Genomic DNA, 56636 nt, shown 5'->3' with positions numbered 1-56636 from the left:
GCAGCCCAAGCGGCAGACCAAGAAGAGGAGAAAGTGATGACCGACGTGTCAGCATCGCCCCACGGGGACGTCCCGGAGACCACGGACTCCGTGGAGGTCGCCAATGAGTCGGTCGAGCGCGCCGTGGTCGACACCGTCGGCCAGCCTGCGGACACCACGGTCGACGAGGCCGCGGCTGACTCCGTCGAGGACTCCGAGGGCTCCGGTGCGGACGACCCGGACGGGTCGGAGGCCTCCGCATCCAGGACGGCGAAACGCCTCGAGGAGGAGGGTGACATCGCCGCCGACTACGTCGAGGAACTCCTGGACATCTCCGACATCGACGGGGACATCGACATCGAGGTCCGCAACGGCCGCACCTACCTGTCCGTGATCGCCGAGGACGGGGATGACCGCCTCCGCGACCTCGTGGGCCGGGACGGGAAGGGCCTGGAGGCCCTGCAGGAGCTCGTCCGTCTTGCCGTGCTCTCCGCGACCGGCAACCGCTCCCGTCTGGTCCTGGACATCGCCGGTTACCGGGCCCGCCGGGCCACCGAGCTCGAGGCCGAGGCACAGGACGCCGTGGAGCAGGTCCGCCAGACCGGTGAACCGGTCCACCTCAAGCCCATGGGTGCCTACGAGCGCAAGGTCGTCCACGACGTCATCGCCGACGCAGGCATGGTGAGCGAGTCCGAGGGCGAAGGACCCCGCCGGCACGTGGTGGTCTCCGCCGGTGACTGATCCGATCGAGGAAGGCGTCCAGGAGCCGCCGGCGCTGTCCGGTGACCTGCTGGAGGCGGCCGAGGAGCTCTTCGGAGATCGTCTCGACCTGGCCCGGCGCTACGTGGAGCACCTGGCGTCGACCGGGATCGAGTGGGGCCTGCTGGGCCCGCGTGAGGTCCCCCGCCTGTGGGAACGGCACGTGCTGAACTGTGCCGTCGTCGGTGACCTGCTGCCGGAGGGTGCGCTGGTGGCCGATGTCGGCTCCGGTGCCGGCCTGCCCGGTCTCGCCCTGGCCCTGGCCCGTCCGGACTGCCAGTTCATCCTGATCGAACCGTTGGAGCGTCGGGTCGCCTGGCTGGACATGGTGGTGGATGACCTCGGCCTCGAGAACGTTGACGTTGTCCGGGCCCGCTCCGAACAGGTGGTGGGCAACGTCGTCGTGGACGTGGTCACGGCTCGTGCCGTCTCCGCCCTGAAGACCCTCGTGCCGATGACCGTGCCACTGCTCCAGGGCAGCGGGGAACTGTTGGCGATCAAGGGGCGCAGCGCCGCCGACGAGGTCCGGACGGCCGCCAAGGTGCTGAAGAAGCACAAGTGTTCCGCCCCGGTGATCGAGACCGTGGGTGGGGACCTGCTCGCCGAACCGACCACGGTCGTACGGGTCGCCGTCGGGCGGGGCCGCTGAGCAGTAGGCTGGATACGCCGATCGATCCGTTCGATGATCGAGGTCGCTGTCTTATCAACCTCGGGAGGTTGTTTTCTTGACCGATGAGTCAGGTGTTGCACGTGGAACTGAGCCGTCCGTGGTGTCCGACGGGGGTCCTGAGGGCTTGACCCCGTTGACTCCGGAGGCCGCCCAGGAGAGCCGCCGCCGGGCCAAGCTGCGTTCCCGGAAGCTCCCCAGGCCGCGTGAGACGCGCATCATCACGGTGTCGAACCAGAAGGGCGGGGTCGGGAAGACCACGACCAGCGTGAACCTGGCCGCCGCGATGGCCCGCGCCGGGATGCAGGTGCTGGTGGTGGACATCGATCCACAAGGAAATGCCTCCACCGCCCTGGCCATTCCGCACACCTCCGATGTTGACAGTGTTTACGACGTACTGATCGACGAGCTGCCCCTGGCGGACGTCGTTCAGCCGTGCCCCGATGTCGACGGCCTGATCGTGGCGCCCGCGACGATCGACCTTGCCGGAGCCGAGATCGAACTGGTCTCTCTCGTGGCCCGGGAACAGCGCCTGTCCCGCGCGCTGAAGTCGTACTTCGCGCACCGTGAGAGGGAGGGGCTGCCGCGCCTGGACTTCGTCTTCATCGACTGCCCCCCGAGCCTGGGGCTACTCACGGTCAACGCGTTCGTGGCGGCCGGTGAGGTCCTCATCCCGATCCAGACGGAGTACTACGCCCTGGAGGGCCTGTCCCAACTCCTCAAGAACATCGAGATGATCCAGAAGCACCTCAATGGCGCGCTGCGGGTCTCCACGATCCTGCTGACCATGTACGACGGTCGGACGAACCTGGCCACGCAGGTGGCCTCGGAAGTCCGTGAGCACTTCCCCAATGAGGTGCTCAGTGCAGTGATCCCGCGCAATGTCCGGATCTCAGAGGCGCCGAGTTACCAGCAGTCGGTCCTCACCTACGATCCCCAGTCGACGGGAGCCCTCTCCTACCGGGAGGCTGCGGTGGAGATCGCCGAACGAGGTCACGCGTCCGGGTACTGACTGACCGGCTGGAGGCAGTGCTCTCGTCTAGTCAGCGGTTCGTCGTCCTGGGCTTCACGTCGTGAAGCACGAGGTGCGCCGGCGTCCCTGATGGGCTGTTTGGTTGTCAAGTGTTTGAGGTTGTCTACTAAACAGACTTCTCGGGAGTTACCCCGCGTCACTTAACGCTGGGTAGTCTCACGTGAAGCCCTACGATAGGGCCGTCCCCCACCGTGATGAGTCATGCATTCCTGCTCTCTGACGGTCAGCATGATCTCTGATCGACCTGGGGTATTTCCCTCGCTTTGGTTACACGTGAAACGCACTCGGTGGTGCAGGCCAGCGTTCGGCACACCGGGCCCCGAGGCGGCTGTCGCGGGTACCGGGTCGGCTCTTTCATGGCATCGGTGGCACCAGAGCCGCGGTAGGGACAGCACCGCCCAAGGGTGGCGGGCCAGGGAGCGGCGGCGTTGGCGGCTGCGCACTTAGCTCCCTGCGCTCCGAGCTCCCGTCTCCGGGAGGAAAGAGCACCGTTTCACGTGAAACCGCCCTCGAACTGCATGGGCCGATCGGGTCGTCAGTACCTGGCTCGTCCACTTCTTCCCCTGCGCGTGGACACGTCGCGGAGCGATGACCTCGCGCGAAGCCTCGGGATGATGGAGTACCAGGGGGTGGCCTCGGTCCACTATCCCTCACGGTGATGTCGAGGAGGCCCGGACCCTCGATCAGGGTCTGGAGTGCAGACCCACTGGGGTCTCAGGCAGGTGGACGTTGTATATGAAGCGGTTGTCCGCGCCGAGGACGGGGGCGTTTCTTCTCGAGTCCACAAAGACCCTCGACGGGTGATCGCACTGGCTGGCGCGCGGATGGTTCTGGTTACGGCGTCACCCGTTGCGAGCAGCCACGGGGGCATCACCGGAGAAGGGTCTTCCAGTAAGCGATGAGCACGGTCGTTTCACGTGAAACACCCCCCAGCCAGCTGGCCACACCCTCGCGGGGACGGCGACGGGATCAGGGGCGGGTGTTTCACGTGGAACCAGACCGGCGCCTCGCGCGCGAGAACGGCGTCTCGTCCACAAGCGGAACCCCGTTCGCGGCGGAGACCGACTGCCCACATTCAATCCTGGGCGTCCCCGGGAGGGAAACGTGGCATGTTTGGAGGCGGTGTCGCCGTGCCTTTATCGACGCATTCAGACATCCTCTCTGTCTACCGGCGAACTGACCAGCCCACGTGGTGATAGCCGGCGGAGGGGCGCATGACCTCCGGGCCGGCCTACGGTGTTTCACGTGGAACGGTGCCCCAGGTTCCAGTCATCGCGTCAGAACTCGCGGCGTGGAGGTATGGCGTTCGCCACGTGGACGTTTCCGGGTAGCCGTCGAAGGATCGGCAGCAGTACCCTCGGGGCCCTAGGCCGCGGGGGTGAATCGGGAAATCCCTGTCATCTCATTAGCCTCCCGCGGGGAGCGCCCACCGTCCGCGTTGGGAACGACCCATGGACGTGGCATGAGTGGGCCAGTGGGCGGAGCCTGGTGGTGCTGTTGGCGGGACCGGTCAACTCGTGTCTCCTGTTCCACGTGAAACGCTATTCGAGTCGCCCTCGCACAGCGCGACACAGCAGCACAGTGAACTCTCGCGAGCGGGACAACCGATAACGCCGTTCTGACCCTACGGAACGCCTCTCGGGACACGTTTCACGTGGAACACCCCTCATACTTCTCATGGGAGGTGGATGCGCCTTTCGGTTCACGGGTGGTGCCGTGCAAGAGGTGTCGTCCCTCAAAGGCCCGTAGACGCCCTCCCCGACCCGCGCGGAGGGCCGAGATCTGCGGTTTCACGTGAAACAACCTAGAATGGAGGGTGACGTTGTCGCGATCTGAGGAGGATGCGTGAAGAAGAACCGGCGTGGACTAGGTCGGGGACTAGGAGCGCTCATTCAGAGCACTGTCCCCGACGAGGATCTCAGGGAGTCCGACGACTCGTCCGCGTCCCCTGCGCCCGAGGAGACGCCGACGTCCCCGTCCGGCGGAAGTCTTCAATCACCCGTGGTCGATGCCGAGAACACTCCCGCGGGCACGGATTCCGATGCGGTGGAGTCAGCGTCGGACCAAAAGCACGATGACGAGCTGAACATCGCAACCGAACCGCAGCCCGCACACCCACCACAGGATGGGGTGGGCGAGGGACGGCAGGCTTCTGAGGACGGCGTCGCTCAGCGGTACCTGAGCACGCCGGAGCCTGCCCCTGCCCAACAAGCGCATGCTCGCGAGGCGCGGCGACCCGTCGACGTCTTCTTCCCGGATCGCAGGACCGAGTCACATGCTGGGACGGGAGAGCGGAACCAGGGCGCTCGGCCCGCCACGTCCTCGAACGGACGCCGGCGCCCGACCATGCCGTCACTGGAGCCGCGGACCGTGCGGTCGCCCAAGAACGCCGAGCAGCCCCCTGTCGGGCCCGCCACAGATCAATCGGAAACGGTTGACCAAGCTCCGGATGCGACCGACTCGCGCGAGTCACCCGAGATCGTCACTCGCCTCGCTGCGGAGACTCAGTTCTCCGGGACCGCTGGGACCGCGGAACTGCGTTCCATCGCCGTGGCGGACATCCACCCCAATCCCCGTCAGCCCCGAGAGGTCTTCGACGAGGACGACATGGACGAGCTGGTGGCGTCCATCCGTGAGGTCGGGGTACTCCAACCGATCGTGGTCCGCCCCGTTGAGGGATCAAGTCCCTACGAACTGGTCATGGGTGAGCGGCGCTGGCGTGCGAGTCAGCGGGCCGGCCTGGAGCACATTCCCGCGATCGTCCGGCATACTGCTGATACCGCCCTGCTCCGCGACGCCCTTCTCGAGAACCTGCACCGCAGCCAGCTGAACCCCCTGGAGGAGGCCGCTGCCTATGAGCAACTCCTGGAGGACTTCGAGTGCACGCAGGATGAGCTGTCGAATCGTATCGGGCGCTCTCGTCCACAGATCTCCAACACCCTGAGGCTTCTCAAGCTGCCGCCCTTGGTGCAGCGCCGGGTCGCGTCCGGTGTCCTGTCCGCTGGGCATGCCCGGGCGCTGCTGGGGCTGGCCGATCCGGGTGAGATGGAGAAGCTGGCACAGAAGATCGTGTCCGAGGGACTGTCCGTTCGCGCCACCGAGGAATTGGTGTCACTGCACGAGGGTGTCAGGCAGGCCACGTCGAAGCCCCGCAGGCCCCGGACGGAACGGCACGAGCGGCTGGACTACCTGGCCAATTCCCTGACGGACCAGTTGGACACCACGGTCAAGATCACCCTGGGTGCCCGCAAGGGGAAGATCGCCATCGACTTCGCCTCCGTGGAAGACCTCAATCGCATCATGGACCTGATCAATCCGTCAGGGGCTAAAGCATCGAAGGTCTAATCGTGTGTTAGAACATGAGTATTGGGCTGATGGGCATCCTCAACAACCAATAAGGCCCCGTTCCCTGGGGGAACGGGGCCTTATTGTGAACGAGGTTCAGTCGTGACTCGTCACTTGAGGTATTCGGCGAACTCGGCCTCCAGGACCTGCTTCGGCTTCGCGCCGATGGAGGTGGCGACCTTCTCGCCTCCCTTGAAGACCATCACGGCGGGGATGCTGGTGATCCCGTAGGTGGAGGCTGCCTGCGGGTTGTCGTCCACGTTCAGCTTGGCCACGGTGATCTTGTCTGCGTTCTCGACGGCCAGCTCCTCCAGCACGGGAGTGAGCATGCGGCAGGGGCCGCACCACTCGGCCCAGAAGTCGACCAGTACGGGCTTGTCCGAGTTCAGGACCTTCTCCTGGAAGTCCTGGTCGGTGACGTCAATGGTGCTCATGGTTCCTCCTGGTTTCGGTGTTCGATGGTGTGGACCGGAGGTCCACCCGAGTGTGTGGTGCCGACACGCTACCGCGCAGCGGCGGCCAGGTCCTTGACGTCCGCGAGGTAGTGTTCGACGTCCTGGGCGGCCACGCAGCCACTGCCTGCCGCCGTGATGGCCTGACGATAGGTGGGGTCGGTGACGTCGCCGGCGGCGAAGACTCCGGGGACGGAGGTGCGGGAGCTGGGGTACTCGACCTTGATGGTCCCCTTGTCCGTCAGCTCGACCTGGTCCCGGACCAGATCGACCCGCGGGTCAGAACCGATGGCGACGAACAGGCCGGTGACGTCCAGGGTCGACTCGGCACCGGTCTTGAGGTTGCGCAGGCTGAGGCTCTTGAGCTTGTCCTCGCCGTCCAGTCCGGTGACCTCGGTGTCCCACACGAAGTTGATCTTCTCATGGGCCAGCGCGCGGTCTGCCATGGTCTTGGAGGCCCGCAGCTCATCCCGGCGATGGATGACGGTGACGGTCGAGGCGAACTTCGTCAGGAAGAGTGCCTCCTCCATGGCGGAGTCCCCACCGCCGACGACGGCGATGTTCTGGTCGCGGAAGAAGAAGCCGTCGCAGGTGGCGCACCAGCTGACACCGTGTCCGGAGAAGCGCTTCTCGCCGTCCACTCCGAGCTCGCGGTAGGCGGATCCGGTCGCCAGGATGACCGCGTGGCTGCGGAACTCGGTGCCGTTGCCCAGGGTCACCACCTTGGGCTCGGCCGTGAGGTCAACGTTGACGACGTCCTCGTAGAGGACCTCCGCTCCGAACCGGGTCGCCTGCTTCTCCAGGTGCGACATCAGCTCGGGGCCCATGATCCCCTCGGGGAAGCCCGGGAAGTTCTCCACGTCGGTGGTGTTCATCAACTCGCCACCAGCGGTCACGGAGCCGGCCACCACGAGGGGGTTCAGGTTGGCGCGTGCGGCGTAGATCGCGGCGGTGTATCCCGCCGGTCCCGATCCGATGATGACGACGTCACGCACGACGTCGGTGGACTCAGCAGCCTCGGTCACAGTACTTCCTTCACGGTGAGGGGGTTCTCTAGGGTGGAACACCACCATAGGGGAACCTATTCCGTGCACCGCACGCACTACCGCCCGGAGGAACAGCGTTTCCCCCGGCGGACCGGGGTGGTGCTACTGCACCTCTACTTCGGCGATCCGCAGGCCGTAGGGGAGGTTCGCGGAGGCATTGGAGAGTTGCGGCAGCTCGGTGAAGTTGATGATCACGTACCGCGCCTCGGCGGGTGCGCCGTTCTCACCGCTCACGGGAACGCTGACCTGGGGGCCGGTGAAGGAACCCTCGGCGATCTGGCTGGCCCCGTCCAGTTCGGGGGCGTCGTTCAGCAGGACCGAGAAGGAACCGCCGCTGCCGTTGTTCTGGGCGATGTCGACCTGGCTGATGGCGCTGGGCTCCTCGAGCTCGATCACCAACGCCATGGAGTCGGCATAACCGCCGAACACCGGCTGCGCGAACGAGAACGTCTGCCAGGCAGTCGCGGGGTTGCCGTCGATGGCGTTGGCCAGCGTGTTGTCCGTGTCAGCGCTCAGCTGCGGATTGTCCGGCACCAACCGGGTGGCCCCGGCGATCACCGGCTCGGGCAGGTCGGATGCCCCCTCCTGCTCGGTGGGTTCCCCGGTGGCAGGGGAAGACGTGGTGTCCTCTCCGGGGCCGGCCTGGGGATCGCGATTGTTGCCCAGCAGGTTGAAGGCGAAGACGGCCCCGAGGACGAGCACCAGGGCGAGGATGCCCCCCAGGATCCAGCGGGCGCCACCCGGCTTGTCCTCGTCCTGGTAGTCCTCGTCCTCATAGTCGTCCGCGAAGACGTCGACGTCCTCGCGGTGGTCCGGGGACGCACCGACGGCGGAAGCCGCGGGACCCGCGTTGCGAGACGCATCCCGTCGGTCACCGGCAGCGGCTGCGGTCGCGGCGGTGGCAGCGCCGGCGGCCAGCCCCGCAGCCGCGGCGGTGCCACCACCGCGGCCCTTCCGCCCTGCCGGGTCGTCGCCCTCGTCGTCCGACCACAGGCTGACCTTCGGACGCCGGGGGGCGACATCGGCGTCCTGGCGGTCCTTGGGCTCCATCCTGGCGCCGGAGTCCGGCTCGGTCCCGGTGTTCCTGTCCCGAGTGTCCTGAGCCGCGGCAGCGCCGGCCGCGGCCCCGGAACCGGAAGCGGCGGACCCCGGACCGGTCCCCGTGTCCGCGGCAGCAGCCGCAGCGGCCGCCGTCCCCGTCGCCGCACCACCGGCGACGCCGGTGCGGCGCACCTTGCCGGTGTCGGCCGCACGGTCCGCCACGGTGTGGGGTGCGGTGTCAGGGGCGGGACCGGGATCGACGGCCACCTCGTGGGTACCGGTCCAGTCGTCGTCGCTGACGGTGTCCGGGAGCGGCTTCTCGTTCGTGCGGCGTACCGCCGAACGATACGGGTCCGGACCGGTGGCGTCACCGTCGTGCACCGGGCGGTCGTCGTCGTCCCGATCCCGACCGGCGGCAACGGCGCCCGCGGTGGCGCCTCCACCGGAGACGGCGTCCTTCGCGGCATCGTGGGATCCCAGGCGCTCGCTCAGCCGCTCCGAGATGCCCTTCAGGAAACGGGGACGGCGCCGCTCGGGGCCCTCCACGGCGAAACTGTCGTCGAGGTCCTCGTAGTAGTCCTCGTCGTCCTCGTACACGTGCGGCTCATAGGTGCGGGCCTCGCCGAAGATCTCGGAACCGAGGGTGTCGGTCTGGAACGGCTCCACGTAGACCTGTTGCTCGCGGGTCATGTCCAGCAACTCGTCCGGTTCGGGACTGCCGCCGGCGATGAGGTAGGTGCGGCCCTCGCTCAGGCCGAGATCGAGGACCTGGATGGCGCCCTGGCGCTCACCGGTGGCCAGTTCCCGGGCGGAGGCCGCCACCTGCGAGGCGTGGTCGGAGGAGGCGACCAGGATGGAGACGTCCCGGTTGAGGACCTGGTCGCGACCGTCCAGGACCATGTCCTGGTCCGCCGAGGTCAGCACGTGTCCGGTGACGAGGTATCGGCCTCCCAGGACCATTCCCTCTTCAATGGGCTGCGGCACGGTGCTCCTCCAGGTCGGTGGCCCGGGCGGCGACGGTGGTGCAGCGCGTCCTGCCCTGCTGTTCGGTCATGTCAGTCATGACTGGACACCGGCCGGCCCGGGTGTGGTCGGGACCATGCTACGACCCCCCGCGGGCTCTGCGGGGGTGAACCGCCGGGATGAGACGCGGAAAGTCACCGTGCCAGCCCCGGGATCCGGCGGGCCAGGGGACCCAGGAACGCCGCCAGCTCCGGCAGGCGCATGGCCCGCAGCACGAGGAGGTAGACCACCGCCATCACGGCGCCCACCACGGCACAGGAGACCAGGGCGTTGACGATCGAGGACCACGGGAATCCACCGGAGTACCCGCCCATCAGCCACAGGACCAGCCCGCCGGCCAGTCCGGAGACGACGGCGGCCACCCCGGTGCGCAGGTAGGTGTCCAGGACCTGACCGGAGCCGTAGTCTCCGTAGCGGCGGCGGACCAGCACGTGCGCGGCGACGAACTGGGCCACGTGCAGGACGGTGAACACCGCGACGATGAGGTACGCCATGGTCCAGGTCGGGATGAACAGCCCGCCGATGTAGGCGATCACCAGGGTGCAGGCCGCGGTGCCCACCTGCACGATCATCGGGACCCGGGCGTTCTCGTCGGCATAGAACACCCGCATCAGGTAGATGTGCGCGGAGCGGAACGGCATGCCCAGGGCCAGTAGCACCAGCAACTGGCCGATCGCCACGCCCGAGGCGGCCGCGGTAGCGGAGGATCCGGCGAAGATCCGACCCAGGGGACCGGCCAGCACCAGCACCACGACCATGGCGAACATCATCGGCACCGCGAAGTTCCGCAACCCCAGGCTGACGGTGTGCAGTGCCTCGGGCAGGTCCCGGTTGTGCAGCGAGCGGGCGAGCTGGTTGAACAGCACGGTGGCCAGGGAGAGCACGAACACGGAGTGGGGCAGGACCGTGATGAGCTGGGCCGTGTTCAGGGCGTACAGGCCCGGGATCGAGGCGGCCTGGACGGCGGCATCGGTGCCGGCCGTGACGTCGATGTCCGAACGCGCCTCGGTGGCCCCGGAGACCAGACGGGCCACCAGGAGGTTGACCATGTTCCCCGCCATCATCGTCACCAGCGTGTAGGCGGCGAGCCGGCCGGTCGAGCGCAGGCCCATCCCCTTCCAGCCGAACTTCGGCCGCAGGCCCAGGCCCAGCCGGCTCAGCGGGATGAACAGCACGAGCGCCTGGACCACGATCCCCAGGGTGTGCCCACCCGCGAGCAGGACGGTCTGGGCGGTGGACCACTGGGTCAGCTGGTCCTCTCCGGCGGTGAAGGAGCCGAACAGGACGAGGTAGAGGCTGATCACCAGGATCGCCACCACGTTGTTCGCCACGGGGGCCCACATGTACGCGCCGAAGCGGCCGTTGGCATTGAGCACCTGCCCGATGACCGCGTACAGCCCGTAGAAGAAGATCTGCGGCAACGTCCACAGCGCGAAGGCCGTGCCCAGGACCAGCTTCGGCTCGGACCAGCCGCTGGTCAGCGACTGGATGATGGGGGCCGCCGCGACCGTGATCACCAGGGTGGCCGCGGCCATGACGATCACCGCCAGGGTGATCAGCCGGGAGGTGTAGTCCGCACCCTGGTCGGGTCTCTTCGCGGCCTTGATCAGCTGCGGGACCAGCACCACGTTGAACACGCCGCCGGCCAGCAGCATGTAGATGATGTTCGGGATGGTGTTGGCGGTCTCGAAGATGTCCGCGACCACGGCCGTCGAACCGATCGCCACGGCCAGCAGGGCCGTGCGGACGAAGCCGAGGACGCGGGAGGCCATGGTCCCCGCGGCCATGATGGCGCTGGAGCGGGCGGTGCTGCCGGCGTCGAGCTTCTCGGTGGTGCCCGCGCCCGTCACTGCCGTGGTGGCGTTCCGGCTCACCGTGCCCGGTCCGGCAGGTCCGGGAGACGGTCCTCATGATCGGGCAGCACGTCCCGGGCGAGGTCCACGATGCGGCGCTCGTTGGGGAAGGAGAGCTTCGCGTTGAGCACGTCCAGCTCCACCCACGCCACGTCCACGGCCTCGTGATCCGGGTCGTTCTCGGTCGTCAGCTCCCCGCCCGTGGCCTTGAGCAGGTAATGGTGCACCGTCTTGTGCACGCGGTGGCTGGACACCGTGAACCAGTAGTCGATGGAACCCAGCGAGGCGAGGACCTCCCCGGCGATGCCGGTCTCCTCCTCCACCTCACGGATGGCGGCCTCCTCGTGGGTCTCCGACCCCTCCGGGTGGCCCTTGGGAAGACACCACTCCAGGCGTCCGCCCCGGTTGTAGCGGGCGATGATCGCCACCTCGAGCCGGCCGCCGATCCTGCGGACCACCACACCGCCGGCGGAGACCTCCTCCACGGTGGGCAGGACGCCGGGGGCGGTCTCCCCGCCGGCCCCGGGCTGTCCGGGGCGTCGAGGCACGCGACGGCCCACCGATGCGGTGAGCGGCGTGCGCTTCGGCGCGCTCGGGACGGGATGAGCCATGCGTTCCACTGTAGCGGCCCCGCGCGGGCGCGTTCCGGAGTGTCGGATCCGGGCGTGGGATCTGGCACCCTTAACCACACGATGAATCCCTCTGCAGCATCCCAGCCCCTGTCCGGCGCGCCCGCGACGCCACCCGTGACCCCGTCCGCCACGACCGCCCGCACCGGCCGCGCCACCGGACCGGGCACGACGGTCTCCACGGCCGACGTCGACCTGCCCGCCGGCTTCCCCACCGGCTCGAGGCTGCCGGGCGTGGTGCTCGAACTCGGCCGCCTGTTCGCGGAGGCCGGCCACGAGCTGTCCCTGGTCGGTGGGCCGGTGCGCGACCTGTTCCTGGGCCGGGTGTCCCCGGACCTGGACTTCACCACGGACGCCGACCCGGACACCACCCTGCGGATCGGCCGGCGCTGGGCGGACGCGCACTGGGACATCGGGCGGAGATTCGGCACCATCGGCTTCGCGAAGGACGGCTGGCAACTGGAGGTCACCACCTACCGCGCCGAACAGTACGACCCGGACTCCCGCAAGCCGCAGGTGGCCTTCGGCGACTCGCTCGAGGACGACCTGCTGCGCCGCGACTTCACCGTCAACGCGATGGCCATCCGGTTGCCGGCCCTGGAGCTGGTGGACCCCTTCGGCGGGGTGCGGGACCTGGCGGCCGGCCGGTTGCGGACCCCCGGGACCCCCGAGGACTCCTTCTCGGACGACCCGCTGCGCATGATGCGGGCGGCCCGGTTCGCCTCCCAGCTGGGCATCGGCGTGGACGACTCCGTGGTCGCGGCGATGACCGCCATGTCCGAGCGGATCTCCATCATCTCGGCCGAGCGCGTGCGCGAGGAACTGGTCAAGCTCGTCAACGGCGCCCATCCCCGGGCCGGCCTCGACCTGCTCGTGGACACCGGCCTGGCCGACCACGTGCTGCCGGAACTGCCGGCCCTGCGGCTGGAGACCGACGAGCACCACCGCCACAAGGACGTCTACGACCACTCGCTGACGGTCCTGGAGCAGGCCATCGACCACGAGTACCCCGCGCGGCTCCGGGAACGGTGGGACACCGAACGGGCCGGGCCGGAGCCGGCCACCGCCGGGGCCGAGGACCGCGAGTTCGAGCCGCCGTCGGGGACCTACGTGCCCGCGCCGGACTTCGTCCTGCGCTTCGCGGCCCTGATGCACGACGTCGGCAAGCCGGGGACCCGGCGGTTCGAACCGAACGGGGCGGTCTCCTTCCGCCACCACGACGTGGTGGGGGCCAAGCTGGTCAAGCAGCGGATGCGGGCCCTGAAGTTCGACAACGACACGATCAAGGCGGTGGCCCGGCTGGTGGAGCTGCACATGCGGTTCTACGGTTACGGCGACGCCGGCTGGACGGACTCGGCGGTGCGCCGGTACATCACCGACGCGGGCCCGCTGCTGCCCCGGCTGCACGCCCTGACGCGCTCGGACGTGACCACGCGCAACCGGCGCAAGGCCGAGCGCCTGGCACACGCCTACGACGACCTGGAGCGTCGGATCGAGGAGATCACCGAACAGGAGCAGCTGGACGCGGTGCGGCCGGACCTGGACGGCACACAGGTCATGGAGATCCTGGGGATCCGTCCCGGGCCCGTGGTGGGCCGGGCCTACAAGCACCTGCTGGAGTGGCGACTGGACGAGGGGCCGCACGACGAGGACGTGGCCCGCGCGGAGCTGCTGCGCTGGTGGGCGGAGCAGCCCGAGGCCGCGGAGGCGTCAGAGGCGTCAGAATAGGCCGCTGATGCGGCCGTCCGCGTCCACGTCCATGACGTCCGCGGCGGGCGCCTTGGGCAGCCCCGGCATGGTCATCATGGTCCCGGTGAGGGCCACGATGAACCCGGCGCCGGGCCGGACCACGAGCTCGCGGACCGTGATGCCGAAACCGGTGGGGGCACCCAGGACCTTCGGATCGTCCGTGAACGAGTACTGGGTCTTGGCCATGCACACAGGCAGGTGGCCCCAGCCCTCCTCGGTGAGCTGGGCCAGCTGACGCTTGGCCTCGGCGGCGTACTCCACGTGAGAGCCGCGGTAGATCCGCTGCACCACGGCGTCGATGCGCTCCTCGACATCCATGGTCTCCGTCCACAGGGACCGGTACGAGGCGGTCCCCTCGGCGATGGCCTCGGTGACCTGGCGGGCCAGTTCCACGGCACCGGCCCCGCCCCGGGCCCACACCTCGGCGACGGCGACCCGGACGCCGGCCCGGCCGCACCAGTCGGTGAGCCAGGACAGTTCGGCGTCCGTGTCCTGCGGGAAGCGGTTGACGGCGACGATGACCGGCACCCCGTAGACGGACAGGTTCTGCACGTGGCGCTCGAGGTTGGCCACCCCCGACTCGAGGGCGGCCAGGTGACGCTGCTCCTCTGTCTCCGCCGTGCTGTCGGCCACCCCGGCGGCGGCGCCGGCGTTCACCTCGCCCAGGGACAGTCCGCCGTTCATCTTCAGGGCCCGGACGGTGGTCACCACCACGGAGGCCGCCGGGGGAAAGCCACCGGCCACGGCCGTGATGTCCATGAACTTCTGCCCGCCGAGGTCTGCGCCGAACCCCGCCTCCGTCACCACCAGGTCGGCCAGGGACCGGGCCGTGTTGGTGGCGATGATCGAGTTCGCCCCGTGGGCGATGTTGGCGAACGGCCCGCCGTGGATCAGCACCGCGGAGCCACCCAGGGTCTGGACCAGGTTCGGCTTCAACGCGTCCTTGAGCAGCACGGCCATGGCACCCTGGGCGCCGTTCGGGCCCAACTGGCCGACGGTCACGGGCTGCTTGTCATGCGTGCGCCCGATGATCATCCGGGAGAGCCTGGACTTGAGGTCCTCCAGGTCCCGCGACAGGCAGAACACGGCCATGGTCTCCGTGGCGACGGTGATCTCGAAGCCGTTCTCCCGAGGCACGCCCTGGCTGCGGCCGCCGAGGCCGATGACGGTCTGCCGCAGGGCGCGGTCATTGGTGTCGAGACAGCGCTTGAGGGCGATGGTCCGCGGGTCGATGCCCAGCGCGTTGCCCTGGTGCAGGTGGTTGTCGATGAGCGCGCAGAGCAGGTTGTGGGCCGCGGTGATGGCGTGGAAGTCGCCGGTGAAGTGGAGGTTGATCTCCTCCATGGGCACCACCTGGGCGTGACCGCCGCCGGTGGCGCCGCCCTTCATCCCGAACACCGGGCCCAGGGACGGTTCGCGCAGGGCGGCCATCGCCGTCCTGCCCCGCCACCACGCCGGGCCGTCCGCCTGGGCGGCCAGCTCGTTCAGCCCGTCCACCAGGCCCACGGTGACGGTGGACTTCCCCTCACCGGCCGGCGTCGGGCTGATGCCGGTGACCAGCACGACCTGGCCCGGGGTCCGCTGGGACCGCGGCAGCCGCGCCGGGTCGATCTTGGCCATGTGATGCCCGTAGGGGATCAGGGCTTCCTCGGGGATCGCCGACCGCCGGGCGAGCTCGGTGACCGGCAGGAACGTGGCGGCGGCGGCGATCTCGGCGTCGTTCATGCGGCAGATCCTGCCACAACGCGACGGGAGGCCGATAGGACACGTCAGCCCCCGGGAGACCCGGTCCTGACATGTCCTATCGGCCTCCGGAGCACCGGTCGGGCGCTCGGCGCCCGGACCGGGTCAGCGCTCGATGTCCCCGCGGATGAACGCCTCGACCAGCTCGTGCGCCTCCTCGTCATGGTGCTGCACGGGCGGGGACTTCATGAAGTAGGACGAGGCGGAGAGGATGGGGCCGCCGATGCCGCGGTCCAGGGCGATCTTGGCGGCGCGCACGGCGTCGATGATCACACCCGCGGAGTTCGGGGAGTCCCAGACCTCCAGCTTGTACTCCAGGGACACCGGGGCATCGCCGAAGTTGCGCCCCTCCAGGCGCACGAACGCCCACTTGCGGTCGTCCAGCCAGGACACGTAGTCGGACGGGCCGATGTGGACGTCGTCCGCGCTGAGCTGCGCGGAGGTGTTGGAGGTGACGGCCTGGGTCTTGGAGATCTTCTTGGACTCGAGGCGCTCGCGCTCGAGCATGTTCTTGAAGTCCATGTTGCCGCCCACGTTCAGCTGGTAGGTGCGGTCCAGGGTGACGCCGCGGTCCTCGAACAGCTTGGCCATGACGCGGTGGGTGATGGTCGCACCGATCTGGGACTTGATGTCATCACCGACGATCGGCACGCCTGCTGCGGTGAACCGGTCCGCCCACTCGGGGGTGCCGGCGATGAAGACGGGCAGGGCGTTGACGAACGCGACCCGGGCGTCGATGCAGGCCTGGGCGTAGAACTTCGCGGCCTCCTCGGACCCCACGGGCAGGTAGCAGACCAGGACGTCCACGTCGGTGTCCTTGAGCACCTGCACCACGTCGACCGGCTCCGCACCGGACTCCTCGATGGTCTCCCGGTAGTACTTGCCCAGGCCGTCGAGGGTCGGTCCGCGCTGGACGGTCACGTCGGTGGCCGGGACGTCGGCGATCTTGATGGTGTTGTTCTCGGAGGCGACCAGTGCGGCAGAGAGCTCCACGCCGACCTTCTTGGCATCGACGTCGAAGGCGGCGACGAACTCCAGGTCGGAGACGTGATAGTCGCCGAACTGGACGTGCATGAGGCCCGGGACCTGCTCGTCAGCGGAGGCGTTGCGGTAGTACTCGACCCCCTGGATCAGGGAGGTGGCGCAGTTGCCCACGCCCGCAATGGCCACACGAATCGGCTTCTTCGACACCGGTACTCCTTGTTGTCCTGATGGTCCTGCGGCCGCACGGGCGCGACGGACCGAGCCCCGGTGGTCCGGGACGTCGATGCAGTGAGGGTGCTCCCGGCCCTTGACGGGCGGGCACGACCCCATCCACTTTACGCCGGATGACGACGTTCATCCGCATCGGTGTCCAACCGCCGTCCGTGCCGCAGCATTCCCGGCCCTTTCCGGGGGGAGGGCCGGTGCCGGGTCCCTCCTAGGATGGGCACCATGAGCCTGCGCACCCCGGCCCCGGCCCGCGGACCCCCGGGGCCCCGTCCCGGACCGGCGCCGGAGGTCCCGACGGCGGCGCTCCGGTCCCGGCCTCCATACCCTCGCGCACGGACGGGCTGGTGCGCCGGCTGCGGGAGGGGCTCGGCGGTCCGGTGGGCCGGCACACCGTCCCCGGACGCACCGGTGGCTCGTTCTTCACCCCCCTGCGGGTGATGATCCTGCTCACCACGCTCTCGGCCGTCGTCGCGGTGCTGTTGAAGACCCCGTGCCGGCTGGGCGGCTGGGGACAGCCGGAGGTCTACTACGCCGGTTGTTACTCGGACTGGGCCGCGCTCTACGGTGGGCGCGGGTTCGCCGAGGACCCCTTCGCGCCCTTCGCGGCCGGGGCCGGCTTCGAGTATCCGGTGCTGATGTCCGTGGTGGCCTCGATCGCCGCGGTGGTCTCGGGGATGCTGCCGTTCAGCGACCTGAACCCCACGTTGGCCTACTGGGACGTGAACTTCCTCCTCACGGCCGTGCTGTGGATCGTGACCGTGGTGGTCACGGCCAGGTCCGCCGGCCGCCGGCCCTGGGACGCGGTCATGGTGGCGGTCGCGCCGGGCATCATCCTGGCCGGGTCCGTGAATTGGGACCTGTGGGCGGTGGCGCTGCTGGCCGTGGGCATGTGGCTGTTCGGCGGACGCCGGCCCCTGCTGGCCGGTCTCTTCTTCGGGCTGGGGGCCGCGATGAAGCTCTATCCCCTGCTCATCCTGGGGGCGCTGTTGATCCTGGCCGTCCGCTCGCGGCGCTGGGCCCCGTTCCTGTGGGCGACGCTGGGAACGGTGATCGCCTGGCTGGCCGTCAACCTGCCGATGATGATCGGCAACCTGGCCGCCTGGAGCGTGTTCTTCACCTTCTCCGGGGAACGCGGCCCGGGCCTGTCCTCGGTCTGGCACGCCTGGAACGTGACGATGGGCAGGATCGGCGGTCCGGAGATCCGCGCCGAGGACCTGTCCCTGCTGGCCTACGGGGCCTTCTTCCTGGCCTGCGCGGCCATCTTCGCGCTCGGCGTCGGCTGCCGCTACCGGCCGCGGCTGGCCCAGCTGACCTTCCTGGTCGTCGCCGCGTTCGTGCTGTGCAACAAGGTGTACTCCCCGCAGTTCGTGGTGTGGCTGGTCCCGCTGGCGGCGCTCGCGGTCCCGCGCTGGCGCGACTTCCTGATCTGGCAGTTCGTCGAGGTGCTGCACTTCTGGGCGATCTGGATGTACCTGGCCAAGGGGGCCTCCGGTTCCGAGGTGCAGCACTCCATGGACGACACGTTCTACGTCCTGGCGATCCTCGGGCACATGGCTGCCACCCTGTACCTCATGGGCCGCGTGGTCGAGCAGATGCTCGCGCCCTGGGACGACCCGGTGCGGGCCTCGCTGCCCGGCGGGCGGATCTGGACCCGGCCCGCCGCGGGCGCCGGTTCAGGACGGGGCCTGGAGGCGGCCGCGGCCCGCATGGAACACCTGGGCTTCGACGCCACGGAGGCGGAGCGGCTGCCCGTGGACGACCCCCTCGGAGGCCACTACGACGACGCCCCGGACCGCGCCCCGTGGCTGGTGAGGCGGCACCGGGAGGCGGCCCGGACGGCCTGGTGACCTGCGGGAGCCGGTACGGCGTGCCGACCGGGGAGGCATGCAGGGCGGTGAGGTGCGGTGACGTGCGGGGCGGTGACGTGCGGGGACCACCGCGGCGGGGAGGGGCGCCCCGTACGGTAGGACCATGACCGCACCGGACTCCGTGACCCCCGCCGGCTCCCTGGCCGGCCACCCCCACCTGCAGGACCTCGCCGGTTTCGTGCAGGCCAGCCCCTCGAGCTACCACGCGGCCGCCGAGGTGGCACGCCGCCTCCAGGCGGTGGGCTACACCCGAGTGGATGAACGCGCGGACTTCCCCGCCCGGCCCGGCGGGTACGTCCTGGTCCGGGACGGGGCCGTCATCGCCTGGCGGATTCCCGAGGGCGCCGGGCTCCCGGGGGCCCGGGTGTCCGGGACCGGCCCGGCCGGTGCCGTGCCGGTGTTCCGCATCCTGGGTGCCCACACGGACTCCCCGACGTTCAAGCTCAAGCCCCGCCCGACGACCGGCCGGGAGGGCTGGCTGCAGGCCGGCGTGGAGGTCTACGGCGGGCCGCTGCTGAACTCCTGGCTGGACCGCGAGCTGTGCCTCGCGGGCCGGCTGGTGACCGAGGACGGCACCGAACACCTCGCGGCCACCGGGCCCGTGGCGCGCTTCCCGCAACTGGCCATCCACCTGGACCGGGACGTGAACAACGGGCTCACGCTGGACCGCCAGCAGCACATGAACCCGATCTGGGGCGCTGCCGGCGGCAGGACCGCCCCGGCCGACATCCTGGCCGTGCTCGCACGCACCGCCGGGGTGGAGCCGGGGGCGGTCCGGGGTTTCGACGTGGTCATGGCGGACACCCAGGCACCGGGACTGTTCGGGGCGTCCGAGGAGTTCTTCGCCTCCGGGCGGCTGGACAACCTGTCCTCCGTGCACGCCGGACTGGTGGCGCTGGAGGCACATCCCGCCCCGGCGCCGGCGGCCGATGCGCCGGTGATCCCCGTGCTCGCGGCGTTCGACCACGAGGAGCTGGGTTCGGCATCGCGCTCGGGAGCGGCCGGCCCCGTGCTGGAGGACGTGCTGCGCCGCGTGCTGGACGCGCTGGACGTCGCGGGACAGGGCCCGGCGCGGTCGTTCGCGGGCTCCTGGCTGTTGTCCGCCGACGCCGGTCACCTGGTCCACCCGAACTACGCCGAGCGGCACGACCCGGTGAACCACCCGCGGCCCAACGCCGGTCCCCTGCTGAAGATCAACGCCAACCAGCGGTACTCCACCGATGCGGCCGGTGCCGCCGCGTTCGCCGGCTGGTGCGCCCACGCGGGAGTGCCGTTCCAGGAGTTCGTGTCCAACAACGCGGTGCCGTGCGGGTCCACGATCGGCCCCATCTCGGCCACCCGGCTCGGCATCCGCACCGTGGACGTGGGCATCGGGCTGCTGTCCATGCACTCCGCCCGCGAGATGTGCGGGGCCCAGGACCCCGGGTACCTGGCCGCCGCCGTGGGATCGTTCTTCTCCGGGGCCTGAGGCGGTCCGTCCCATTGAGGCGGTCCGTCCCGCCGGGCCGGGCGTGGCCGCCTGCGGGGTCAGCCGACGGCCGCCAGGCTGCGGACGGTCAGCAGGTTCCGGGCGGTGGCCCGGGTGTCCAGGGTCCGCTCGATGCGGTCGAGGGTGAGCGCGGAGGTCCGGGACGAGTTCGCGTACCGGACCCACACGAACCTGCCGGTGACCGCGCACCGGTCGTCACCGGCGTCGACCGCCTCGAGCGCGTCGGCCTGCTCGGGATCGGCGGGCTCGGCCAGCAGGACCAGGTGGGTCAGCTTGCCCTCCCCGCCGGCGAAGGCCAGCTGCGCGTGCAGGGCCAGTGCGGTGTCCAGGTCGGCCCTGCTCGCGGGGATCACCGCCACGGCCAGCCCGAGTTCTGCCTCCAGGGCGGACTCCACCCCGTACGCGATGTCCCACGCGTCCGCGTCGGCCTCGTGCCCCGGCCGCCGGTCCACGTGGAACAGGACGTTGCCCGAGTTCAGGTGGGTGGTGACCTCGAGGGCGCCCGCCGCGGTGGCGATCTGGCGCAGGTGGGCCATGGGCACCCTCGCGTGCCCGCCGACGTTGATGCCCCGCAACAACAGGACGTGGGTGTGGTCGGAACGCGGGGCGGAGGCCATGGTCCCATCCTGCACAGCGGACCGGCGCGGTGCCAGTGTCCACAGTCACGGTCCGGGCTGTGGCGGCCGGGTGATGCACCCCGGCAGAGTGGGGCCTGGTTCGGGACCATTGCCACCAGCGGGTATGATGGTCGAGGTTTTCTGCGTGCCGTCCCATGACGGATCCCGCGCGGAACCACCGCACAGAACCTCCTGTTACGGAAAGACCGTGACCACTAGCCCGAAGGAGGTGGGTTCGCATGCGTGCATATGAACTGATGGTGCTGATTGATCCCGAAGTGGACGAGCGCACCGTTGAACCGACCCTGCAGAAGTACCTCGAGGTCGTCACCAAGGACGGCGGCACCGTGGACAAGTTCGATCTCTGGGGCCGGCGCCGCCTGGCCTACGAGATCCAGAAGAAGACCGAGGCCATCTACGCCGTCGTCAACTTCACGTCCACCCCGGACACCTCCAAGGAGCTCGACCGCCTGCTGGGCCTGAACGAGATCGTCCTGCGCACCAAGATCATCCGCCCGGAAGAGCAGAAGATCACCGCAGAGGCGGAGTGATCCCGCGCGGCGCCGGTGACGGTGCCGCACCCACCCGCTGAGTCCAGCGACCAGAACGTCCGAAGAGTCCACAGGAGGCACCATGGCCGGAGAGACCATCATCACCGTCGTCGGGAACCTGACGGCAGACCCGGAACTGCGGTTCACGCCGTCCGGTTCCGCGGTGGCGAACTTCACCATCGCCTCCACCCCCGGACCTTCGACCGCCAGTCGAACGAGTGGAAGGACGGGGAGACCCTGTTCCTCCGCGCCTCGATCTGGCGGGAGGCGGCCGAGAACGTGGCCGAGTCCCTGACCAAGGGCACCCGCGTGGTGGCCCAGGGCCGGCTGAAGGCTCGCAGCTACGAGACCCGCGAGGGTGAGAAGCGCACCTCCTACGAGCTGGACGTGGACGAGATCGGTCCCTCGCTGCGGTACGCCACGGCCAAGGTCACCAAGTCCGGCCGCGGAGGCGGCGGGGGCTTCGGTGGCGGCGGCCAGGGTGGCGGCTTCGGCGGCGGCCAGGCCGGCGGGTTCAACCAGGGCGGGAACGCCGGGGGCCAGGGCGGCGGCAACGCCGGCTGGGGTTCCGGTGGCGGTTCCAACGATCCGTGGGGTGGGTCCTCCACCTCCGCGGGTTCCTGGGACACCCCGGGCAACGACGAGCCCCCGTTCTGATCCGAGCAGTACTGATTCACCTCCGGTGAGCGGACCTGAGCCGATCACCGATCCCCCCGGCGGGGAGGTGCCCTGGAGGGCGCGAACCCCGCCGGACGCCGTCGGGAACCGTTTCCCGTACGGCGGCAGCAGGCGGCCACCCGCCGCCTGCGATCCCATCCCGCAGAACCGTTCTGCGGGCTCCCGACGATTGAAGGAGCACCACGATGGCGAAGGCTGAGATCCGTAAGCCCAAACCAAAGTCCAACCCGCTGAAGGCCGCTGACATCACCGTCATCGACTACAAGGACGTCGCCCTGCTGCGCAAGTTCATCTCCGACCGCGGCAAGATCCGTGCCCGTCGCGTGACTGGCGTGACCGTGCAGGAGCAGCGCAAGATCGCCCAGGCCATCAAGAACGCCCGTGAGGTTGCCCTGCTTCCTTACTCCGGCGCTGGCCGCGGCTGATCGCGCGAGTCGAGGAAGGAACAGATACAGATGGCAAAGCTCATTCTGACCCAGGAAGTGACTGGCCTGGGCTCCGCCGGTGACGTCGTCGACGTCAAGAACGGCTACGCCCGCAACTACCTGCTGCCGCGCGGTTTCGCGACCCTGTGGACCAAGGGCGGGGAGAAGCAGGTCGAGTCCATCAAGACCGCTCGCGAGACCCGCGCCGTGAAGTCCCTCGAGGAGGCACAGGCCCTCGCCGCGAAGCTGCAGGGCACGCCCGTCAAGCTCGAGGTGACCGCCGGTGAGGGTGGCCGCCTGTTCGGTGCCGTCAAGGCCGCGGACGTGGCCGAGGCTGTCGAGGCCTCCGGCCTGGGCAGCATCGACCGTCGCACCGTGACCCTGCCGACCGCCATCAAGGCGCTCGGCCGGTACCAGGCGCACGTCCGCCTGCACGAGGACGTCCTGGCCGTGATCGACCTGGACGTCGTCGCCGCCAAGACCAAGAAGAAGTGACCTCCTAGTCACCTTCTGCATCCGCAGAGGCCGGCCGGTTCCCCTCGGGGAGCCGGCCGGCCTCTGCGCGTTCACCTCCGACCGCTCACCCCCGGGCGGTGGCCAGGAAGACGGGGAAGGACGTGCCGTCCTTGTCGATCGTGGTGAAGTCCTCGACCGAGACGTCCTCGAATCCGCCCCGCACGAGCCACTGGGCCAGCTGGTGACGGTCGAAGCCCGGATGGCCGTCGAAGTCGTGCAGGTGGGCGTGGAAGGACCCGTCCTCCGTGTCCAGGTCGGCGATCGCCACGTGTCCGCCCGGTTCCAGCAGCGTGCGGAACCCGGACAGCACCCGGGGGATGTCGTGGACGTGATGGAGCACCAGGCTGGCCACGATCAGGTCGAACCGTTCGTCCGGGGTGCTGCCTGCCTCGAGGTCCAGGTCCCAGACCCGGGTGCCGGCCGGCAGCAGGCCGTGCGCGACCTTGTCCGCGGCCACCCGGCGCATCCCCTCGGAGCTGTCCGCGAGGGTCACGGAGCCGACGTGGGGCACGAGCGCCTGGGAGACCAGTCCGGTGCCCGCCCCGTACTCCAGGAGGCGTTCCCGGCCAGTGAGGGCCAACCGGGTGGCGATGGCGTCCGCCAGCCGGCGTGCCTCGTCCGCCTTGCCCGGTTCGAGGTCCCAGGTCTCGGCGGCGGTGTCGAAGTGTTCATGCGCCATGACGAGGCTCCTGGTCCAGTTCTTCGGTGACGTACCGGTAACCGGTGCGCATGAGCTCCTCGAGCACCCCGAGGTCGACATCGGCGAGCTTGTTGACGTACAGGCAGGCCTTGCCGAGCTTGTGCTTGCCCAGTCGGTCCAGCAGCGCGGGGGCCTCCGGCTGGGTGACCAGCCCGTAGAGGGACAGGTTGGTCTTGCGGGGAGAGAACCCGGCGGCCAGCGCGTCACCGCTGTGCCCGGAGTCGTATTCGTAGTGGTACTGGCCGTAACCGACCATCGACGGCCCCCACATGACCGGTTGTTGCCCGGTGACCCTCCTGAACATCTCGTCCAGGACTTCCGCGTCGGTCCTGCGGACCGGGTGTTCCACCTGGGAGATGAACTCCTCCACCGGGACATCGGTGGGTTTCGTCGTGTTCTCGTAGGACGTCATCCGGCCATCCTTCCAGCCCGGTGTCGCCGAGGGAATGTGAAGCGGGGGACCGGTGCCCCGGATCACCCACCCGGCGACAGGGTGACGAACGTGACACCCCGGTGAACCAGGGACGTCCAGGAGGTGCGCCGAGAGCGCGTGGTCGGCTACAACGGCAATTACAAAACGTGTGGATAGTCTGTGGATAACTGTGAAGAACTGGCGGGCGAAGTTGCGTCTTGCGGGACCGGGATGCTAGTTCCCCAGCAGTAATCCCCAGCGAAATTCATTTCTATCCACAGGGCTGGAAGAGAGAACGCCCTTGTCAAATGGGGATTGTGGACGAAGGTGGGCGCGCATCCCCAGAGTTTTCCCCACTCTGTGCACACCACATCCCGGTGAATCCACACGTTATCCACAGAAGTTGTGGACATCGTGCTTGAGCGGGGTTCCGCGGGCGAGTAGTCTCACGTGGTACCCCCACAGGACGAGCCGGGTATTGGCTAAGGTTTACGGCGCACATCCGGCTGGCATCGCCTGGGGAGTCCGTCGCATCGGGATCCCGGTGCGACGGGCTCCTAGGGACACCGCACCGCGGGGAGTTGCCGGGCCGTCCGGTCATAGGGAAGGGAATCAACTACTTGGCATTCGAGCATTTCGATTCCACCGACGGCACCGGCTCCTCGCGGGCCAACCTCCTTCCCCCGCAGGACCTCGTCGCCGAACAGTCGGTGCTCGGGGGCATGATGCTCTCCAAGGACGCGATCGCGGACGTCGTGGAGCTGTTGCGCGGCAACGACTTCTACAAGCCGGCGCACGAGATGATCTACGAGGCGATCATCGACCTGTACGGACGCGGTGAGCCCGCCGACGCCGTCACGGTCGCGGACCTGCTCAACAAGCGCCAGGAGCTGGCCCGCGTCGGCGGCCCGGCCGTGCTGCACGAACTCGTCCAGTCCGTGCCCACCGCGGCGAACGCGGGCTTCTACGCCGAGATCGTGCGCGAGAAGGGTGTCCTGCGCCGCCTCGTCCAGGCCGGCACCAAGATCGTCCAGATGGGTTACCAGCAGGACGGTGAGGTCGAGGAGATCGTCAACGAGGCCCAGGCCGAGGTCTACAAGGTCGCCGAGACCCGCCAGTCCGAGGACTACGTCCCCCTCTCCGGGATCCTCGAGCACACCGTGGACGAGATCGAGGCCGCCGGATCCCAGGGCGAGGGGATGACCGGTGTGCCCACCGGTTTCTACGAGTTCGACGAGCTGACCCAGGGCCTGCACGGCGGGCAGATGATCGTCATCGCCGCGCGCCCCGCCGTCGGCAAGTCCACGATCGCGCTGGACTTCGCCCGCTCGGCGGCCATCAAGCACAACATGACCACCGTGTTCTTCTCCCTCGAGATGGGCAAGAACGAGATCGCCATGCGCCTGCTGTCCGCGGAGGCCACGATCGCCCTGCAGGACCTGCGCAAGGGAACCATCCGCGACGAGCAGTGGTCCAAGATCGCCGCCACCGTCGGCCGGCTGAACGACTCGCCGTTCTTCATCGATGACTCGCCGAACATGTCCATGATGGAGATCCGCGCCAAGTGCCGTCGGCTGAAGCAGAAGCACGACCTCAAGCTCGTGGTGCTGGACTACCTGCAGCTGATGAGTTCCGGCAAGAAGGTCGAGTCCCGCCAGCAGGAGGTCGCCGAGTTCTCCCGCGCCCTCAAGCTGCTGGCCAAGGAGCTGCAGGTTCCGGTCATCGCCCTGTCCCAGCTGAACCGTGGCTCCGAGCAGCGCACGGACAAGAAGCCCCAGGTCTCCGACCTGCGTGAGTCCGGGTCCATCGAGCAGGACGCCGACATGGTCATCCTGCTGCATCGCGAGGACATCTACGACAAGGAGTCCCCGCGCGCCGGCGAGGCCGACCTGATCGTCGCCAAGCACCGTAACGGTCCGACGAAGACCATCGTGGTCGGCTTCCAGGGCCACTACTCGCGGTTCTCGAACATGGCACCCGACGCCGGGGGCTTCTGATGGACCGCCTTCCCGGCCCCTCGCGGAGGACGCCGGCGCCCACGTGCTGACCGGGCTCTGGGAGCGCGTGACCAGCACCCAGCCGGACCTGGACTGGCCGCTGGCCCTGGCCATGGCCGGCCTCGCCCTCCTGCTCGCCTGGAGCCCGGTGGGCTACCGGGTGGTCCGCCACCTGGCCACGCTCACGCACGAGGCAGGACACGCCGCGGTGGCGGTGCTCTCGGGTCGTCGGCTCAGCGGCATCCGCCTGCACTCGGACACCTCCGGGGTGACCCTGTCCCGGGGCCGTCCCCGGGGTCCCGGGATGGTGCTGATGCTGGCCGCCGGGTACCCGGCCCCGGCCGTCGTCGGGCTCGCGGGCGCGTGGCTCGCGGGCGCCGGTTACGCCGCCGCCTGGCTCTGGTCCTTCGTCCTGCTCTGCGCGCTGATGCTGCTGCTGGTGCGCAACCTCTACGGGCTGTGGGTCGTGCTCGTCACCGGGGTGGCCGTCGCCGGGCTGTCCTGGGCGGCCTCGCCCCTCGTCCTCTCCGCGGTCGCACAGGTGGTGGCGTGGTCGCTGTTGCTCTGCGCGCCCCGGGCCGTCGTGGAACTCCAGCGCCAGCGACGCCGGTCCGGGCGCCGGGGCCTGGGACGGGCGGTCGGCTCGCGGCGTGGCCTGGACAGCGACGTCGACCAGCTGGCCCGGCTGACCGGGGTCCCGGCGGCGCTGTGGACCGGACTCTTCTGGCTCCTCTGCGCGTGCTGCCTCCTGGCCGGAGGGTGGCTGCTCTGGCCGTGGGGTCCGCCGGGACCCCCGGCCTGAGGGGCATCACCGGACAGTCGGGCGGGCCACCCCGGGGGATCAGTCCTCGGAGACGGTCATCCGGGCGATGCGCCCCTCGTCGAAGAAGGCCCGGACGCGGGCGCTGATCCTGCGGTCCGAGACCGAGTGCACGGTCCAGCGGGCACCGTCCTCGCAGACCCGGGCACGGCTCGTCTCGACCCGCAGGCCGAACTCGTCCAGGAACCCCCGGATCCGTTCGGGGTCCGCCGTCGCGTCCAGGGGTGCCAGCGGGTGGGTGCTCGAGACCACCGCGCCGGGCTGGAACCGGCTCATGAGCGAGCCCGGTGCGCGGTCCTCGTCGCCCCACGCGCGCTCCAGGGCCATGGCGTCCACCTGGTCCTGTGCCTGGTGCCGACCCAGTTCCATCAGCTCGTCGATGAACGCGGGGTCCCGGTTGAGCTTGCTGGCGTGGCCCCAGGCGCGAGTGGCGTCCGTGCGCCGCATCTCCAGGATGCGCACCGTGATGTGCCGGACCCGGTGAGAACGGATGGTGCCGTCGGCCAGCCACTTGTCGACCTGTTCGATGAAGCCGAGTTCCTGGTACAGGGAGAGGTTGCCGGACAGCTCGTTGCGGCGGGTCGCGATCTCCCCCACGGTCGTGGGCTCGTCCTCGACCTGCGAGGGGTTGACCTGGATCACCCAGATCTCGTCGGGTTCGGAGTCCAGCAGCTTGTGTACCGGGGGGTTCTGGGAGAACAGGCCGTCCCAGTACACGCTCCGGCCGAGGCGGACGGAGCGGAAGATCGTGGGGATGGCGGCCGAGGCCAGGATGGCGTCCGTCGAGATCTCGCCGTCGCGGCTGTCGAAGGTCCGGAACACGCCCTTGAGGACGTCGACGGCACCGACCAGGAGCATCGGGTCACTGATCGAGGCGGCGGCCAGTTCCTGGTCGGCCCCCAGGTCCACGGTCTGGTCGATCAGCCGCCGCAGGAGATCGGAGCTCCACACGGCGCCGGCGTTGAGATAGGGGCTGATGACCGGGACGGCCACCGTCTCGGACAACCGCTGGCCCCACAGGACCATCGCGTTGACGACCTGGTCCGGCCAGCTCGACGCGCTGTTCGCCGTCCAGAACCGCCGGAGCAGGTGCTCGGCATCCCCGGGCCGGCGGTGCAGCAGCGACGACCAGGCGATCGCCGCGCAGATGGCACCTCCCGAGGTACCGCTGAGGCCGACGACCTGGTGGTCGGCCAGGACATCTGGCTGCAGGAACCGGGACAGGGCCCCGGCCGTGAAGGCGGTGTGGCTGCCACCGCCCTGGCAGGCGATCGCGACGCGGCGTCTCTGGGAGGTCACATCCCCGATCGTAGGGGTGATCGTGTCCGGTCCCCTCGCAGTGTCGCGCCAGGACACGCCGGGCGGGCTACCGTGGCTGGAGGCCGTGCCGTCCGGGCACCGGCCCGCACCCCTGCCGTCCAGAGAAGGAAGTCCCCATGAATGCCGTTCAGTTCCTCGGCCGCGCCGCGCTCGCCGCACCGTTCGTCTGGCTCGGTTACGAGGCCGCCAAGGAGCCGGGTGGCCGGGTGGCGCTCGTCGAGCAGGCCGGGATCCCCGAACCGGAGCTCGCCGTGCGCGCGAACGGGGTGGCCATGGCCGCCGGGGGCACGGCGCTGGCGCTCGGCGTGCTGCCCCGGGCCGCGGCCGGCGGCCTGAGCCTGTCGATGCTCGCCACCACGATGGTCGGGCACCCGTTCTGGAAGGAGACCGAGACGGCCCGGCGAGTCCCGCAGCGGATCCAGTTCCTCAAGAACCTCGGGCTCGCCGGCGCACTGGTCGCCTACGCCGCGAGGGGCTGAGCCGCCGGAAGGCGGCCGGGACTCCCGCTCCGGGAAGGCCAGGGGCCCTGTGGACAACGTCGACGCGTGCCGCTTCTCCCCCCTAGGGTGGCTGACATGGGGGTCGACGGCGCAGGAGCGGGGTGGTCGCAGCGGGACCGGATGCTGCTGCGGACGGCACAGGTCATCCATGCCCACGCCCACGGCGAGTTCGACCAGATCCTCCCGGTGCCCGTGGACTTCGCGGTCGGTGGGACGTACCCGGAGAACCGCATCGTCGCCGTCGCCCCGTTCTCGGTGTATTCGCTGGAGGCGCGCGGGGACGGGTCCTACGCCCATGACGGCGGCTTCTTCCTCGCCACCGGCCGCGGGGGCCTGGCGATCACCGCCGGGGCAGCCCTCGGCCGGGCCGTGGGGAACGCCCGACGGCGGGCTGCCGCCGCCCGGGCGGCGCAGCCGTCCTGGCACCATCTCGAGGGCGGGATGCTCTGCGTCAACCAGTTCGGGTTCTACCTCAGGACGCCCACCAGCCTCCTCTGGTGGGACTGGGGCAGCATCCTGGAGTGCCACATGGTCGAGCCGGGACGACTGGGGATGCTGGGGATGACGCCGGCCGGCCAGTGCACCTACCTGATCGAGTCCGACCTCGCCGAACTGGTGTTCGCCACCTGGGCGATGAAGCGGCAGCCGCAGCACGTGCAGTTCCTGCACCGGGTGTGGCTGCTGCCGGACTGGATCGAGCGGTACCGGGCCGTCTACGGCCCGGGGGCCTTCGACTTCACCGTGCCGTTCCGGCACCAGCTGGGATAGCCTCGCCGGACCGTACCGATCCGTACCAGGAGGAACCATGACTGAGTCCGCCGTACATCCCCGCAGGATCATCATCACGGGAGCCGATTCCGGCATCGGGAAGGCCACGGCGGTGGCACTGGCCGCCCCCGGACGTCACATCGGCATCACGTGGCACGAGGACCGCGAGGGTGCGGAGGCCACCGCGACCGAGGTGGGTGCCGCCGGCGGCACCGCCCACGTGCGCCAGCTCGACCTGGCCGACCCGACACAGGGCACCCGGGTCATCGACGGGCTGGCCGAGGAGATGGGTGGCGTCGACACCCTCGTGATGTGCTCGGGGACGGGCACCGCGACCCGGCTGCTGGACATGGACTACCCGGACTGGCGGCACGTGATCTCTGTGGACCTGGACGGCGCGTTCTGCTGCCTCCAGGCGGCCGCACGCCACATGGTGTCCGCCGGTGCGGGCGGACGGATCGTGGCCATCACCTCCGTCCACGAGCACGCCCCGCGGGTGGGGGCCGGACCGTACTGCGCGGCCAAGGGTGGCCTGGGGCTGCTGGTCAAGGTCGCCGCCCTCGAGCTGGCCGAGCACGGCATCACCGTCAACGCGGTGGCGCCCGGGGAGATCGCCACCCCGATGACCGGTCAGGAGGACGAGTCCGTCCTCGAGGGCAAGCACCGTCCCGGGATCCCCGTCGCCCGGCCCGGGGACGCCCGGGAGGTCGCCGCCGTCGTGGCCTTCCTGTGCGGCCCGGACGCCGGGTACGTCAACGGCGCGTCCTGGGCAGTCGACGGCGGCATGCTCACCATGGGGCCGATGGCCGGATCACACCTGCAGGGCGACGACTGGCGGCGCCCCTGACCTGCGCCGGAGCGGCCGAGCTGCCTGTCCGGGGCTGAGCTGCCCCTCAGCGGCTGGCCTGCCCCTCAGCGGCTGGCCTGCCCCTCCCGGCGCCCGCCGGTCCTCAGGCCCCGGCGTGGGCCGCCTGCGGGCGCTGGCCGAGGAAGACCGCGGCTCCGGCCAGCAGGATCACCACGGACAGGGCCAGCCCGGCCTGCACGCCGTCGGCCGAGTCCGAGGCCACCCCGGACAGCACCGGACCGATCGACTGGCCGATCGCGAAGCCGGTCGTCAGGGTGCCGATGCCGTCCGTGACCTGCGAAGGGTCCAGGATCCGCTGGGCGGCGTGCGTGACCGCGCCGACGAGCGCCAGGAACGTCCCGCCGAACAGCACGGCCGATCCGAGCGAGAGCACCGGGTGGTCCGCCAGCAGGGGCAGCCCCGCCCCGAGGGCGACGACGAGCATGAGCAGGGCCGGGGCCCGGCCCCCGGTGAGCGCGCCGACGACCGGAGACCACGCGAACCCACCGACCATGGCGGCCAGGCCCAGCACGATCCAGAACACGGCCACCTCCAGGTCCCCGGCACCCTGACCGCGCAGCAGGGCCACGATGAAGGTCATGTAGGCGATGTACCCGGCGCCGAACAGGGTGTAACCGGCCAGCAGGGGGAGCAGGGTGCGCACCGGTGCGCGCGAGCCGGCCCGGCGTGGGGGCGGGGTCGGGGCCCGACGCGCGGCCGGCGTGGCGATCATCCAGGCCGCCACGCCCGCCACGCCCAGGGCGGCCCAGCCGACGCGCCAGCCCGACTCCGGGGAGAACCAGGCCAGAGCCGCCGGCAGCAGCAGGCCGGTCACGACCACGCCCATGCCGCCACCGGAGACGTAGATCCCCATCAGCAGGGCAGAGCGGTGCGCGGTGTGCGGCCCGTCGAGCCGGGAGGCCAGGGCCGCCGTCAGCGCCGCCCCGAGGATGAAGGTCACCGCCCCGGAGATCCCGGCGGCCAGCCGCAGCACGAGCAGCACCGGAAGCAGGGAACTCAGCGCTGAGGCGCCCAGCGCCGCGGCGGTGACCAGCATGCTGGTGAGGAAGGCCCGGCGGGTCCCGAGCGCCCGTCCCACGCGGGCGGCCAGGACGGCACCGAGCAGGTACCCGGCGGCGTTGGTGGTGTTGAGCAGGGCCGCCGTCGCATACGACCAGTCCAGGTCCGCCTGCATGGGCGGCAGTAGCACCGCATAGGCGAACCGGGCGAACGCGAAGGCCGAAGCCGGCCCGGCCGCGAGCCCGAGTGCGGTCCAGAGCGCGCGGGAGGGTCGGGGCTCGGTCATGGCCCGACGCTAACAGCGGGGGAGTCCGGACCCTGTCGATCGCCCGTCCGTGACCCGCACGCGGTGCCGTCCGCGCTCACCCGGCCGGTGGCTCGTCCGGACCGTCAGGGATTCCCGGGGGTTCCGCTGGTGAATGGACTCGGCCCATGGTCGCCGACCACCCTCCTTCACCGGCTGAGGAGGTCAGCGAGCACGGGAAGGCCCACCTGCTGCGTGAGTCGGTGGCCGTGGGCCTGTACATCGGGCACTGAGCGGTGGGCCCCGCGGGCCGGTGGCCAGGCTCGAGCCTAGTCCTCTTCCGGCCGGCGGACGTCGGCGGCGACGGACCGCCACCACTCCGGGTCGGCGATGGGAAACCGCCGTCCGGTGACCTCGGTCGGGGTGATCCGGACGAGGGCCGTCTTGTCGCCCGGGTGCCAGGGCCTCAACGGCAGGTCCCCGGTCTCCATCAGCTCCACGGACCGGGTGATCTGCTCGGCCCTACCCCTGACCATCACGCTCCAGACGATGGAGGTGGTGGCCTCCAGCGCGTCCGCCTCGAAGGCCACCGGCGTCCCGGACAGCACGGCGTCCAGTTTCGTCCCCGGCCCGCTGCGGAACAGGATCGTCCGGCCGTCCACGGTGAACGTCACGGGGAAGACCTCCGGATGGTCCTGGACCCACACCCCCAGCCGTCCCACGGGTGCCTGGCGCAGGCGCTCCCAGCAGGCGTCCTCGGACAGGTGCTCCTCGGCGGCGGGTTGCTCGGTCATCGGTCCTCCTCGGCGCGACCGGTCCACGACGGGACGGCCGGTTGACTCGGACCATTCTGGGCCGCGCCCCGTGACCGAGCACAAGTGCTGGTCACCGCGGGATGCTTGACTGGTCCCATGCGCATGTTCGGTTTCCAGCAGTACGGCGGCCCGGAGGTCATGGAACACCTCGAGCAGGAGGACCCCACGCCCGGACCCGGCCAGGTCCTGGTGCAGATGACGGCGGCGGGGGTGAACCCGGCGGACATCAAGGTCCGCAACGGCCTGCGTACCGGCCGGATCCCGGTGCGCTTCCCCATGGCGCTCGGCCGCGAGGTCGCCGGGGTGGTGCTCGGAACCGGCCCGGACGTCACCGGGTTCGCTCCCGGGCAGCGGGTCTTCGGTGCGACGGCGGCCGGCACCGGAGCGCTGGCCAGTCACGTCCTGCTGGATGCGGCGGGGACGGCCCGCATCCCCGACGGCGTGGCCGCGGAGCAGGCCTGCTGCATCCCGGTGGCTGCGGGGACCGCGTACGACGCCCTGGACGAGCTCAGCCTCCCGGCCGGGGCCACCGTGCTGATGCTGGGGGCCGGCGGCGGGGTGGGCACGTGCGTCTGCGGTCTCGCCCGGGACCGGGACCTGCGCGTGCTCGGGGTGGCCTCGGAGTCCAAGCGGGACGTGGTGACCGGGCTCGGGTCGGTGCACGTGGCCAAGGGACCCGGCTGGACCGACCGGGTGAGCGACCTCGCCCCCGAGGGGGTGGACGCCGTGATCGACGCGGTCGGCGGGCAGGCCCTGGCCGAGGCCGCACCCCTGCTGCGCCGGGTCGGTGCCCTGCGCAGCGTCGCCGATGTCCCCGGCGCCGAGGCGCTGGGCGGGTCCGGGGTGATCCGGCGGCGCACGACTGCCGTGTTCACGGAGGTCGCCGCGCTGGTGGCGGCCGGGCGGTTCGCCCCCGTGGTGACCGGACGCTTCCCGCTGGCCGATGCGGAGCGGGCCGTCGCCGCCGTCGAGACCGGGCACGCGGCCGGGAAGGTCGTGGTGCTCGCCTGAACCACCGCCGGGACCAGGGCCGGACCGGTGCCCTCCGACTGTCCGGATCGAGAGGACCGCGCAGCTGTGGGCCCCGCACGGACGCGTCCTCTCAACCCGGACGGGGTGGGTCAGAGTTCACGCAGGTACAACAGCATCCGGCAGTCCGCACCGGCATCGCGGTTCGAGAAGCCGTGCCGTTCGTAGAATCGGCGGGCATCCACGTCGACCTCGTCCACGCCGATGTGGATCTCGCCGCAGCCCAGTTCGCCGGCACGGCGCAGGATATCCCGCATCAGGGCGGTGCCGACGCCCTGGGCGCGCAACGCCGGGACCACGTAGAGCTCCTCGAGCTGCATCAGCGGCCCGTCGAAGTACGGGGACGGACGGCAGGTGAGGTAGGCGAAGCCGGCCGGTTCCGCCGGATCCCCGGCCAGCAGGACCAGGACGTCGTCGCGCGGCAGCAACCGTGTGAAGCGCGCGGCGAACTCGCGGGCGCTGGGCGTCGGGGCGCCGAACTCGGTGTTGAAGTCGCACAGGAGCCGGCCCACGTCGTCGGCCCGGTCGGCACCTGCCCGGCTCACCGCCGTCGGGCCCGTCCGGGGCGCGAGGCGGGCCGCAACAGGGGCACCATCACGGGCCGCCGGACCGGGACGCCCCGCCGGGGTCATTCGTCCGAGGCGTGGGGCGCGCCCGAGACCGAGGTGCGCCATTCCTCCGGCGAGGTCACCGGGAACCGGCGCCCCGTGACCTGTGTGGGCCTGATCCGCACGAACTTGCCCTTGGCTCCCGTCTGCCACGGGGTCAACGGCAGCTCGGTGGTGTCCATGAGCTCGTCCGTGGCGGTGATCTGCTCCGCCGTGCCCTTCAGGACGACGCTCCACGCGTGGGCGGCCGGCGTCCCGGCACCCTCCTCCGGAGCGTCCACGCCGTCGACCTCCACGGCCACCCGCGAGGTGGACAGGGCGGCATGGACCTTGGTGCCCTCGGCGGTGCGGAACACCAGGGATCCGTGGTCCACCACGTAGTTGATGGGGAAGATCTCCGGATGGTCCTCCACGATGACGGCCAGCCGCGCCACCTCCCCGGTGCGCAACCGCGCCCAGCAGGCGTCCTCGCTCAGGTCGTCGGTGCGGCTCTGGTGATTGGTCATCCGGTCCTCCTCGTCGCGGGTCCACGGCAGCTGGTGGGGCCGTCCCTCGTGGTTCCACTCTGGTCCGCCGAGGCCGGACGGACAAGGGGTGACCACAGGGTGGGCGGCCGGCCGTCCACCGGACGTCGGGCGACACCCCCTGACATCCGCGGCCGGTTCTCGTTACGGTGGCGACCAGGGGTCCAGCAGGCCATGACCCCAGCATCGACCACCAGGAGGAATCATGCCGCGCCCCATCGTCAACACCGCCAGCACGCAGTGGAAGGGTGACCTGTTCACCGGCTCCGGCACCACGACGCTCGAGACCTCCAACGTCGGCACCTTCGACGTCGCCTGGAAGTCCCGCGGCGAGGAGTCCGGCGGCACCACGACCCCGGAGGAGCTCATCGCCTCCGCCCACGCCACCTGCTTCAGCATGCAGTTCGCCAACATGCTCAAGGAGAACGGCACCGCCCCGACCCAGCTGGACACCACCGCCGAGGTCACCTTCGTGGCCGGGGAGGGCATCACGGGCATCGCACTGGCGGTCAACGGCCAGGTCGAGGGGATCTCAGCAGCGGACTTCGAGCGGATCGCCGGCGAGGCCAAGGACCAGTGCCCCGTGTCCCAGGCGCTCGCGGCCGTGAAGAACATCACCCTGAAGGCCACTCTGGCCTGACCGGTCCGGTCCGGGGAACTCACGATGCGCGCCTGGTGGGTGGCCGCGCAGGGGCCGGTGACCGGCGAGCCGCTGCGCCTCGGTGAGCGCCCGGACCCCGAGCCGGGCCCGGGCGAGGTGCTCGTCCGCGTCCTGGCGTGCGGGGTGTGCCGCACCGACCTGCACGTGGTCGAGGGGGACCTGCCCCTGCACCGGCCCGAGGTGGTGCCCGGCCACGAGATCGTCGGTGAGGTCACCGCCCTGGGTCCCGGGTGTGAGCGGTTAACCGTCGGCGTCCGGGTGGGTGTGGCCTGGCTGCGGCACACCTGCGGTCGCTGCCGGTTCTGCCGCCGGGGCGCCGAGAACCTGTGCCTCACCCCGCGCTTCACCGGTTGGGACGACGACGGCGGGTACGCCGAACTGGCCGTGGTCCCCGAGGCCTATGCCTACGAGCTCCCGGAGGCCTTCACGGACGAGGAGGCCGCCCCGCTGCTGTGCGCGGGGATCATCGGCTACCGGTCGCTGAGACGGGCGGACCTGCCACCGGGAGGGCGGCTCGGGATCTACGGCTTCGGGGCCTCGGCGCACCTGGCCGCCCAGGTGGCGCTGCACCAGGGGGCCGAGGTGTACGTCATGACCCGCGGGGAGAAGGGCCGGCAGCTGGCGCGTGAGATCGGCGTCGACTTCGTGGGCGAGTCCCGGGAGATGCCGCCGGTGCCCCTGGACGCCTCGATCATCTTCGCCCCGGCGGGTGACCTGGTGCCATTGGCACTGCGTGCCCTGGACCGCGGGGGGACGCTCGCCCTGGCCGGCATCCACCTCAGCGACATCCCGGCGCTCCACTATGCCTCGGACCTGTTCCAGGAGCGGCAGGTCCGCAGCGTCACCGCCAACACCCGTCAGGACGGTGAGGAGTTCCTGCGGCTGGCCGCCCGCATCCCGCTGCGGCCCACCACCGTGACCTACCCGCTGGAACAGGCCGACCGGGCGCTCGCCGACCTGGCCGGGGACCGTGTCACCGGCGCGGCGGTGCTGCGGGTGGCATAGCCGGGGAACCATCGCCCGGGCCGGTAGCGGTGCTGGTACCGGCCCGGACCGAGGCCGTGGGACGGGAGGAAACACCTGCCGAGACGGCCGCGGGCCGGCGTCGGGTTCGTTAGGGTGCGAACGTGGACACGCAACGAATGCGCGGTACGGCCGGGACGACCGCCCCGGCTCCCCGGACGGACCGGGAGGTCCGCCCCTACCTGGAATCGCTCGGGATCCCCGGCATCACGGACCTGCACGTGCACTTCATGCCGGCCAACGTGCAGGAGAAGGTGTGGGCGTTCTTCGACACCGAGGTGGAGCGCGGCGGGCCCCCGTGGCATATCGAGTACCGCCAGTCCGAGGAGCAACGAGTCGCCACGCTGCGGGAGATCGGTGTGAGCGCCTACACCACGCTGAACTACGCCCACCGGCCCGGCATGGCGGCCTGGCTCAACGACTACTCCGCCGACTTCGCCGCCAGGCACCCGGACGCGATCCACTCCGCGACGTTCTACCCTGAGCCGGGTGCGCAGGATGAGGTGGTGCGGAGCCTGGAGCGAGGGGCGCGCATCTTCAAGGTGCACGTGCAGGTGGGCGGCTTCACCCCCCTCGACCCCCTCCTGGGCCCTGCATGGGCCACCGTGAAGGAGGCCGGGGCCCCCGTGGTCATCCACTGCGGCAGCGGCCCCCACCAGGGTGAGTACACCGGGCCGGAGCCCATCCGCGAACTGGTCGACAGGCACCCGGGGCTGGTCCTGGTGATCGCCCACGCCGGCCTGCCCGAGTACCGCGAGTTCGCCGAACTGGCCGCGCGGCACCCGAACGTCTACCTAGACACGACGATGGTCGGGACCTCATACATGCAACGGACTCACCCGGCACCGCCGGACTATCCGCGGACCCTGGCCGGTCTGCGGGACAAGGTCGTCCTCGGAACGGACTTCCCGTCCATTCCCTATGCGTACAGCCACCAGATCGAGGCGCTCGCCGAGTGGGGGATGGACGACGACTGGATGCGCGGCGCGCTGTGGCACACGCCCCGCAGGCTCGTCGGACTCACGGCTCGCTGACCGCCGCCCGCGGGCCGGTGGAACCGGAGCGGCCGGTGGGCCGACGGTCACTTGTACAGGTGGATCCTCTGGTGCTCGATCGCGGACAGGTCGTCCGAGGTCGCATTGAGGAGCCGGTCTGCCAGGTCCCGCAGCGCGCGCGCCGTGGCCAGTTCCTCACCGATCTCCGGGACGTCGCGGTCCACGGGATTGCGCCGGGCCCGGCCGAACCCCTCCAGGGTGGTCCCCGAGGTGGTGGTGAGCTGGGCGTGGGCCGTGGTGACGCGCTCGTCCGGTGTGGGGTCCTCCGTGGTGACCAGGTTGACGGAGATTCTCCAGGTGTGTGTCATCGTGTTCCCTCCAGGTGGTCCTTGCAGCGGCTGGCCGGGGATGAGACGAGGTTAGGACCGCGCGCGCTCACGTGTCCATGGTCGAAGAGCGCGTCCTCTCAGCTGATCACGTACCCAGCCGCCGGCGCCCCAGCATCCGTCAGGCCCCTGTCCCGGCCGGTGTCCAGGAGCGTCTCCGAGAGATAGATCCCGCTCGAGCGCTCGCAGTGGAGCAGGTAGCTCGGCCGGCCGCCCTCGTCGAGGCGGACCAGGTCGGTGACCACTCCGGCCACGGTGGTGCGCAGGGTAGACCCGTCGGGGACCAGGTCGTCGGAGAGGTCCAGGGCGCAGACCGAGGCCAGCAGGTCGGTCACTTCCCTCCCGGTGAGCCGGAACATGGCCCGCCCGTGAGTGAGGTCCACCACGGACACCTGCTCCTCGGCATCATCGGCGAGCCGCCCCAGGTCTGCCAGGACCCGTGTGCCACTGCAGGGCTCGGCCAGGACCAGCCACTCGCCGGGCCCGGATCCGATCACGAGGGTGTTCTCGCCCCGGTGGACCCGGCCGAAGGGTGCCTGGAGGGTTGTCGCGACGGCGCCGGTTGGCTCAGCGCGCACACCAACCTTCACCAACGGGGTGTAGTCCGTCAGGGACAGCTCGGCCGGCCTGTGCTGGCCGGCCACCTGCCAGCCGCGGAGCTCCTCCGTGGGACCGGTGACGGAGAGCGGACCGCGGGCCAGGGGGGTGGGATGGGCCTGCGGTTCGTCCGGCACGGAGTCGTTCTCCAGCCGGGTGCCGTCCGGGTCCAGGTGAGCCAGCCGGTCCATGACGGCGGCCTGGACCGTCCGTCCGTCCGGCAGGCGGACGTCCACGACCGATCCGGCCGCCGCCAGGGACGGTTCGAGCTGGCCGAGGCAGACCGACCGCCCGAGGGTGGGTGAGTGGCGGCTGGAGGTGATGCGCCCGCCGATCCGCCCGTCCGGGCGCAGGACCTGGCTGGCCTCGGCCGGGACGATGTCCGGATCCACCGGTTGCAGGGCCACCAGGCGGGTGCCGCCGCCGTGCTCTCGTTGCCAGGCCAGTTCCGGCTTGCCCGCGAAGTCGGGCTTGTCCAGCTTGATCGCCCAGTCCAATCCCGCACTGTAGGCCTGGGTGAGGCCGTCGGTGTCCTGACCGATGATCAGGTGGCCTTTCTCCAGGCGCAGGACGCGCTGGGCCTCCACGCCGAACGGTGTCACCCCCAGGTCCTGGCCGGCCTCGAGAAGTGCCTCCCAGACGTGCAGGCCGTACGAGGCGGGGACGTGCAGTTCGTAGGACAGTTCACCGGTGAAACCGATGCGCCAGAGAATGCAGTCGTCCACCCCGGCCACCCGTCCGGTGCGCACGCGCATGTACCCGAAGGCCTCCGCCGAGAGGTCGATGCCCTCGACGAGGCGAGAGACCAGGCGGCGTGCCTGCGGCCCGGCGACGTTGATGCTGGTGTACGCGGTGGTCACGGGAGTGACGTGGACTCGCCATTCCGGGCGCTCGGTCTGCAGCCAGGTCTCGAGCCATTCCCAGACGCTCGCGGCCCCGGAGGAGGTGGTACTCATCAGGTAATGGTCCTCACCCAGCCGGGCGGTGACACCGTCGTCGAAGACGACCCCGTCCTCACGGCACATCGCGCCGTATCGGACCCGGCCGACCTCGAGCTTCGACCACTTGTTGGTGTACACCGTCTCAAGCAACTTCGGGACGTCCGGTCCCCGCAGGTCCAGCTTGCCGATCGGAGAGACATCGATGATCCCTACGGCCTCGCGGACGGCGCGGACCTCCTGCTCGGGGTCGCCGTAGTGTTCCGGCCGGATCCACTGGCCGGCCACGAGGGGTACCGCGCCGTTGGCCTCGTGCCAGGAGTGGATCTCGGAGTACCGGACCGGGTCTTGGCTTGGCCCGGCCAGGGCGCCGAGCGTGACCGGGGCGTACATCGGCCGCCAGGTGGTGGTGCCCGTCTGCGCGATCGTCTTCCCGGTCGCGTCCGCGATCACCGCGATCGCGTTCATCAACTCGTGCTTTCCTTGCGTGGGCCCCATGGTGACCGTGGTGAAGCGCTTGGCCAGTTCGGCGGAATCGTAACCCTCGGCCACGGCGCTGTAGAGGTCCTTCGAGGAGACGTCCTCGGAGAAGTCGACCATGCCGTGCGTGGAGGACCGGAACAGCTCGGGATGCTCCTCCACCGCCAGGTCGGGAATGGCGGGGACGGACGCATCGGCGGGGACGGTGGCGTCGACCCGGCCGGAGGTGGCCGGCACGGCGAGTGCATGCTGGCGCCGGGTGCCCAGGGCGTGGACGGCGGCCGCAGCCCCGGTGGCGTGCCCGTGTGCGATCAGGAGGTCCGTGGAACCGTCACCGGCGATCCCTCCGGTGGCGAAGACACCTTGACCGGCCTGGCCACCAGGCAGGAAGCGCGCGGCCCGGGGTTCGTAGACCGGCACGTCCCCGGACATATTGAGCAACGACGTCGGCGCGGTCCAGCCAGTCGCGGTGACCAGCAGGTCGGCCTCGAGTCGCGTGCCGTCCGCCAGCTCGACGGACTCGACCGTCTTGCGGCCGCGAACCCGGACAATGTCCTGGCCGGCCCGCGCATCGACGAACCGGACGACCTCGACGCCGGCCCGTTCGAGGTCTTCGGCCGCGGCATCGCCGTCCGGATTGGCGCTGAACACGACTGCGCGCTCGCCCGGGGCGACGCCGTAGAGGTTCACCAGGCTGCGGGCCGCCGTGGACAGCATGACGCCGGGGGTGTCATTGCCGTCGAAGACGTAGGGCCTCTCCAGCAGCCCCGGAGCCACGATGAGGCTGCGCGCCCGCGTCTTGAGCAGGCGCTCGGCGACGCCCGGTTCAGGATGGCGCTGCACCACGGCGCACCAGTTGTCGTCGTAGCGGGCGGCGACGGTCGCATTGGTGAGGACCTGGATGGTCTCGGCCTGGGCCACCCGTCGGACCAGGCCCGCGGCGGTCTCCGGATCGCTCCAGCGCAGGTGCCCGCCGAGCTGGTGTCCCTCCTCGACGAGCATGACGCGGGCCCCACGTTCAGCGGCGGCCAGGGCTGCGGCCAGACCGGCGGGACCGCCTCCCGCCACCAGCACGTCGGCGTGGGCGTGGCGCTTGTCGTAGGCCTCGGGGCCGGGAGTCCGGCTCAGCCGGCCGCCGTGTACGAACTGCCTGAGCACCGTCTCATAGACCGGCCACAGGCGCTGGGGCTTGATGAACGTCTTGTAGTAGAAGCCCGGACCGAGGAAGCGGCCGGCCAGCTGGTTCACCCCGCGCACGTCCACCTCGAGGGAGGGCCACGTGTTCTGCGAGGACACCTTCATGCCCTCCTCGATCAGACGGTGAGCGCCGCGGACGTTCGGGTCCCCATCCACCTGCACCATGCACCCGGGGTCGTGCAGGGTGGCCGACAGCAGCCCGCGGGGCCTGTGGTACTTCATGCTCCGGGAGTACATGCGCACCCCGGCGGCTGCGAGGGCCGAGACGATGGTGTCCCCCCGGAACCCGGAGTAGGCCCGACCGTTCCAGGTGAACTCGACCGGGGTTGAACGGTCGATCACCTCACCGGGCTGGGGTGCGATGCGGCGATCCAGGGTGGTGCGGCTCCTGGACAGGTTCATCGGGACTCTCCTTCGGCAGGGATCACGGTGTTGGTGCGGGTGTCCCGCGTCACGACGAGGAACTTCCGACACCCGGCGGCGTGATACCACCGTTCCTCGACCACGCCATGGGGGTTCTCCCGGATGTACAGGTAATGCCGCCACTCCTCGACGGTGGTGGCGGTGGGGTCCGGACGGTGGTGCAGGGGCCCGTCATGGTGGAATTCATTGACGTTGCGGGGGCCGCACCACGGGCAGCTCAGCTGCATCATGGGAACCATCCTCCTGGGGTGGGGTCGGGGTCGTGACGGGTCGGAGTGTTCGGCGCTGCCTCAGCAGGTGAGATCGGGGGGCGAGAGGTCAGTGCCCGACCGCCGCAGCGCCCTTCTCGCCGACGAGCCGGCCTGAACTGAACCGGTCCAGGCCGAAGTCGGCGATGATCTCCGGCACTCGGCCGCTCGCGACGGTGTCGGCCATCGCCTCCCCGGCCACCGGGCCGGCCTTGAATCCGTAGGTGCCCCAGCCGACGTCGACCAGGAACCCGTCCACGCCGGTGGGGCCCATGATCGGAGAGTAGTCCGGCGTCATGTCGCACAACCCCGCCCATTGGCGCAGCAGGCGCATCCCAGACAGGGCGGGCATGAGTTTCAGGACGTTGCCGGCCAGGCCCTCGGCGAAAGCTAGGGACCCGCGCGTCGAGAACGAGGTGAAGGGGTCCACGCTGGCACCGAAGACGAGCTCGCCCCGGTCGGTCTGGCTGACATATACGTGCAGGGTGCCGGAGACGACGACGGTGTGCAGGAACGGCTTGACCGGTTCGGTCACGGCCGCCTGCAGCGGGGAGGTTGTCACCGGCATCTCGACCCCGGCCATCTCCGAGATGATCGTCGACCAGCCGGCCGTGCAATTGATGACGGTCCCCGTGGCGATGTCCCCTCGGGTGGTCTCTACGCCGGTGACCTTGCCGTCGGTGACGTCGATTCCGGTGACCTCCGTGTTCTGGTGCACCTGGACGCCGAGATGGTCGGCCGCGCGGGCGTAGCCCCAGACGACGGCGTCGTGCCGGATGGTGCCCCCCGGTGGGTGATAGAGCCCGCCCAGGATCGGGTACCGGGTGTCCGTGGAGGTATCCAGGTGGGGCACCAGTTCCTTGATCTGCCTCGGGTCGATGACCTCGGAGTCGATGCCCTGGACCTTGTTGACCTCGGCCCGCCACCGCATGGTGCGCAGTGCGCCGTCATTGTGGGCCAGCGTCAGGTGACCCTGCCGAGAGAACATCACGTTGTAGTTGAGCTCGGCGGCCAGGTCCTCGTAGAGCCTCAGGGAGCGGTCGTAGAACCGAACCCCCTCCGGGGTGAGGTAGTTCGAGCGCAGGATCGCTGTGTTGCGCCCCGAGCCGCCGCCGCCCATGTAGCCCTTGTCCACAACGGCCACATTGGTGATCCCGTGGTTCGCCGCCAGGTAGTAGGCCGTGGCCAGGCCGTGCAGCCCCGCACCGATGATCACCACGTCGTACCGGGAGTCCAGGTCATGGTCCCGCCAGGACCGTGGCCATCTCCGCTGCGTGAGACCCCGGGCCGCGAGATGGGCGGCCGAGTACCGGCGCAGCAGGGGAGGTCGGAAGGAGGGCTGGGGGTTGTCTGGGCGAGTCAAGGCTTCCTCCACCGGTTGCCGACAAGGCGAATACTGGCTATCAAGAAATTAAGAAATTCACAACAACTATGAGATGAAAAGTGATGCTGCTCACGAATTGGGGCCATCGAATCATGGCCTCACAACGGGTGTCAACGCGTGGAGGTGGCCCTGCCTTCACGGGTGGCACGGTATGCCTCCCGGGCTTCTCAGGCCTTGACACGGCTCGCTGAGACCCTCATAGCATCTGCTATTACAAACGTTTTCCTGCTGGATTGAAAAGTAAACAGACTGCTCGCTTCACGTCCGTGTGCAGAGGAAAGAGACGCTGGTATGGAAGAAACTCCGAGAACTGTGGATGATGTCCGAAGGATCGTCGAAGAGAATGATATCGAATTCATCTTCGCATCTTTTACAGAAGTCCGGGGAAAGTCGAGCGCAAAGCTGGTCCCGGTCTCCGAGCTGGATTCCCTGTTCGAGAACGGCGCGGGTTTCGCTGGCTTCGCGGCCGGGGAGATCGGACAGGGACCGCACAGCCCGGACATCGAGGTGATTCCGGATCCCTCCACGCTGAGGATCGTCCCCTTCCAGCCTGGACTCGCCCACCTGATCGGTGATGCCCGGGTCGAGGGTGGAGAATGGTCGTTCTGTCCGCGCACCATCCTGCGACGCCAACTCGAACGGGCGCGGGAGTTGGGTTACGTCTTCAAGATCGGCTTCGAGGCTGAGTTCATGCTGGTGGACTTCGACGATGACGGCCAACTCGTCGTCGCGGACCGCCAGGACAACTGGTCCAAGCCCTGCTACGACGTCAAGGGCCTGACGCGGAAGTATGACTTCGTCACGGAGATGTCGAAGTACGTCACCCAACTCGGTTGGGAGAACTACGCCGTCGACCATGAGGATGCCAACGGCCAGTTCGAGTGCAACGTGATGTTCGCCGACGCCATGGAGACCGCGGACCGGGCGGTGTTCTTCCGGTACATGACCGAGACCGTGGCGCAGCAGCACGGGGCTATCGCCACGTTCATGCCCAAGCCGTTCACGGACAACACCGGCAACGGGTTCCATTACACGATGAGCCTGTGGGACGCCGAGAAGGACGTGAACCTGTTCGAGGACCTCGACGATCCGCGCGGGCTGGGACTGTCTGAACTCGGTTACCAGTTCGCGGCCGGTATCCTCGACCATGCCCGCGGGTACATGGCCATGGTGGCGCCCACCGTGAACTCGTACAAGCGGATGAAGGCCGGCACCGAGTCGGTGCGCACCTGGGTTCCGGTGGCCGTCACCTACGGTGGCAACAACCGCACGCAGATGCTTCGCGTCGCCCGGGTCGGAGCCATCGAGGACCGCACGCCGGACTTCTCCGGCAGTCCCTATCTGGGCTTCGCTGCCGCGCTGGCCGCGGGGCTGGACGGGATCGAGCGCAAGCTCGATCCGGGCGAGGCGAACCGGAGCAACCTCTATGACATGTCCACCCGGGAGATGCACCAGCGGGGGATCCATACCCTGCCGCACTCCCTGCTCGAGTCGATCCACTATCTCGGGCGTGACGAGGTGCTCCGCAACGCTTTCGGCAAGGTCCCGCTGGAGGGGGCCCACGGCGAACCGTCCGAGGAGTGCGAGGACTTCGTCGACTACTACACGCGACTCAAGCTGGACGAGTACCACGAGCTCACAGACAGGGTGACGGACTATGAGGTCCAGCGCTATCTCCAGTTCCCATGAGCTGATCGCCGCGGCAGCGGAGGTCACCGAGGCCGGTGGGCAGACGGCACAGTTGTTCCAGTTCCACCGCGGGCAGGACGTGTTCTTCATGCTCATGCTCGTGGCGTTCCTGATGATGTTCATCAGGCGCTTCGAGTGGGGCGTCGCCCTGACCACGCTGCTGGTCCTGGCCGTCAGCTGGCCGCTCTACCTCATCGGTTACACCCAGGTGCTGGGCAACGACCTGGACATCGACGCTGTGATCCTCGGGGTCTTCGCCTCGATCACGCTGGTGATCGCGATCGGAGTCTTCCTGGGGCACCTCGCCACGATCCACTTCATCCTCGCCTCAGTGCTCTTCGTGCCTGCCTACATGTTCAACGAGTGGTTCCTCTTCGGTCTCCTGGACGGGGTGCTGGACTCAGGCGGGTCGATCCTGGTGCACATGTTCGCCGCGTACTGGGGCTGGGGGGTCATCCTCGGCCTGCAGAACCGGCGGGTGTCTGACGTTCCGCAGGACACGAGCGTGCACAGTGTCTCGTTCGTGTGGCTGGCCAGCATGCTCCTGTTCGTGTTGTGGCCCTCCTTCGTCACCGCCCTGTTGCCCCCGGAGGCCGTCATCCCAGGGATGATCAACACCTACCTGGCGCTGACGGCCTCGGTCCTCGTCACCTACGTGTTGTTGTGGGCGCTGAAGCGGACCATCGACCCATTGGTCTACACCTACGCGATCCTCGCGGGCGGCGTTGCCATCGGGGCCTCGGTGGACCTGGCCTCGCCCCTGCAGTCCTGGCTGATCGGCCTGCTCGGCGGTGCGGCCTCCACCTTGTGCTTCGTGTACCTCCACGACTGGCTCTGCCGGAAGACCGGTGTCCTGGACACCATGGGTGTGCACAACCTGCACGGCGTGCCGGGCATCCTCGGCGGCCTGGTCCCGCTGGTGCTGTTCGCGGCACCGTTGGACCAGCTCTGGGCGGTCCTCGGCACCCTGGTCATCGGGCTCGTCACGGGACTGGTCGCCGGACTCATCCTGCGGTTGTTCCCGCCCCCGGAGAGGATGCTCGACGACGCCGAGGCCTTCCCCCTGGACGAGGTCCGGGCCGCGGAGGCACAGTGACGGGACAGGAGAGCACCATCCATTCCATCAGGCAGAAACAAGGGAGGCAGTGTCCATGTGTGGGATCATCGGTCTCCACCTGAGGGATCCAGGACTGCAGGACCAGCTGGGTTCGCTCATGACGACCATGTTGCAGGGCATCATCGTGCGCGGACCGGACTCGGCCGGCGTCGCGATCTATGGCGACACCGCCCGCGTGCCGCACGGTCACGCGGCCGTGTCCGTTCTGCACGCGCCGGACGGCGTGGCCGAGGCGGTGACGGCACAGTTGCCGGATGTCCAGGAGCTGCGGGTGGAACGGGCCGGTGAGACCACGGTGATCACCGCGGCAACGGACCCGGACCGGCTGGCCAAGGCCGTCGAGGCCGCCGCGCCAGAGGTCAGGGTCATCGGGCAGGGTGATGACAGCGTGGTCTACAAGGGCGTGGGCCACCCTCTCAAGCTGGCCGAGGACTTCCGGCTGGCCGAGGCCACCGGGTGGCAGGGTGTGGCCCACACCCGCATGGCCACGGAGTCCGCCATCAACGCCGAGGGATCACACCCCTATGCCGCTGGCACCGGGTTGAGCCTGGTCCACAACGGGTCCTTCTCCAATTACGCCTCCATCCGGCGCGAGCTGGAGTTCGAGGGCGCCACCTTCGACTCGCACAACGACACCGAGGTGGCCGCCCGGTTCGTCTCCGCCCGACTCGACGCCGGGGACGACCTGGAGGCGGCGCTCGTGGCCCTCGCCGAGCGGTTCGACGGTTTCTTCACCCTGCTCGTCACGACCAACAAGGGCTTCGCCGTGGCCCGGGACGAGATCGCCTGCAAGCCGGCGATCATCGCCGAGCACCCGCGCTGGGTGGCGATGGCCTCCGAGTTCCAGGCGCTCGCACACCTGCCGGGCATCTACGAGGCACGCGTGTTCGAACCGGAACCGGGCAAGGTCTACGCGTGGAAGCGCGAAGACGTAATGACGGGTGCCCACCAGTGACGGGGACAGGAGAGATGATGGAGACGGAGACGACGGAACTGGAGGCCACGAGCGCCGAGGCACGGGTCTTCGACCTGGCAGAGACAGACGTGCGGGAACTCAACAGCGAGCTGCACGCCCCCAGTGCTCAGAGTTACGTGGTGCAGAACCCCCGCGGCGCGCACGCCGTCGCGGCGGGGGTGCACGACGACGTCGAGATCCGGATCGAGGGCGACGTCGGTTACTTCTGCGCCGGGATGAACCAGCGGGCGCACATCACCATCGAGGGTTCGGCCGGCCCCGGGGTGGCCGAGAACATGATGTCCGGTTCCGTGCGCGTGAAGGATGATGCCTCCCAGTCGGCCGGGGCCACCGCGCACGGAGGACTGCTGGTCATCGAGGGCAACGCCTCCACCCGGTGCGGGATCTCGTTGAAGGGCGCCGACATCGTGGTGCACGGCAACATCGGGGCCATGAGTGCGTTCATGGCCCAGGCCGGGCGGATCGTGGTCTGTGGGAACGCCGCCGACGGGCTCGGCGACTCGATCTACGAGGCGCGGATCTACGTCCGCGGCACCGTGGGCGACCTGGGCGCGGACTGCATCGAGAAGGAGATGGGCGACGAGCACCGGGCCGAGCTGGCCGAACTGCTGCGGGAGTCGGGCAAGGCCGCCGAGGCCGATGACGACGATTACCTCGGTGGCTTCCGACGCTATGGCTCCGGCCGCACCCTGTACCACTTCACCAGCGACCAGTCCGGGAGTTACTGATGCGCACCCCAGAGGATCGTGGCCTCCGTGAGTCGGCCACGTACGACCGTTTCCACATCGCGGCGATCCGTCATGCGGCCGAGACCGGCGTCTATGACATCCGCGGCTGGGGCGCCAAGCGGAAGGTCCCGCACTTCGACGACCTGCTCTTCCTCGGCTCGTCGATGTCCCGCTATCCGCTGGAGGGTTACCGCGAGCGGTGCGACACGGACGTCCCGCTCGGCGGGCACCACGGCGCCACACCGGTCCACCTGTCCACCCCCATCACGATCGCCGGCATGAGCTTCGGGGCGTTGTCCGGCCAGGCCAAGGAGGCCCTCGGCCGCGGGGCGAGCGAGGTCGGCACCTCGACCACCACGGGGGACGGTGGCATGACCGAGGAGGAGCGCGGTCACTCGGACAAGCTCGTCTACCAATTGCTGCCGAGCCGGTACGGGGTCAACCCCGACCACCTGCGCTCGGCGGACGCGATCGAGGTGGTCCTCGGCCAAGGGGCCAAGCCGGGCGGCGGCGGCATGCTGCTGGGCCAGAAGATCTCGGAACGCGTGGCCGGGATGCGCACCCTGCCGGCGGGCATCGACCAGCGCAGCGCGTGCCGTCATCCGGACTGGACCGGTCCGGACGACCTGACCATCAAGATCCACGAATTGCGCGAGATCACGGACTGGAAGACCCCGATCTACGTCAAGATCGGTGCCTCGAGGCCGTACTACGACACCAAACTGGCCGTGGCCGCCGGTGCGGACGTCATCGTCCTGGACGGCATGCAGGGTGGCACGGCCGCTACGCAGGAGGTGTTCATCGAACACGTGGGCATCCCCATCCTCGCGGCCCTGCCGCAAGCGGTGCAGGCCCTGCAGGAACTGGGGCTGCACCGGAAGGTCCAGTTGATGGCCTCAGGCGGCATCCGCAATGGGGCGGACGTGGCGAAGGCGCTGGCACTCGGTGCGGACGCCGTCTCGATCGGCACCGCCGCCCTCATCGCACTGGGTGACAACGACCCGAAGTACGCCGAGGAGTACGAGCGTCTCGGCTCGGCCGCCGGTTACTATGACGACTTCCAGGACGGGCGGGATCCCACCGGCATCAGCACGCAGGACCCGAAGCTCGCTGCCCGCCTCGACCCAGTGGCTGCGGGCAAGCGCCTGGCGAACTACCTGCGTGTGCTGACTCTGGAGGCCCAGACGCTGGCGCGGGCGTGCGGCAAGGCGCACCTGCTCCACCTGGAGCCGGAGGACATGGTGGCCCTCACGATCGAGGCCTCGGCCATGTCCCGGATCCCGCTGGCGGGCACCTCGTGGGTCCCCGGCGCGAAGCACCACCAGTACGACTGAGGCGGGGTCAACAGAACAGCTCGGCCAGCAGTTCGTCCGAGCGGTGCTGGCCCTCGAGGTCGCTCATGCCCCCGGTCACCATCAGCTCGTCCGCGCCGGTGAACCGCATCAGGTCCTCGACGCCGGCCCGCACCTCCCGGGGCGTCCCGTGGATGGACCGCTCGAGGTTCTCCGACACCCGCTGCCGGTCGCGTCCGGTGACGCCCTCGCCGTGCAGCCGGGCCACGACGTCGTCCACGTCCGCGAGGGCCCGGAACTCGCCCTGGGAGCGGGACCGGGCCAGCGCCCAGGACTCGGGCAGCAGCAGCCGGCGGGCCGCCTCGCGGCTGTCCGCGACCGCCACGTTGGCCGAGGCGATCACGTAGGGCTCGGCGTACCAGGGCGAGGGGCGGAACCGCTCCCGGTAGAGGTCCAGCCCCGGGTGCGTGGCGTGGGCGTCTCGCTGGAAGAGGGACGGCCCGCCCACGACGACAGCCAGTCCGGCCTGCGCAGCGGTGGCCAGTCCTCGCCCAGTCGCCAGGACGAAGAGCGGGGTCGCCACGTCATTGCGCGGCCGGGCGGTGAAGGGTGACTTGCCCCGGAGGAAACCGGTCAGTTCCGCCAGGTCCCCGGGGAAGTCCCGGGCGGCGTCCTCACCGGTGCGCAGCGCCTGGCGCACGGCCGGGGTGAAGCCCAGGGAGCGGCCGAGTCCCAGGTCGATCCTCCCCGGGAACAGGGCCTCGAGGGTGGCGGCCTGCTCGGCGACCACGAGGGGCTGGTGGTTGGGCAGCATCACCCCGCCCGAGCCGATGCGGATCGACTGCGTACGGGCGGCCAGGGCGGCCATCAGCACGGTGGGCGTGGAACCGGCGATGCCCGGGACACCGTGGTGCTCGGCCACCCAGAAGCGCCGGAAGCCCAGCCGTTCGGACCGTTGGGCCCGGTCCACCACGGCGTTCAGGGCCTCGGCCTCCGTGGAGCCGGCCAGGGAGTTGGCGCGGTCGAGGATGGAGACGGGCACGCGGGAGGGGTCAGGGGCGGTCATACCAGCCTCAACACGATCCGGAACGGGGATATTGCCGGGGTCGGGGGTAGCCGTCCAGGGGCAGCGGTGCCGGTGACCGAGTTGCTACGGTTCGGCCATGGCCGTCATCTACGAGACCGCGTGCACGCTCAACGGCTTCCTGGCCACCGAGGACGACTCCCTCGACTGGCTGTTCGCCATCCCGGGGGAGCAGCCCGACCTCACGCCCTTCATGGAGTCGGCCACCGCGATCGTCATGGGTTCGACCACGTACGAGTGGGTGCTCGAGTACGAGGACCTGATGGCCCACCCGGAGAAGTGGCCGGAGTACCTCGGGCGCCAGCCGCTGTTCGTCTTCTCCAGCCGTGAGCTGCCGGTCCCCGAGGGGGCGGACGTGCGGGTGCTGGACGGCGACGTCGGCCGGCACCTTCCCGAGATCCGTGCGGCCGCCGGTGCCGGCGACATCTGGATGATGGGCGGCGGAGGACTCGCGGCCCAGTTCTTCGAGGCGGATGCCCTGGACCAGGTTCGTCTGACGCTCGCACCGGTGACCCTGGCCTCCGGCAAGCCGCTGTTCGCCGGCGACGTGCGGTGGGACCGGTTGCGACTGCGCTCGGCCGAGAAGATCGGCGAGTGGGCCCGGCTGGTCTACGACGTCGCCCCGCCGTCATCCCCGGGTTCCTGACCCTCCGGCCTCCGCATCCAGTCCCAGCGCGGCCACCATGTCCAGCCGGGACAGGTCGAGCCTCAGGGTGGGCTCGTCGAGGTCCTGGCGAAGGCCCGCCAGCCGGCGCCGTCCCGCGTGGGTGCCGAGCACCTGGGTTCCGTTCCCATGTCTCGCTTGACCTGCTCCTGGGCGTCGAGCAGCGACCAGTAGTCGATGAGGATGCGGTGCTCGTCCTCGGGGTCCGAGGCATGGTCCAGGTAGTCCCCGGGAGGGAGCAGGGCCACCGTCAGCTCGATATCGGCGAGCAGCAGGGCCGCATCGGGGTCAACGTCCACGTTGCGCTTCATCTGCTCCCGGATGAGCTGAAGGCGCAGGCTCTCGGCCTGGGTCCGGGGATCGCCGTCCAGTGGCTCCACGGGCCCCGCCAGGTCACCGGGGTCCCCGTAGACCTGGAGTCCGGCCAGGGGCCGGTCCCCGGTGAGGGTCCGGCCGTACTGGATGTGGCTGTCCTGTTCCACGGCGTTCCAGCGTTCCATCAGGTCACCGTGCCGATCGGCCAGGGCTGCGGTCTCCTCGCGGGCGGGGCCGCGTGCGCGATCGCCAACAGCTGCGCCCGGTGCGCCTCCAGGGCCCCGGCCGGGTACACCCTGTGGTGGACCAGGACCTCGTCGATGGATTGGAGCAGGGGAATCGCGAAGCGGTCCAGGACCGACCGGGACCCCGCGTGGCCGGACCGGATCTCGACGGCCTGGGCCAGGGACTCGGCCCGGCGTTGCAGATCGAGGGTGTCCGTCCCGAACTGCTCCAGGTCCGCAGCGAGTGTCTCGGGGGCCCGGGCCTTCAGCGGGGTGATGGTGCCCTCGAGGTCCGCCACCAGGCCCTGTTCCGTGCGGGCCAGGTCCCACGTCCTCTTCTCGACGCTTCGACGGCGGCGCGGCCAGTTCGGGGAGCATGGAAGGTGGGGGAGATCAAGAGTTCGGCGGGAGACGCTCACACATCGAGCGCATCAGCATGTGGACCGTGTTGGCGTCTGCAGGCCCCTCCCAGTGGCGGCGTTCGCGTACCGCTACTTGGCTGCACCGGGTGGCCGGGGTGATGGGGGTGATCGCGCAGTTCGGCTCCCATGGGTCCATCAACGCTGATGTGGTTGCGGGCCTGGTGGTGCGGGTCTTGTGCGGCGGCACGTCTTGGACCAGCGCCCAGGGGGATGATGCTGGCCGTCGATAGACCCTTGTGCTCCGTCTCCACAGGGACCTAGGATTCGGCCGTCATTTGATCTCTCTCAGGGATTCAGTCATGACCAACATCAGTTTGGCAGCTAGGCGAGTTCGCGTTTTCTCGGTGATGGCCCTTCTCGTGGCCACCATTGGCGCCACGAATCCAGCGACGGCCGCCTCGCCCCATGCGCCACATGGATCTGCGTCGGTCGCGGGGCAGGAAGCAGGTGCGCCGACCGCTCGGCAGGCCGGGCCGGTCAGTACGGCCGGCGTCGAGTGGCAACCCTGTGGTTCCGATCATCCCGGTTATGACTGTGCGACCGTGCCGGTGCCCCTGGACTACGACGACCCCGCCCAGGCGATGACGTACGTCGCGCTGACCCGGTGGCCGGCGGCCGACCCCCAGAATCGGATCGGCAGCGTGTTCCTCAATCCCGGCGGCCCGGGCGCCTCGGGCGTCGAGTATGTGCTCAGCGGGTTCGGCGAGGGCCTTGGCGGGGAGCTCGAGGGCCGGTTCGACGTCGTCGGCTTCGACCCACGCGGTGTCGGGGCCTCCGAGCCGCTGAACTGCTTCGACACGCCGGAGGGGTTCGGGAACTATTTGGCTAGCCAGCCGCTCTTCCCCTATCGCCAGGACCAGTACCGCCCCTTCTTCAAGATCCACGCCAGGCTCGGCCCGGAATGCCATGACGATCACCAGCGGATTGCCGGGCACATGAACACCGCCGATGTGGCCCGGGATCTGGACCGGCTGCGGGACGCTGTCGGGGATGAGAAGCTGACCTATCTGGGGTTCTCCTACGGCAGCTACCTCGGCAACACCTATGCCAACCTGTTCCCGGACAAGGTGCGCGCGCTGGCGATCGACGGTGTCGTTGACCCGCGCCTGTGGTCAAGCGGTCGGCAGATCGACTCGGACCGGACCGCACCCCAGGCGGTGTTGGACGAGTTCCTGCGGTTGTGCGACGCAGCCGGTGCGGAGTGCGCCCTCTGGAGTGGTGAAGGGTCCCAGCAGCGGTGGAACCAGCTCCTGGAGACCATCCGCGAGGCACCGATCGTGCTTGATGACGACGTCGTCATCACCTACGACATGCTGATCGGCCTGGTTTCTGGATTGTTGTACGACCCCGGGCTGTGGGGCGGCGACGGGGGTGCGGCGGCATTCCTAGACGCCCTGACGGACGCCGCTTTGGCCGGTGACGGAGAGGCCGCCGCGGAGGCGGTGCGGTTACGCGCAGAACTGATCGAACGGCTGACCGAAGGCCGCGGTCAGTCCGCCTATGCCAATCAGCAAGATGCCCTCTACGGCAACCACTGCGCCGACACTGAGTACCCGCACGCCTTCAGTGACTGGAGGGCGATCGGTGAATACGCGCAAGAGGGCTCCCCGTTCGGGCCCCTATTCTGGTGGTCGAGGTCCACCGGCTGTGCGGATTGGCCCGTCAACGAGGACCGCTACGTCGGACCCTGGACGGCGCACACCGCCAACCCCGTGCTCGTGGTCGGCAACTACTTCGATCCTGCCACCGACTATGACGGGGCCGTGGCCAGTGACCGCCTGCTGGGCAACAGCCGACTGCTCAGTTACGCCGGCTGGGGACACACCGCCTACGGGGTCAGCCAGTGCGCGACCGAGCACGTCAACGCCTACCTGCTCACCGTGGCGCTGCCCCCTAAGGGTGCGGTCTGCCCGGCCAACCGCAATCCCTTCCTGCCCCAGGCCCAGACCAGCCACCCGACACCGCCGATCGGGCCCCCCGTACCGTGGCTTGCCCGCCCGAACCAGCCGGCCGGCACGCCCTGACGGGTCCGTCTGCCTCGCAGGCGTGATATCGACTGGCATCACACGAGGGAAAGGGTGCCACCGGGGCACTTCGGAGCGACAGAATGAATGCCCCTCGGGGGCCAGGAGGTTCTGTCCCTACATCATGATCTGTACTCGAGGCAGACGCGCCGTGGCTCGCTGAAGAACACCCTTTACCGTGCGAGGTGTCAGGATGACATCTCAGAGCTTCCACGGCCGGTGTCCATGAATCCGGGAATTGACCTCACCCTGACGATCGCACAGGCAAGACCTGACGTCCGATTGGGATGTACCTAGACCTGACGGAGACCTGTGGGGGAGGGGTGGTGCGGTTGGCGGCCCTCGCGATCACCGGAGGGTCACCACTGCTGTGGACTCCAGCTATTGAGAACCAAGCAGGTGCCAGGCTGGAGTCAGGCTTCACTGGCCCCGGCCGGCGAGGCCCGCCTGTCGGCGACGGTCCTGGCGCAGGGCCCGGATGCGGAAGGTGATCGCACTGACGATGAGTACCACCCCGATGCCTTGCAGGCCCGGTGAGTCATCGGCGCCACCGAGCACGACGGCCGCGATGCCGAGCGCCACGACGAGCAGGCAGACCAGCCATCTCACGGGCTTTCCTCACCGCCGACGCCACGCTCAGCGCCAGCGCTAGCGTCGTCATCGTCGACCCACTCGAGCAGGTCGCCGGGCTGGCAGTGCAGGACCCGGCACATCGCGTCCAGGGTATTGAAGCGAACCGCCTTGGCCCGGCCGTTCTTCAGCACCGCCACGTTGGCCGGGGTGATCCCGACTCGCTCGGCGAACTCGCCCACGCTCATCTTGCGCTTGGCCAGCTCCACGTCGATGCGCACCACGATCGGCATCAGATCACCCCTTCCATCTCGGTCCGTAGCGTCGTGGCCTGCCGCAACAGGTCCCGCATCACCACGATCAGCAGCACCAGCACCGCGCCGATGAGCGTGACGCCAATCAACATCACCGGCATCCCGGGGTCGCGCAGCTCGGGGGTGAAGTAGGTGTACGCGATCAGGGCAGCGGCCATGGCCGCCAATGCCAGCCAGGCCGCAACGAAGGTCCACGCGATCACGTCGACCCACCGCAGCGAGGCCGCGGTGAAGATCCGGTCGCGCTGGACCAGGGTCAGCAATCGCCAGGTGCAGACGATCACCACCTGGAGGCACAGGGCCTGCAGCTCCCAGAACACCAGCATCGGCCAGCGCCAGGGGTCCGCGCGTGGCCCCTCCTCGGTGGTGAAGAGGAACTCTCCGGGGAAGGACATGACCTGGGTGACCAGCAGCCCGACGAATACCATCACCAGCAGGACCCTGAGGGGGAAAGCCAATCGATTTACGATAGACATGACATAAGATTCATCGCTAATCTATCGAAAGTCAATATGACGCATGGGGTGCGGGGGATATCCTGCCCGATGGGGCTCCGCTGCTGGCCTTGGGTTGCTCTCGGCCACGGCAGTTCCCTGCGAGGGCCTCCAAGAATCACCCGCGTACTCGGATTGGTCATCCGTACCCCGTCTCAACAACTCGACGTGTTCTTCCTAGACGGTATGTAGTGACCGCTCCGGCGTGGAGGGGTTGCGGGCCGGGGCCTCACTCACAGAGGTTCGTGGGTTACCGGACACGAAGCCCCGTGCCCGGCCTTGCCGACAGTTGTGGGAGGCCCCGGTGTTTACCGAGCGTACGAGTGTCGGGCTCGATGTGCACGCACGATCCGTCGCGGCAGCGGCGATCGATGGCGTCACGGGAGAGCTCGTCCAATCCAGACTGACCCCGTCGCACGAACATATCCGCTCGTGGCTGCAGGATCTGCCCGGTCCGGTAGCGGTGGCCTACGAGGCCGGCCCGACCGGCTTTGGTCTCTGCCGGACGCTGAGGGAAGCAGGGATCCGGTGTGAGGTGGTGGCCCCGTCGAAGCTGCAACGCCCCGCCGGGGATCGGGTGAAAACCGATGCCAAGGACGCGGTGCACCTGGCCCGGTTGCTGAGATTGGATGAGATCACACCCGTGGCGGTGCCTTCCGTGGACCAGGAGGCCGCCCGTGACTTGGTCCGAGCCAGGGAGGACTGCCGGGGAGATCTGATGCGGGCACGGCATCGACTCTCGAAGCTCTTGCTGCGCCAGGGCATCGTTTATTCCGGCGGTCAGGCGTGGACCGGCGCCCATCACACCTGGTTGGTGCACCAGGCCCAGTCACAGCTGCTCCAGCGTGCCACTCGGTTAGCCTTCGATGCCGACTATGAAACGGTCATGGCCACTGTGATCCGCCGCAACCGGCTGGACAAGGACATCGCGGCGATGGCCGCGGAATCTGAGTTCAGCCCGCTGGTGCGACGGCTCGGTTGCCTGCGTGGGGTCTCCACTCTGACGGGGTTCGGGTTGGCCGTGGAGATCGGGGACTGGCACCGGTTCACCGGTAACAGCATTGGATCCTTCGTCGGGTTGGTTCCCTCCGAGCATTCCTCCGGCCAGACCCGGTCTCAGGGGCCGATCACCAAGGCCGGCAACACTCATGTGCGCCGGCTGTTGGTCGAGGCCGCTTGGCACCACCGGGCCCGGTACACCATCGGCAAGACCATGCGGGATCGGTGGGACCTGGCCCCGGCCGAGGCCCGGGCCCGCGGTGATGCCGGCAACCGGCGCCTGCACGAGAGGTGGGTACGGTTCCTTGCCCGCGACAAACGGGGCACGGTGGCCAATGTGGCCGTGGCCCGGGAGCTGGCCGGTTGGTGCTGGTCGTTGGCCGTGATGGACGGCTGAGTCCACAGACTGCTTCGTCTTCCGTGGTGCCGGTGGCAGCGCGTGGAGCGACCCGCGATTCAACTATGAGCAGCCGGGCTCTGGCCCGGTGACGCCCGATCCTAGACACGCGGTCCCGCTCCTGCCGAACACCCCGTCCTGCGGTATCCAACCCGCGCATATCAGTCTGACCGCGCGTCGATTATTGACACGCTCATCGGACTCGGGAGGCGAAGCTAGAGGCGCCCGCCCCACGATCGGGGACGGGCGCCTCGTCCTGCCTCTTGACAGACGTCCACTACATATCAGTTGAGACACCCGCGAAGGAGACAGGCGATTGAGACGAGTTGCCGCGTCTTTGGTGACGGCAAATTCCTGGAGAATCCGGGGGAGGTTGGTAGACCTCAAGCTGGCGCCCATGCTGCGTTTCAGCGTCGCATCAAACCAACGTTTTATGAGACGAGCTGCGGGGCGTAGAGCGAACCGGGCCTTATTGCTTCGGAGTCCCTCCTAGCGTGCGGAGCGTTCATAATGCAGGCTCTGCGGGGCTTTCCGGCGGTCGGAACCAGTTGCTGCGAAATCGCGGGTTTGCGGCGGCCGTTCCTGAACGTCGGCAAAACAAGTGCTCGTCAGTCGGGACAGTCTAGATGCGCATCGACCACCCGCCCCGGTGGGCGCCCCATAGATTGACAGCATGCCGAGACGAATATTTGAAGAAAGTGCGGATGCCTGTTAGC

Annotated in this window: 53 protein-coding genes and 1 pseudogene (1 of these 54 running past the window's edge); 29 read left to right on the top strand and 25 right to left on the bottom strand. The window is 69.4% G+C overall.

What is annotated here, in order from left to right:
- From yidC to CITRI_RS17465, 5 genes are all read left to right on the top strand, one after another.
- A protein-coding gene (yidC, locus tag CITRI_RS0111150; protein ID WP_010144889.1) for a membrane protein insertase YidC crosses the window boundary here: on the top strand, positions 1-37 show its end. The gene continues 935 nt to the left of window position 1, outside the view; 37 of the gene's 972 nt are visible here — the last part of the coding sequence; the start codon falls outside the window, past its left edge; it ends in the stop codon at positions 35-37.
- Entirely contained in the window at positions 37-720 is a 684-nt protein-coding gene (locus tag CITRI_RS0111145) for a R3H domain-containing nucleic acid-binding protein (protein ID WP_010144888.1), read from the top strand. Before yidC ends, CITRI_RS0111145 begins: the two co-directional genes overlap by 1 nt.
- Positions 713-1387 carry a 16S rRNA (guanine(527)-N(7))-methyltransferase RsmG gene (rsmG, locus tag CITRI_RS0111140; protein ID WP_010144887.1) on the top strand — a complete coding sequence of 225 codons (675 nt, stop codon included), beginning with the start codon at positions 713-715 and terminating at the stop codon, positions 1385-1387. The genes CITRI_RS0111145 and rsmG overlap by 8 nt, the downstream gene beginning before the upstream one ends.
- 145 nt (positions 1388-1532) lie before the next feature.
- A complete protein-coding gene (locus CITRI_RS0111135) occupies positions 1533-2417 on the top strand; it encodes a ParA family protein (RefSeq protein ID WP_050813669.1) in 885 nt (294 codons plus the stop codon).
- Between the two features lie 2199 nt (positions 2418-4616).
- Positions 4617-5783 (top strand): ParB/RepB/Spo0J family partition protein, encoded by a 1167-nt coding sequence (locus CITRI_RS17465; protein WP_369732197.1) that lies wholly within the window; start codon positions 4617-4619, stop codon positions 5781-5783.
- A gap of 110 nt (positions 5784-5893) precedes the next feature.
- On the opposite strand, the gene trxA is transcribed toward CITRI_RS17465, so the two are convergent.
- The 5 genes from trxA to CITRI_RS17460 all read right to left on the bottom strand — a co-directional run bounded on the left by trxA (position 5894) and on the right by CITRI_RS17460 (position 11809).
- Entirely contained in the window at positions 5894-6217 is a 324-nt protein-coding gene (gene trxA / locus CITRI_RS0111120) for a thioredoxin (RefSeq protein WP_010144882.1), read from the bottom strand.
- Positions 6218-6285: 68 nt separating this feature from the next.
- Complete coding sequence (gene trxB / locus CITRI_RS0111115; RefSeq protein ID WP_010144881.1) at positions 6286-7260, bottom strand: thioredoxin-disulfide reductase; 975 nt, start codon at positions 7258-7260, stop codon at positions 6286-6288.
- A gap of 123 nt (positions 7261-7383) precedes the next feature.
- The gene (locus tag CITRI_RS0111110) at positions 7384-9306 is read right to left on the bottom strand and encodes a hypothetical protein (RefSeq protein WP_141566080.1); all 1923 of its coding nucleotides are present in this window, start codon (positions 9304-9306) and stop codon (positions 7384-7386) included.
- A gap of 173 nt (positions 9307-9479) precedes the next feature.
- Positions 9480-11219, bottom strand: coding sequence for a murein biosynthesis integral membrane protein MurJ (murJ, locus tag CITRI_RS0111100; protein ID WP_010144879.1), 1740 nt, complete (start codon positions 11217-11219; stop codon positions 9480-9482).
- Positions 11216-11809 carry an NUDIX hydrolase gene (locus tag CITRI_RS17460; RefSeq protein ID WP_050813667.1) on the bottom strand — a complete coding sequence of 198 codons (594 nt, stop codon included), beginning with the start codon at positions 11807-11809 and terminating at the stop codon, positions 11216-11218. The genes murJ and CITRI_RS17460 overlap by 4 nt, the downstream gene beginning before the upstream one ends.
- Before the next feature lie 81 nt (positions 11810-11890).
- Here CITRI_RS17460 and CITRI_RS0111090 point away from each other — a divergent pair, with 81 nt between their 5' ends.
- A complete protein-coding gene (locus CITRI_RS0111090; RefSeq protein WP_083843423.1) occupies positions 11891-13555 on the top strand; it encodes an HD domain-containing protein in 1665 nt (554 codons plus the stop codon).
- Here the strand turns inward: CITRI_RS0111090 and CITRI_RS0111085 are convergent.
- Positions 13547-15301, bottom strand: a complete 1755-nt coding sequence (locus CITRI_RS0111085) for a formate--tetrahydrofolate ligase (protein ID WP_010144876.1) — start codon at positions 15299-15301, stop codon at positions 13547-13549. The two genes, CITRI_RS0111090 and CITRI_RS0111085, sit on opposite strands and share 9 nt — an antisense overlap.
- Positions 15302-15424: 123 nt before the next feature.
- Complete coding sequence (locus CITRI_RS0111080) at positions 15425-16510, bottom strand: inositol-3-phosphate synthase (RefSeq protein ID WP_010144875.1); 1086 nt, start codon at positions 16508-16510, stop codon at positions 15425-15427.
- A 365-nt stretch (positions 16511-16875) separates the two neighbouring features.
- On the opposite strand from CITRI_RS0111080, the gene CITRI_RS0111075 reads away from it, so the two are divergent.
- A complete protein-coding gene (locus CITRI_RS0111075; RefSeq protein WP_010144874.1) occupies positions 16876-18378 on the top strand; it encodes a glycosyltransferase family 87 protein in 1503 nt (500 codons plus the stop codon).
- A gap of 124 nt (positions 18379-18502) precedes the next feature.
- On the top strand, positions 18503-19867 hold the full coding sequence (locus tag CITRI_RS0111070) for a M18 family aminopeptidase (protein WP_010144873.1): 1365 nt from the start codon (positions 18503-18505) through the stop codon (positions 19865-19867).
- Positions 19868-19926: 59 nt separating this feature from the next.
- On the opposite strand, the gene CITRI_RS17455 is transcribed toward CITRI_RS0111070, so the two are convergent.
- On the bottom strand, positions 19927-20505 hold the full coding sequence (locus CITRI_RS17455; protein WP_010144872.1) for a DUF1697 domain-containing protein: 579 nt from the start codon (positions 20503-20505) through the stop codon (positions 19927-19929).
- A 239-nt stretch (positions 20506-20744) separates the two neighbouring features.
- On the opposite strand from CITRI_RS17455, the gene rpsF reads away from it, so the two are divergent.
- The 4 genes and pseudogenes from rpsF to rplI all read left to right on the top strand — a co-directional run bounded on the left by rpsF (position 20745) and on the right by rplI (position 22654).
- Positions 20745-21056, top strand: a complete 312-nt coding sequence (gene rpsF / locus CITRI_RS0111060; RefSeq protein WP_010144871.1) for a 30S ribosomal protein S6 — start codon at positions 20745-20747, stop codon at positions 21054-21056.
- An 82-nt stretch (positions 21057-21138) separates the two neighbouring features.
- Positions 21139-21713 (top strand): annotated as a pseudogene (locus tag CITRI_RS17450) (single-stranded DNA-binding protein).
- A gap of 206 nt (positions 21714-21919) precedes the next feature.
- Entirely contained in the window at positions 21920-22159 is a 240-nt protein-coding gene (gene rpsR / locus CITRI_RS0111050) for a 30S ribosomal protein S18 (RefSeq protein WP_010144869.1), read from the top strand.
- 30 nt (positions 22160-22189) lie between these two features.
- The gene (gene rplI, locus CITRI_RS0111045) at positions 22190-22654 is read left to right on the top strand and encodes a 50S ribosomal protein L9 (protein WP_010144868.1); all 465 of its coding nucleotides are present in this window, start codon (positions 22190-22192) and stop codon (positions 22652-22654) included.
- Positions 22655-22739: 85 nt separating this feature from the next.
- On the opposite strand, the gene CITRI_RS0111040 is transcribed toward rplI, so the two are convergent.
- Together CITRI_RS0111040 and CITRI_RS0111035 are read right to left on the bottom strand one after the other, a co-directional pair.
- On the bottom strand, positions 22740-23354 hold the full coding sequence (locus CITRI_RS0111040) for a class I SAM-dependent methyltransferase (RefSeq protein WP_010144867.1): 615 nt from the start codon (positions 23352-23354) through the stop codon (positions 22740-22742).
- On the bottom strand, positions 23344-23787 hold the full coding sequence (locus tag CITRI_RS0111035) for a DUF1801 domain-containing protein (RefSeq protein ID WP_010144866.1): 444 nt from the start codon (positions 23785-23787) through the stop codon (positions 23344-23346). The genes CITRI_RS0111040 and CITRI_RS0111035 overlap by 11 nt, the downstream gene beginning before the upstream one ends.
- A gap of 620 nt (positions 23788-24407) precedes the next feature.
- Between CITRI_RS0111035 and dnaB the strand changes: the two genes are divergently transcribed.
- The gene (gene dnaB, locus CITRI_RS0111030; protein ID WP_010144865.1) at positions 24408-25784 is read left to right on the top strand and encodes a replicative DNA helicase; all 1377 of its coding nucleotides are present in this window, start codon (positions 24408-24410) and stop codon (positions 25782-25784) included.
- Between the two features lie 43 nt (positions 25785-25827).
- Positions 25828-26586: a M50 family metallopeptidase gene (locus tag CITRI_RS0111025; protein ID WP_010144864.1), complete on the top strand. Its 759-nt coding sequence runs from the start codon at positions 25828-25830 to the stop codon at positions 26584-26586.
- A 39-nt stretch (positions 26587-26625) separates the two neighbouring features.
- Here CITRI_RS0111025 and CITRI_RS17445 read toward each other — a convergent pair whose 3' ends face one another.
- Positions 26626-27903, bottom strand: a complete 1278-nt coding sequence (locus CITRI_RS17445) for a patatin-like phospholipase family protein (protein ID WP_010144863.1) — start codon at positions 27901-27903, stop codon at positions 26626-26628.
- 137 nt (positions 27904-28040) lie between these two features.
- On the opposite strand from CITRI_RS17445, the gene CITRI_RS0111015 reads away from it, so the two are divergent.
- The 3 genes from CITRI_RS0111015 to CITRI_RS17435 all read left to right on the top strand — a co-directional run bounded on the left by CITRI_RS0111015 (position 28041) and on the right by CITRI_RS17435 (position 30039).
- Positions 28041-28403: a DoxX family protein gene (locus tag CITRI_RS0111015; protein ID WP_010144862.1), complete on the top strand. Its 363-nt coding sequence runs from the start codon at positions 28041-28043 to the stop codon at positions 28401-28403.
- Between the two features lie 96 nt (positions 28404-28499).
- The gene (locus tag CITRI_RS18480; protein WP_141566079.1) at positions 28500-29192 is read left to right on the top strand and encodes a hypothetical protein; all 693 of its coding nucleotides are present in this window, start codon (positions 28500-28502) and stop codon (positions 29190-29192) included.
- Between the two features lie 37 nt (positions 29193-29229).
- The gene (locus CITRI_RS17435; RefSeq protein ID WP_010144860.1) at positions 29230-30039 is read left to right on the top strand and encodes an SDR family oxidoreductase; all 810 of its coding nucleotides are present in this window, start codon (positions 29230-29232) and stop codon (positions 30037-30039) included.
- A gap of 103 nt (positions 30040-30142) precedes the next feature.
- On the opposite strand, the gene CITRI_RS0111000 is transcribed toward CITRI_RS17435, so the two are convergent.
- Both CITRI_RS0111000 and CITRI_RS0110990 read right to left on the bottom strand, forming a co-directional pair.
- Complete coding sequence (locus CITRI_RS0111000) at positions 30143-31345, bottom strand: YbfB/YjiJ family MFS transporter (protein ID WP_010144858.1); 1203 nt, start codon at positions 31343-31345, stop codon at positions 30143-30145.
- Positions 31346-31632: 287 nt separating this feature from the next.
- Positions 31633-32097: a pyridoxamine 5'-phosphate oxidase family protein gene (locus CITRI_RS0110990; protein ID WP_010144857.1), complete on the bottom strand. Its 465-nt coding sequence runs from the start codon at positions 32095-32097 to the stop codon at positions 31633-31635.
- A gap of 117 nt (positions 32098-32214) precedes the next feature.
- Here CITRI_RS0110990 and CITRI_RS0110985 point away from each other — a divergent pair, with 117 nt between their 5' ends.
- Positions 32215-33129: an NADP-dependent oxidoreductase gene (locus CITRI_RS0110985; protein WP_010144856.1), complete on the top strand. Its 915-nt coding sequence runs from the start codon at positions 32215-32217 to the stop codon at positions 33127-33129.
- Positions 33130-33239: 110 nt separating this feature from the next.
- Here the strand turns inward: CITRI_RS0110985 and CITRI_RS0110980 are convergent, their stop codons facing one another.
- Together CITRI_RS0110980 and CITRI_RS0110975 are read right to left on the bottom strand one after the other, a co-directional pair.
- A complete protein-coding gene (locus CITRI_RS0110980; RefSeq protein WP_010144855.1) occupies positions 33240-33692 on the bottom strand; it encodes a GNAT family N-acetyltransferase in 453 nt (150 codons plus the stop codon).
- Between the two features lie 83 nt (positions 33693-33775).
- Positions 33776-34261, bottom strand: coding sequence for a pyridoxamine 5'-phosphate oxidase family protein (locus CITRI_RS0110975; protein WP_010144854.1), 486 nt, complete (start codon positions 34259-34261; stop codon positions 33776-33778).
- A 223-nt stretch (positions 34262-34484) separates the two neighbouring features.
- On the opposite strand from CITRI_RS0110975, the gene CITRI_RS0110970 reads away from it, so the two are divergent.
- The 3 genes from CITRI_RS0110970 to CITRI_RS0110960 all read left to right on the top strand — a co-directional run bounded on the left by CITRI_RS0110970 (position 34485) and on the right by CITRI_RS0110960 (position 36997).
- A complete protein-coding gene (locus tag CITRI_RS0110970) occupies positions 34485-34919 on the top strand; it encodes an OsmC family peroxiredoxin (protein WP_010144853.1) in 435 nt (144 codons plus the stop codon).
- A 24-nt stretch (positions 34920-34943) separates the two neighbouring features.
- Positions 34944-35945 (top strand): zinc-dependent alcohol dehydrogenase family protein, encoded by a 1002-nt coding sequence (locus tag CITRI_RS0110965; RefSeq protein WP_010144851.1) that lies wholly within the window; start codon positions 34944-34946, stop codon positions 35943-35945.
- A gap of 122 nt (positions 35946-36067) precedes the next feature.
- Positions 36068-36997 carry an amidohydrolase family protein gene (locus tag CITRI_RS0110960; RefSeq protein ID WP_237709049.1) on the top strand — a complete coding sequence of 310 codons (930 nt, stop codon included), beginning with the start codon at positions 36068-36070 and terminating at the stop codon, positions 36995-36997.
- Positions 36998-37044: 47 nt separating this feature from the next.
- Here CITRI_RS0110960 and CITRI_RS0110955 read toward each other — a convergent pair whose 3' ends face one another.
- From CITRI_RS0110955 to CITRI_RS0110940, 4 genes are all read right to left on the bottom strand, one after another.
- Entirely contained in the window at positions 37045-37326 is a 282-nt protein-coding gene (locus CITRI_RS0110955) for a DUF1876 domain-containing protein (protein ID WP_010144849.1), read from the bottom strand.
- 98 nt (positions 37327-37424) lie between these two features.
- Positions 37425-40958, bottom strand: coding sequence for a 2Fe-2S iron-sulfur cluster-binding protein (locus CITRI_RS17430; protein WP_010144848.1), 3534 nt, complete (start codon positions 40956-40958; stop codon positions 37425-37427).
- Positions 40955-41209 carry a sarcosine oxidase subunit delta gene (locus tag CITRI_RS0110945; protein ID WP_010144847.1) on the bottom strand — a complete coding sequence of 85 codons (255 nt, stop codon included), beginning with the start codon at positions 41207-41209 and terminating at the stop codon, positions 40955-40957. The genes CITRI_RS17430 and CITRI_RS0110945 overlap by 4 nt, the downstream gene beginning before the upstream one ends.
- An 88-nt stretch (positions 41210-41297) precedes the next feature.
- Complete coding sequence (locus CITRI_RS0110940) at positions 41298-42590, bottom strand: FAD-dependent oxidoreductase (protein ID WP_237709048.1); 1293 nt, start codon at positions 42588-42590, stop codon at positions 41298-41300.
- 333 nt (positions 42591-42923) lie between these two features.
- Here CITRI_RS0110940 and glnT point away from each other — a divergent pair, with 333 nt between their 5' ends.
- The 5 genes from glnT (at position 42924) to CITRI_RS0110915 (ending at position 48455) form a co-directional block, all read left to right on the top strand.
- A complete protein-coding gene (glnT, locus tag CITRI_RS0110935; RefSeq protein WP_010144845.1) occupies positions 42924-44300 on the top strand; it encodes a type III glutamate--ammonia ligase in 1377 nt (458 codons plus the stop codon).
- Positions 44269-45396 (top strand): ammonium transporter, encoded by a 1128-nt coding sequence (locus tag CITRI_RS0110930; protein WP_010144844.1) that lies wholly within the window; start codon positions 44269-44271, stop codon positions 45394-45396. The genes glnT and CITRI_RS0110930 overlap by 32 nt, the downstream gene beginning before the upstream one ends.
- Before the next feature lie 118 nt (positions 45397-45514).
- The gene (locus CITRI_RS0110925; RefSeq protein ID WP_237709047.1) at positions 45515-46372 is read left to right on the top strand and encodes a glutamine amidotransferase; all 858 of its coding nucleotides are present in this window, start codon (positions 45515-45517) and stop codon (positions 46370-46372) included.
- Between the two features lie 14 nt (positions 46373-46386).
- A complete protein-coding gene (locus CITRI_RS0110920) occupies positions 46387-47121 on the top strand; it encodes a glutamate synthase (protein WP_141566078.1) in 735 nt (244 codons plus the stop codon).
- Positions 47121-48455, top strand: coding sequence for an FMN-binding glutamate synthase family protein (locus CITRI_RS0110915; RefSeq protein WP_010144840.1), 1335 nt, complete (start codon positions 47121-47123; stop codon positions 48453-48455). Before CITRI_RS0110920 ends, CITRI_RS0110915 begins: the two co-directional genes overlap by 1 nt.
- Before the next feature lie 7 nt (positions 48456-48462).
- Here CITRI_RS0110915 and CITRI_RS0110910 read toward each other — a convergent pair whose 3' ends face one another.
- Positions 48463-49479, bottom strand: a complete 1017-nt coding sequence (locus tag CITRI_RS0110910; protein WP_010144839.1) for an MsnO8 family LLM class oxidoreductase — start codon at positions 49477-49479, stop codon at positions 48463-48465.
- Positions 49480-49576: 97 nt separating this feature from the next.
- Between CITRI_RS0110910 and CITRI_RS0110905 the strand changes: the two genes are divergently transcribed.
- The gene (locus tag CITRI_RS0110905) at positions 49577-50143 is read left to right on the top strand and encodes a dihydrofolate reductase family protein (protein ID WP_010144838.1); all 567 of its coding nucleotides are present in this window, start codon (positions 49577-49579) and stop codon (positions 50141-50143) included.
- Between the two features lie 62 nt (positions 50144-50205).
- Here the strand turns inward: CITRI_RS0110905 and CITRI_RS19440 are convergent, their stop codons facing one another.
- Positions 50206-50661: a hypothetical protein gene (locus CITRI_RS19440; protein WP_010144837.1), complete on the bottom strand. Its 456-nt coding sequence runs from the start codon at positions 50659-50661 to the stop codon at positions 50206-50208.
- A complete protein-coding gene (locus tag CITRI_RS19435) occupies positions 50661-51119 on the bottom strand; it encodes a hypothetical protein (protein ID WP_141566077.1) in 459 nt (152 codons plus the stop codon). Before CITRI_RS19435 ends, CITRI_RS19440 begins: the two co-directional genes overlap by 1 nt.
- Positions 51120-51421: 302 nt before the next feature.
- Between CITRI_RS19435 and CITRI_RS17425 the strand changes: the two genes are divergently transcribed.
- Positions 51422-53146: an alpha/beta hydrolase gene (locus tag CITRI_RS17425; RefSeq protein WP_083843420.1), complete on the top strand. Its 1725-nt coding sequence runs from the start codon at positions 51422-51424 to the stop codon at positions 53144-53146.
- Positions 53147-53566: 420 nt separating this feature from the next.
- Here CITRI_RS17425 and CITRI_RS0110885 read toward each other — a convergent pair whose 3' ends face one another.
- The 3 genes from CITRI_RS0110885 to CITRI_RS0110875 are packed head-to-tail and all read right to left on the bottom strand — an operon-like array spanning position 53567 to position 54458.
- A complete protein-coding gene (locus CITRI_RS0110885) occupies positions 53567-53755 on the bottom strand; it encodes a hypothetical protein (RefSeq protein WP_010144834.1) in 189 nt (62 codons plus the stop codon).
- Positions 53752-54009, bottom strand: a complete 258-nt coding sequence (locus CITRI_RS0110880; protein WP_010144833.1) for a helix-turn-helix transcriptional regulator — start codon at positions 54007-54009, stop codon at positions 53752-53754. Before CITRI_RS0110880 ends, CITRI_RS0110885 begins: the two co-directional genes overlap by 4 nt.
- Entirely contained in the window at positions 54009-54458 is a 450-nt protein-coding gene (locus tag CITRI_RS0110875) for a DUF2975 domain-containing protein (protein ID WP_237709051.1), read from the bottom strand. The genes CITRI_RS0110880 and CITRI_RS0110875 overlap by 1 nt, the downstream gene beginning before the upstream one ends.
- Positions 54459-54828: 370 nt before the next feature.
- Between CITRI_RS0110875 and CITRI_RS0110870 the strand changes: the two genes are divergently transcribed.
- Positions 54829-55920 (top strand): IS110 family transposase, encoded by a 1092-nt coding sequence (locus tag CITRI_RS0110870; protein WP_029139248.1) that lies wholly within the window; start codon positions 54829-54831, stop codon positions 55918-55920.
- Positions 55921-56636 lie beyond the last annotated feature (716 nt).

Source organism: Citricoccus sp. CH26A (assembly GCF_000224415.1).
Classification (GTDB): Bacteria; Actinomycetota; Actinomycetes; order Actinomycetales; family Micrococcaceae; genus Citricoccus.
This window is presented reverse-complemented; position numbering and strand designations above follow the sequence as displayed.

What these genes read in the sequence shown, in the direction of transcription:
- CITRI_RS0111145 (WP_010144888.1), top strand. Translation starts at nt 37, where the DNA reads ATGACCGACGTGTCAGCATCGCCCCACGGGGACGTCCCGGAGACCACG.
- trxA (WP_010144882.1), bottom strand. Translation starts at nt 6,217, where the DNA reads ATGAGCACCATTGACGTCACCGACCAGGACTTCCAGGAGAAGGTCCTG.
- CITRI_RS17460 (WP_050813667.1), bottom strand. Translation starts at nt 11,809, where the DNA reads ATGGCTCATCCCGTCCCGAGCGCGCCGAAGCGCACGCCGCTCACCGCA.
- CITRI_RS0111090 (WP_083843423.1), top strand. Translation starts at nt 11,891, where the DNA reads ATGAATCCCTCTGCAGCATCCCAGCCCCTGTCCGGCGCGCCCGCGACG.
- CITRI_RS0111085 (WP_010144876.1), bottom strand. Translation starts at nt 15,301, where the DNA reads ATGAACGACGCCGAGATCGCCGCCGCCGCCACGTTCCTGCCGGTCACC.
- CITRI_RS0111070 (WP_010144873.1), top strand. Translation starts at nt 18,503, where the DNA reads ATGACCGCACCGGACTCCGTGACCCCCGCCGGCTCCCTGGCCGGCCAC.
- CITRI_RS17455 (WP_010144872.1), bottom strand. Translation starts at nt 20,505, where the DNA reads ATGGCCTCCGCCCCGCGTTCCGACCACACCCACGTCCTGTTGTTGCGG.
- rpsF (WP_010144871.1), top strand. Translation starts at nt 20,745, where the DNA reads ATGCGTGCATATGAACTGATGGTGCTGATTGATCCCGAAGTGGACGAG.
- rpsR (WP_010144869.1), top strand. Translation starts at nt 21,920, where the DNA reads ATGGCGAAGGCTGAGATCCGTAAGCCCAAACCAAAGTCCAACCCGCTG.
- rplI (WP_010144868.1), top strand. Translation starts at nt 22,190, where the DNA reads ATGGCAAAGCTCATTCTGACCCAGGAAGTGACTGGCCTGGGCTCCGCC.
- CITRI_RS0111040 (WP_010144867.1), bottom strand. Translation starts at nt 23,354, where the DNA reads ATGGCGCATGAACACTTCGACACCGCCGCCGAGACCTGGGACCTCGAA.
- CITRI_RS0111035 (WP_010144866.1), bottom strand. Translation starts at nt 23,787, where the DNA reads ATGACGTCCTACGAGAACACGACGAAACCCACCGATGTCCCGGTGGAG.
- CITRI_RS0111015 (WP_010144862.1), top strand. Translation starts at nt 28,041, where the DNA reads ATGAATGCCGTTCAGTTCCTCGGCCGCGCCGCGCTCGCCGCACCGTTC.
- CITRI_RS18480 (WP_141566079.1), top strand. Translation starts at nt 28,500, where the DNA reads ATGGGGGTCGACGGCGCAGGAGCGGGGTGGTCGCAGCGGGACCGGATG.
- CITRI_RS17435 (WP_010144860.1), top strand. Translation starts at nt 29,230, where the DNA reads ATGACTGAGTCCGCCGTACATCCCCGCAGGATCATCATCACGGGAGCC.
- CITRI_RS0111000 (WP_010144858.1), bottom strand. Translation starts at nt 31,345, where the DNA reads ATGACCGAGCCCCGACCCTCCCGCGCGCTCTGGACCGCACTCGGGCTC.
- CITRI_RS0110990 (WP_010144857.1), bottom strand. Translation starts at nt 32,097, where the DNA reads ATGACCGAGCAACCCGCCGCCGAGGAGCACCTGTCCGAGGACGCCTGC.
- CITRI_RS0110985 (WP_010144856.1), top strand. Translation starts at nt 32,215, where the DNA reads ATGCGCATGTTCGGTTTCCAGCAGTACGGCGGCCCGGAGGTCATGGAA.
- CITRI_RS0110975 (WP_010144854.1), bottom strand. Translation starts at nt 34,261, where the DNA reads ATGACCAATCACCAGAGCCGCACCGACGACCTGAGCGAGGACGCCTGC.
- CITRI_RS0110970 (WP_010144853.1), top strand. Translation starts at nt 34,485, where the DNA reads ATGCCGCGCCCCATCGTCAACACCGCCAGCACGCAGTGGAAGGGTGAC.
- CITRI_RS0110965 (WP_010144851.1), top strand. Translation starts at nt 34,944, where the DNA reads ATGCGCGCCTGGTGGGTGGCCGCGCAGGGGCCGGTGACCGGCGAGCCG.
- CITRI_RS0110955 (WP_010144849.1), bottom strand. Translation starts at nt 37,326, where the DNA reads ATGACACACACCTGGAGAATCTCCGTCAACCTGGTCACCACGGAGGAC.
- CITRI_RS17430 (WP_010144848.1), bottom strand. Translation starts at nt 40,958, where the DNA reads ATGAACCTGTCCAGGAGCCGCACCACCCTGGATCGCCGCATCGCACCC.
- CITRI_RS0110945 (WP_010144847.1), bottom strand. Translation starts at nt 41,209, where the DNA reads ATGATGCAGCTGAGCTGCCCGTGGTGCGGCCCCCGCAACGTCAATGAA.
- CITRI_RS0110930 (WP_010144844.1), top strand. Translation starts at nt 44,269, where the DNA reads ATGAGGTCCAGCGCTATCTCCAGTTCCCATGAGCTGATCGCCGCGGCA.
- CITRI_RS0110925 (WP_237709047.1), top strand. Translation starts at nt 45,515, where the DNA reads ATGACGACCATGTTGCAGGGCATCATCGTGCGCGGACCGGACTCGGCC.
- CITRI_RS0110920 (WP_141566078.1), top strand. Translation starts at nt 46,387, where the DNA reads ATGATGGAGACGGAGACGACGGAACTGGAGGCCACGAGCGCCGAGGCA.
- CITRI_RS0110915 (WP_010144840.1), top strand. Translation starts at nt 47,121, where the DNA reads ATGCGCACCCCAGAGGATCGTGGCCTCCGTGAGTCGGCCACGTACGAC.
- CITRI_RS0110910 (WP_010144839.1), bottom strand. Translation starts at nt 49,479, where the DNA reads ATGACCGCCCCTGACCCCTCCCGCGTGCCCGTCTCCATCCTCGACCGC.
- CITRI_RS0110905 (WP_010144838.1), top strand. Translation starts at nt 49,577, where the DNA reads ATGGCCGTCATCTACGAGACCGCGTGCACGCTCAACGGCTTCCTGGCC.
- CITRI_RS19440 (WP_010144837.1), bottom strand. Translation starts at nt 50,661, where the DNA reads ATGGAACGCTGGAACGCCGTGGAACAGGACAGCCACATCCAGTACGGC.
- CITRI_RS17425 (WP_083843420.1), top strand. Translation starts at nt 51,422, where the DNA reads ATGACCAACATCAGTTTGGCAGCTAGGCGAGTTCGCGTTTTCTCGGTG.
- CITRI_RS0110880 (WP_010144833.1), bottom strand. Translation starts at nt 54,009, where the DNA reads ATGCCGATCGTGGTGCGCATCGACGTGGAGCTGGCCAAGCGCAAGATG.
- CITRI_RS0110875 (WP_237709051.1), bottom strand. Translation starts at nt 54,458, where the DNA reads ATGGTATTCGTCGGGCTGCTGGTCACCCAGGTCATGTCCTTCCCCGGA.